The sequence below is a fragment of the Catonella morbi ATCC 51271 genome (assembly GCF_000160035.2).
GTDB lineage: Bacteria > Bacillota > Clostridia > Lachnospirales > Lachnospiraceae > Catonella > Catonella morbi.
The window spans coordinates 264,913-322,583 of the sequence record NZ_KI535366.1 but is presented as its reverse complement, the minus strand read 5'-3'; the positions used below and the strand labels follow the sequence as shown (position 1 = coordinate 322,583).

Here is a 57,671-nt window from a genome sequence, read left to right as displayed (position 1 = left end):
TCGGAAATTGATGAAGTAAACCTTCTCATTGTTGTTGTATTAGAAAAAAATGCAGTTAAAAATACAATAATAAGGCTGGATGAGCCGGTTGAAAAAAGCCTGCTTCTAAAACTTAATATAATGCTTAATTCATTTCTTGCAGGGCTAAATATGAAAGATATAAATATCGGAATCATTGCAAAAATGAAAGAGCAGGCAGGCGAATACGTAAATCTGGTCGGAAGAATTATAGATGCAATCGGCTCGGTATTTTCAGATGATGATTCACTTAAGATATATACCAGCGGTGCTACCAATATTCTTAAGTATCCTGAACTTAATGACAATGACAATATGCAAAAACTGTTGTATACCATTGAGGAAAAAAAAGAACTGTCTGCATTACTCACAGATAAGATGGATGACGGTAATGATGATGGTATTCAGGTATATATAGGAAATGATACAAATGTGGAAAGTCTTAAAGACTGCTCGGTGGTTACAGCAACTTATGAGATAGAAGAAGGAGTCTATGGTAAGATTGGTATTGTAGGACCTAAGCGCATGGATTATGCAAAGGTTGTAAGTACACTTAAGAATCTTATGAAACAGCTTGATGTGATATTTAAGCATCAGAGCAAAGATACAAGTACTAAAGCAATTAAACTTATAGATATGAAAAAAACATAAACGATGTAAGTGACACATAGGGAAAGGTGGGAGACTGTGAAAGTAAAAAAGAAACATTCTGAAAAGGAAGCAGAAAAGGTTAATACTGAGGTGGTAGAAGAGAACGAAACAGTTTCTGAAGGATCCTTAGATGAAAAAGAATTAAACAAGGTAAAAGAAGAACGGGAGGCATCAAAAGAGGAAGAATACAAAAAGAAAATTGATGACTTAAATGACAGGGTAATGCGCCAGATGGCCGAGTTTGACAATTATAGAAAGCGTACAGAGAAAGAAAAATCACAGATGTTCGACCTTGGTGCAAAAGGAATTGTAGAGAAAATTCTTCCTGTTATAGATAATTTTGAAAGAGGCCTTGCAAGTCTTTCCGATGAAGAAAAGGAAGGAGCTTTTGCACAGGGTATAGACAAGGTTTATAAACAACTTATGCAGTGCCTTATGGATGCGGGAGTTGCTCCTATAGAAGCGGTCGGTAAAGAATTTAATCCTGAAATACATAATGCGGTAATGCATGGCGAGGATGAGAGCTTAGGCGAGAACATTGTTGCCGAAGAAATGCAAAAAGGCTATATGTATAAGGAAAGTGTGGTAAGACCTAGTATGGTAAAGGTAGTTAACTAAATTTAAATATAACATTAAAAGTGAGGTAAATATTATGAGTAAAATAATTGGTATTGATTTAGGTACAACAAATTCATGTGTTTCTGTTATGGAAGGTGGACAGCCTGTAGTTATTACAAATGCAGAAGGGCTTCGTACAACTCCTTCAGTTGTGGCATTTACAAAAAACGGTGAGCGTCTTGTAGGTGAGACAGCTAAGCGTCAGGCAGTAACCAATGCAGACAGAACAATTTCTTCTATTAAAAGACATATGGGAACTGATTATAAGGTAAATATTGATGGTAAGTCATACAGCCCACAGGAAATTTCAGCTATGATTCTTCAGAAGCTTAAGGCTGATGCAGAGGCTTATCTCGGTGAGAAGGTAACTGATGCGGTTATTACCGTTCCTGCTTACTTCAATGATGCACAAAGACAGGCTACCAAAGACGCAGGCAAGATAGCAGGTCTTGATGTAAAGCGTATTATCAATGAGCCTACAGCAGCAGCTCTTGCCTATGGTCTTGATAATGAAAAAGAGCAGAAAATTATGGTTTATGACCTTGGCGGAGGTACTTTCGATGTATCTATCATTGATATCGGTGACGGAGTTATCGAAGTTCTTTCAACAAACGGTGACACCAAACTTGGTGGTGATGATGTAGATAATGTAATTACTAATTACTTTATTTCAGATTTTAAGAATAAAGAAGGTGTAGACCTTTCTACAGATAAAATGGCTCTTCAGAGACTTAGAGAAGCTGCTGAGAAGGCTAAGAAGGAACTTTCTTCTTCAACCACAACCAATATTAATCTTCCTTTCATTACAGCTACATCAGAAGGACCTAAGCATTTTGAACTTGACCTTACAAGAGCTAAGTTTGAAGAGCTTATACACGACATAGTTGAAAGAACAGCGGCTCCTGTTCAGAATGCACTCAAGGATGCAGGACTTACTGCAAATGATATAGGCAAAGTGCTTCTTGTTGGTGGTTCTACACGTATCCCTGCTGTACAGGCTAAGGTTGCACAGCTTACAGGTAAAGAACCAAGTAAGAGTCTTAACCCTGATGAGTGTGTAGCTATAGGTGCTTCCATCCAGGGTGGTAAGCTTGCCGGCGATGCAGGTGCGGGCGACATACTTCTCCTCGATGTAACCCCACTTTCACTTTCTATTGAGACAATGGGCGGTGTTGCTACCAGACTTATTGAGAGAAATACAACAATTCCTACAAGAAAGAGTCAGGTATTCTCAACAGCGGCAGATAACCAGTCTGCGGTTGATATCAATGTAGTTCAGGGTGAGAGACAGTTTGCAAAAGATAACAAGAGCCTCGGACAGTTCAGACTTGACGGAATTGCTCCTGCTCCAAGAGGAATCCCTCAGATTGAAGTTACTTTTGATATAGATGCTAACGGTATTGTAAATGTTTCTGCTAAGGACCTAGGAACAGGCAGAGAGCAGCATATTACAATTACAGCAGGTTCAAATATGAGTGATGCCGATATAGATAAGGCTGTTAAAGAAGCTGCTGAATATGAGGCTCAGGACAAGAAGCGTAAGGAAGGAATCGATGCAAGAAATGATGCTGATGCAATGGTATTCCAGACAGAGAAGGCTCTTAAGGATGTAGGCGATAAGATTGCTGATTCTGACAAGAGTTCTGTAGAGGCTGACCTTAAAGCACTTAAGGATATTCTTGAGGCAACTCCTGCTGATAGCATATCTGATGAAGATATTGATAAGATTAAAGTTGCTAAAGAAAAGCTTATGGCTAGTGCACAGAGCCTCTTTACGAAGGTTTATGAGCAGTCACAGGGTGCCGCAGGAAATGCCGGAGCCGGTCCTGATATGAGCGGACAGGCAGGTCAGACTACATCTGACAGCGGAAACAATGATGATGTTGTTGACGGAGATTACAGAGAAGTATAATGATTTAAAATTAAAAACGGGCTGTCGCACTAAAATTGAGGTGACAGCCCCATATTGGCATTAAGCATAAATAAAATCACACTTTACCACAGATAAAGACAGTGTCATTTGTTACAGTGAAATAATTATTTGTGGTTCTTAGGGTGAATTATATGAGTTTAAATATAAATAATGAAAGTGGGTTAAATATGGCAGATCAGAAAAGAGATTATTACGAGGTTCTTGGTGTAGCTAAGAATGCATCTGCTGATGATTTGAAAAAAGCTTATAGGGTACTGGCTAAGAAGTATCACCCTGATGCTAATCCGGGTAATAAGGAAGCTGAAGCAAAATTTAAGGAAGCTTCTGAGGCTTATGCAGTACTTAGTGATGATGAAAAGAGAAGACAATACGACCAGTTCGGACATGCGGCATTCAGTAATGGAGACGGTGGTACAGGTGGTTTTGACTTTGGAGATATAGACCTTGGTGACATCTTTGGAAGCTTCTTTGGAGGCGGTGGTGGAGCAGGTGGGTTTGACTTTTTTGGAGGCGGAGGCAGAAAGCGTAGTAACAGCCCTCAAAAAGGAGATAATATCCACTACAGTCTGAGAATTAATTTCGATGAAGCTGTGAAGGGCTGTAAGAAAGAAATTACCCTTGATATGAAGGAAGAATGTGGTACCTGTCATGGAAGTGGTGCAAAGGCAGGAACAACTCCTGTAACCTGTAGCAAATGTGGTGGTTCAGGTCAGGTTACCTTTACTCAGCAATCTCTTTTTGGTATGGTGCGTAATGTTCAGACCTGTCCTGATTGTCATGGAACGGGTAAAATTGTTAAAGATAAATGTCCTGATTGTCGTGGTACGGGTTATATTACAAGGCGTAAGACTATTGAAGTAGATATTCCTGCCGGCATAGATGACGGACAGGCTATCAGAATCAGGGATAAGGGCGAACCGGGTGTAAATGGAGGTCCACGCGGAGATTTACTTGTGGAAGTACATGTACCTTCACATCCTAATTTCCGGAGAAATGGCTTTGACATTTACTCATCAGTACCTATTTCATTCACTCAGGCTGCACTTGGCGGTGATATAAGGATAAGAACAATTGACGGAGATGTTATTTATGCTATAAAACCGGGCACACAGACAGATTCCAGAGTAAGACTCAGAGGCAAGGGTGTTCCTACTCTCAGAAATAAAGAAGTTAGGGGAGACCACTATATTACCTTTATAGTTCAGACTCCTGCTGCACTTACCAAAGAACAGAAGAGAATACTTGAAGAACTTGATGCTACTTTTGAGACAAGATTTAGGGCTAAAGCAAATCAGGCAGATGTAAAATCTGATGATAAGTCTTCTGATTCCTCTGCAGTAAAGGATGATGATAAGAGCAAGAAGAACAAGGGTAAGAAAAAGAGTTTTGCGGATAATATTAAAGAAAATTTGAAGGATTTATTTGAATGAATATCATAAGTTTTATTTTGAATTTAGATAGTACTTTTTAGTGCTATCTAAATTTGTATATACTGTAAATTTTACAGAGAATAAGTTTTATAAAGGTATTTTAAAGGGGGATAGTAATGAGAATTGAAAAAGACAATATAGTTATCAGAAGTGCTAATCTTAAAGATGCAGAAATTCTCAACCATTGGTGGAATGACGGGAGTGTTATGGAACATGCCGGCTTTCCTAATGGATTGGGACAGAGCATGGAAGAAACAATAGAATGTGTCAAGAGGAATGAAGGGCACATAAGTCAGCTTTGTATAATAGAAATAGACGGAAAGCCGGTAGGTGAGTTAAACTATAGTATAACAGGTAATGATACTGCATATTCCGGTTGGAAAATCTGTGAAAAAGAATATCAGAATAAAGGCTATGGTACAGTAATTATAAACACGTTGTTTGATTTTATTTTTACTGATGAAAAAATTAATTCTGTGTGTAAGGTAAATAAGATTGAATGGGATACAATGTTAGAAAATAAAAGAGCGCAGCATGTATATGAAAACAAAATTAAAGCCGTAAAAAAGGAAGTTCTTGAAAATAACTGGAAAGACCAGCTTGGGAATTGGCGTACAGCTGTAATGTATGAGATTTCGAGGGAGAAATTTTATAAAAAATAATTTTTTTGATGTCAAGAGAAAATAGAATTAATGATATCATACATTAATTTATCGTTATTTGGAGGTGGAAATGTTAAAGTATAAACCCATATATTGGTTTGTAATGAATCCTTTTATAAAAAAAGTTTTAAAAACAAAATATAGTAATGAAGATGTCGAAATGATTGTTAGAAATGCTAAAGTTGAATATAAAAAATTACTAAATAAAGCTGATGATATTGGCACTAAAAATCCTATGGCTTCTAATTTATATTTTTGTCTATTGTTTTTTTCTTTTATGCAGGGAAGTGAAGGTAAAATAACTGTTGAAGATTTGAAAGAAATAATGAGAATTACTCTATCAGATCCCGCCTTATTAAAATTAATGGGCAAGAAAGATTATAATAATCCGAAAGATCTAAAAAAATTTAAAGAGCTTATGCATAAGAATTCTGATTGGGCAGAGCTTCATCGAGGAGAGTATCCGGAAACATGGAAATTTAATTTTGATGATAGCCATCAAGATGGTGTTTATTACTATTTTACTAAATGTCCCATCGCTAAATTCTTTAAAGATAATAACTTAGAAGAAATAACTCCCATATTTTGTGAATTAGATCATCTTACAATTAAAGTTAGAAAAGCAAAATTATATAGGGATAAAACATTAGCTAAAGGTGATGATATGTGTGATTTTTGGATTGTTGGAGATAAAGTGAAAAATCCTAAATAATTATTGATAATATATTTGAAAAATATGAGAATATATATTTGGAAGCAGATGATTATGAACTTGAACTTGGAGTTACCTTATCTGTAATTTCGATTGAGCAGGATAATTTTAATGAATGGAATTCAACCCTACCGTTTTACAAAAATATAGTGAAGGAAGGAATTCCTTTATGGAAGAGCGAGCAAGAGAACTATCAAAGACAGCTTTGAAACAAGCAATATTATTAAAACATACCTGGAAAAAGAAAATATTTTATAAATTTTTTGATGTCAAGAAAAAAACTTGACATCTCTTTTTTCTTCTGCTAAAATACCCTAGGATAAAAAAATAGTGAGTTTATTATTATGGAAAAGAAAGCAGATATACTTGATGAGAGACTTAGAATCTCTGAATTGTTTGATTATTACGGTGTGCTTCTAAAAGAAGGACAGAGTAAGCTTTTGGAAGCTTATATACTTGAAGACCTTTCTCTTTCTGAAATAGCTGAAACAGAAGGCATATCCAGACAGGGTGTACACGACAATCTAAAAAGAAGTATCAAACAGCTTGAGGAATTTGATAATAAACTTGGGCTTATAAAAAAGTCAGAAGAAATATCGCAGATAGCAGATATGATAGGAAAAACAATCAGTACCTGTAAAGATGAAAGCTTGAAAGAGAATGTGCTTATAGATCTTGTTAAGCTTGAAAATATATTCTAAAAGGAGGAGCTATGGCATTTGACAGTTTAACAGAGAAACTGACAAAGGTTTTTAAAAACTTACGCGGCAAGGGCAAGCTAAATGAAAATGATGTCAAAGCTGCTCTTAAAGAAGTTAAGATTGCTTTGCTTGAAGCAGATGTAAATTTTAAAGTTGCTAAAAATTTTATTAAAACCGTTGAAGAAAGAGCTATAGGACAGGATGTTATGAACTCTTTAACACCCGGTCAGATGGTAATAAAGATAGTAAATGAAGAAATGACAGCCCTGCTTGGTTCAGAAAAGACTGAACTTACGTTGAAACCGACACAGGAAATTACGGTTATAATGATGTGCGGCCTCCAAGGTGCAGGTAAGACAACTACTACAGCTAAGATTGCGGCCAAATTCAAAGGCACAAGAAAACCGCTTCTAGTTGCCTGCGATGTATACAGACCGGCGGCTATCAAACAGCTTCAGGTAAACGGAGAAAAGGTCGGAGTTCCCGTATTTACTATGGGTGACGGTCATAAGCCGCCAAACATAGCTAAGGCAGCTATAGAACATGCTAAAAATAATGACTATAATATGATATTTCTTGATACTGCAGGACGTCTTCAGATAGATGAAGACATGATGCAGGAGCTTGTAGATATAAAAGAAGCAGTAGATGTTACACAGACACTTCTGGTTGTAGATGCAATGACAGGTCAGGAAGCAGTAAATGTTGCAACTACATTTGACAGCAAGATAGAGCTTGACGGAGTGGTGCTAACAAAGCTTGATGGTGATACCAGAGGCGGTGCGGCACTTTCCATAAGAAGTGTAACAGGCAAACCTATTCTTTATGCCGGTATGGGAGAGAAACTCTCAGACCTTGAACAGTTCTATCCGGACAGAATGGCAAACAGAATACTGGGAATGGGTGACATACTTACTCTTATAGACAAAGCCCAAAGTGCCTTAGATGCTGAAAAGGCTAAAGAGCTTGAGCAGAAATTCAAGAAGGCTGAGTTTGATTTCAATGATATGTTAGCTCAGTTTGAACAGATCGGAAAGCTTGGAAGTATAAAAGATATACTTGGTATGATGCCGGGAGGCTTAGGAGGAAAGCTTGACGACTCTATGGTTGATGAGAAGGCTATGGACAGAGTTAAGTCAATCATTTATTCAATGACAAAAGCTGAAAGAGCCAATCCAAATCTTCTGAATCCGTCCAGAAAACACAGAATTGCCAAAGGCTCAGGGGTAGATGTGGCTGAGGTAAATAAGCTTGTTAAACAGATGGAACAGATGAAAAAAGTTATGAAACAGATGTCAGGAATGATGAAAGGTAAGGGGAAGAAAAAGTTCGGCCTGCCTTTCGGATTATAAACAGGTGTTAATGCAAAGCATTTACATATATGATACAAGTGTCAAAAACATGAAAATCCGTTGCAAGCTTGCTTGCAAAAGGATTTGACATCTTTTGACACGCAAACAATATGAGTAAGTAGCCGTTTTTGCAAAAAACGAGCGGATTACGAATATTGTTGCAAGGATTGCGAGAAGCGTTAGCTGAAGCAATCCTGTATCAAAAATAAAAAATAACAAAAAAATAGGAGGAAAAGTAAAATGGTAAAGATTAGATTGATGAGAATGGGACATAAGAAGCACCCTTTCTATAGAGTAGTAGTTGCTGATGAGAGAGTAGCTCAGCATGGTAACTTCATTGCTCAGGTAGGAACTTATGATCCAAATAAGGAGCCAAGTGCAATCAACATCAATGCTGAAGAAACAAAGAAGTGGATTTCAAATGGTGCTAAGCCTACAGAGGTTGTCGCTAAGCTTTTAAAGAAAGCCGGTATAACTGAGTAATCATCGGAGGTAGTCATCATGAATGAATTAGTAAAGGTTATTGCTATGGCCCTTGTTGATCATCCTGATGAAGTCACGGTTACGGAAACTGAAGAAAACGGAGAAACCATTCTCCTTCTTCATGTTGCGGAGAGTGATATGGGCAAGGTTATCGGTAAGCAGGGTAGAATAGCAAAGTCTATAAGGACTGTTGTTAAGGCTGCTGCCACAAGGGATGATAAGAAAGTCACCGTTGAAATAAAATGATGACATCGGGGGAGGAGCAATCCTTCTCCTTTTTACATGTACATGATATGATGTGGATATAAACATTATTATTTTAATTGATGGAGAAAAGAATGATATCTAAAGAATACTTTGGTGAAGGTAAGAACATAGAATTTAAAAGAGAAATTCCTTCAAATCATGGAAAGTTTTTGAAGGATATTATTGCATTTGCAAATTCGTCTGGTGGGAAATGTATTATTGGAATTGAAGATGAAACAGGCAAAGTATATGGAATTGGCGATAATAGTCCATTTAAGATGTCGGATGCTATTTCTAATATGATTTCGGATGCATGCACACCTATGATTGAAAATGATATATATCCACAGACAATTGATGGCAAGACTGTTTTGGTGGTAGATGTCATACCGGGTAAACAAAGGCCATATTATTTATCAAAAAAAGGAAAAGAAAAAAGTGCTTACATAAGGTTTAATGGAACCAGTAGACCGGCAGATGCTATAATGCTAAAAGAACTGGAATTACAAGGTTCTAATCGTTCATATGATTCCATTCAGGAAATTGGTGCAGACTATGATGAAAATAAGACGTTGGAACTTTGTGAAAAAATGAAAGAAGTTTCACTTACTAATTGCAATACAATGGAAGAAAAATCAACTGTTAAAGATATGACAATCGGAAAGCTTGAAGATATGGGATTGTTATGCAGGAATGGTAAAAAACTTGTTCCAACACATGCGTTTATGCTTATGACAGATAATAAAGTAAAATATGCAAAAATACAATGTGCGCTATTTAAAGGGGTGACTCGTGATCTTTTTATTGATAAAAAAGAATTTGGTGGAACTATTTATAAACAACTGGAAGAGGCCTACCAATTTGTTTTACGACACATTAATATTGGGGCAGAAATAAAAGGCTTATATCGTAAAGACATATATGAAATGCCTGTAAGTTCTATACGAGAAATGATTGCAAATGCTATAATTCATCGTAGTTATTTAAATGAATCTAAAATACAGATTTCAATGTTTGATGATAGACTGGAAGTGGTTTCTCCGGGAGGTTTATATGGCGGTATTGATTTTGAAATGATGAAATCCGGAAGGACAAGTTGTAGAAATTCGGCAATTGCTGAAGCTTTTCAGTATATGAATATTGTAGAAGCCTGGGGGACGGGTGTGCCAAGAATATTGAAGTCATGCGCAGAATATGGTTTGCCTGAGCCTGTTTTTGAAGAATTTGGAGATTGCATAAAGGTTACAATGTTTAGAAAACAAGCGAACAAGCGAACAAGCGAACAAGCGAACAAGCGAACAAGCGAACAAGCAGATAAACAGACAAGCAGATATAAGAATATAATAAAACAATTTTTGGAAGAACATAAAGAAACTACTACAGCTGAACTTGCAGAAATTCTTAAACTTAGCAAAGTGAGGGTGAGAGCTATTATTGCAGACATAGATGAAATAGAGGCTGTGGGCAAAACTAACACTAGAAAATATAGATTAAAACAATAAAAACATGAGGTAAATATGGAAAATTATTTTAGAGTAGGAGTGCTTACAAGCACACATGGACTTACAGGAGGAATTAAGGTATTTCCTACTACTGATTGTTTAGATAGATTTGACAGCCTTAAAAGAGCCTTTATTGACCTTAGTTCAGGAAAAGGTACTATAAAGGGAAATGGGATGCTTGAAGTAGAAGTTGAGAATGTAAAATACTTTAAGAATACCCCTATAGTTACATTTAAAGGAATTGATAATGTAGATTTGGTTGCAAAATATAAAGGTATGGATTTGCTTGTCGCCAGAGAGGATGCCCTTCCACTTGCTGAAGGCGAACATTATGTGTCAGATGTAATAGGCTGTAAAGTAATTACAGATACAGGTAAAGAATATGGTGTAGTTTCAGAAGTAATAGAAACAGGTGCAAACAAGGTGCTTGTAGTTAAGCCTAATGAAGCACACAAGGAACTTAAAGAATTTTGCCTTCCACATATACCTGAATGTGTACTTGAGATTAATACGGAAGAAGGTTTTGTAAAAGTACATATTATGAAAGGCTTACTTGACTAAGGGGGGGAGTATGAATTTCCATGTAATGACACTTTTTCCTGAAATGATTGAAAATATAGTAGGAGAAAGTATACTGGGACGTGCGATAAACAAGGGTTTAATCAATGTAAATGCAGTAAATATAAGAGATTATACATTAGATAAACATAAAAAAGTAGACGATTATTGTTACAGTGGCGGAGCAGGTATGCTTATGCAGGTTGAGCCGATTCATCGCTGTCATAATGCCATTTCAGACAAGATAGGACATAAGCCGAGAACCATCTATGTTACTCCGCAGGGAAGAACCTTTACACAGAAAATAGCCGAAGAGCTTGCAAAAGAAGAAGAACTTGTATTTTTATGTGGTCATTATGAGGGAGTGGATGAAAGAGCTTTAGAATTAGTCTGTACGGATTTTATTTCCATAGGCGACTATGTACTTACAGGGGGAGAATTGCCTGCTGTTATTATGATAGATGCCATATCAAGACTGGTTCCGGGAGTGTTAAATAACACCGATTCTGCTGTCGGAGAATCATTTACAGACGGGCTTCTTGAACATCCTCAATATACACGTCCCGAAACCTATATGGATATGAAGGTTCCTGAAATATTACTCTCAGGTCATCAGGCAAAAATAGAGCAGTGGAAGCTTGAAGAAGCTCTGAAAAGAACCAAAGAACGCAGACCGGAGTTGTACGAGGAGTATATAAGAACGCATACTTTGCCAAAGAAAACTAAGTTGCCGGAGTGATTTAATTAAATAATCACAAAAGTCGTTTGAAAAAGTTAAGAGTTGATACAAAAAGTCGTTTGAAAAAGTTGTGGGTTGATATAAAAAGTTGCTTGAAAAATTAACAAATGCATAGGTTTAAGTTATTGTTACCGGTCAGTAGTTTATTATTATTTTTAATAATCATAAGTTTTCAAACGCAAAGCTGATTGAGATTAAAGAGGTTTACGAGACATAAGGAGATAATATGGACTATATAGAAACGCCGGAAGGGAAAATATATTACAGAATTGAAGGAAGAGATATTAATGAAACTCTTGTTTTGCTACATGGGCTAAGCGCTGACTCAGCTATGTTTACTCCACAAATAGAATATTTTAAGAATTATTATAAGGTAATTGTTCCGGATTTAAGGGGAAACGGGAAATCATGCGAACTTAATTGCAAAGTTGAGAAAATCTTAGATATACAGGCTGATGATATAAGAACAATTTTAGAAAAAGAGCGAATAGATAAGGCATTTATTGGAGGAACTTCATATGGTGGTGTCCTGACTATACATATGATGGTAAATTTTCCTGAACTATTTAAGGCTGCAATTCTATGTGATACCTTCAGTACTGTCGATATGACACCGTTTCTAAATAGTATTGCTCAATTGATGGCTCCGCTAGTCAAATATTCATGGTTTATGAAAATGTGTACATTACCGATATATGCTAGATGGCCACAGACACATACCTACTTTAATGACTTATTTAACCATATCAGGGCAAATGAGTCGGTACTTCAAAGAAGGGCAATTATTGATATTAATTATAGTGAGCTACTGAAAAAGAGTAAAATATCTGCTTTACTGTTGGCCGGAGACTTTTCCGGTAAATTAGTGCAAATGATGAAGATAACTGAAAAATGCCTGTCAAATTGTCAATCACAGGTCATTTCAAACTCATTTGATCCGTCCAATATGTGCCGGCCTGATATTTATAATGAATTAGTCAATAATTTTATAAAAGAAGTATTAAAAACCGATTAAATCTATGTCGCAAAGTCAAGTGATGAATTTTTAGAAACAATTTATTTTTAACAATCGATTTCCGAAATATGTTGTATATAGACTGTACATGTTATATATAATTGATAAAATCACAGCCGTTAAGCACAAATATATAGGCTTTTTCGATAATCACAATTGACTAAGCAGCACAAATATGGTAATATTTTAACAACATTTAATTATGGGTTTTTGATCATATATGAAAAGTGTAAAAATTACCGGACTTGAAAGTAAATCTGTTTCTTTAATTTATCCGGTTTGCCCTCGATTTCCGGCACATATTTATTAAAGGATGGTTGAAAATATGAAAAAGATAAAAAATATAGGTAATGCATTGATAGTAGTTGTGCTATTGCTTATGGGAATTCAACTTTTAATAGATATTATCGTTCCACCGGTGTTGATAGCAGGACTTATTATAACTTGCATCGGGTATATATATTTTTTAATTTTTTGGAGATGTCCATTTTGTCGAAAGCAGTTACCGTTTCAAGGAATGTTTGGTATGGAGTATTGTCCATATTGCGGTAACAAAATAGATGATTAAATTTAAAACGGAAATATTCCCCATAATTAATGAGTGCTCAACCGGACAGGATTGCAAGCATCAGTCAGCCGTATATCCGCCCGATTGATAGAGGTAAAGCAAAATCTGCTACAGAGTTTGGGCCAAAGCCTGATAAAACCACAAGAAATTCGATTACATTATCATTTATAGCAATGAATGCAGACCGGATACCGTCTACTTTTTTGTCTCAATTTTTGACACTGATATTTTCAAGGTATATACAATTGAAAAATACACTAAAATTTATGCGAAACAATATAATTTTAGATTGATTAGTTGTTGAGCATTCATTGATGAAACATTTTACAAAATAAAGTCGTTTGAAAAAGTTGCATGGTTGTCTGAAAAGTCGTTTGAAAAAGTTGCAAGTTTATCTAAAAAGTCATTTGAAAAAATTGATGATTTATAGAAAAAGTCGCTTGAAAAAGTTTATATATTTTACCAAAATGGGGTGCAAACTCTATTATTATCATAAAGATAACGGATTGGAAGTAGATTTTGTTATCAGATACAATGGTGAGTGCACTTTGGTAGAAGTAAAGGCAGCTAGCGGCAATGTAAAAAGCACAAAAACTATACTTAAGCATCCTGAAAAATACCATGTTAATAACGCAATCAAACTGGGAGATTATAATGTGGGTAGGACAGGGCAGATTCTTACACTTCCGTTGTATATGGCTTTTTTGTTGAGGAAGTTTTGATAAGATTTTACAAAAACGTATTATGCAAAAACATATTATTGCATAATACGTTTTTGCATTTTATAATAAAAGATATTGAAAAATTATTAAGGAGTCCCTCATGAAACTATTACTCACAGCCTTTTCTCCTTTTGGCGGAGAAAAAATAAATCCGTCTCTTGAAGCGGTTAAGCTTGTAAAGGATAAAATACTTGAAACAGATATTATTAAATTGGAAGTTCCCACAGTATTTGGGAAATCAATAAAAATTGTTGCAGATGCGATAGAAAAGGAAAAACCTGATTATGTACTCTGTATAGGACAGGCAGGTGGAAGATATGGGATTACACCTGAAAGAGTTGCTATAAATATAGATGATGCAAGGATACCGGATAACGAAGGTAACCAGCCTATAGACAGACCAATATTTGCTGACGGAGAACCGGCTTATTTCTCTAATCTCCCTGTAAAAGCTATGGTAGAGGAAATAAGAAAAGAAGGGCTTCCTGCAAGCCTTTCAAACTCAGCCGGAACTTATGTGTGCAATCATCTTATGTACGGAGTTTTATATACCCTCAGCAAGAAATATAAGGGAGTTAAGGGTGGGTTTATTCATGTGCCCTTCATTCCTGAGCAAACTGTAGATAAACCTGATAAACCGTCTATGTCTTTGCCTGATATTGTCAGAGGACTTGAAGCAGCTATAAGGGCGGTTTCAAGGAACAAGGAAGATGTGAAGAGAGCGGAAGGCAGTGTATGCTGAATTTAGTATTTGTGATATATACCTATGAGTGCCTTAGCTCAAAATTAAATATACTATAGGAGAAGATAATAATATGAAATACGATTTTACAAGCATTATTGACAGAAGAGGTAAGGATGCGATTGCAGTTGATATGTTGCCGGATTTACTGGGGAAAGACAACCCGGTAAAGGTAAGAGACGGTCTGGATATGATACCTATGTGGGTTGCGGACATGAACTTTCCGGTTTTCCCGGGGATAACCGACGCTATTGTTGAAAGAACAAAGCACCCTACCTACGGCTACTTCGGAACAAGAGACGAGTACTATGACAGTATAATCAGATGGCAGGAACGAAGAAATGGGGTAATAGGGCTTGCTAAAGAACATATAGGATATGAGAACGGAGTTCTTGGCGGTGTGGCAACGGCTCTGCACGTATTTTGCTCGCAGGGAGACAGTGTGCTTGTACATGCGCCAACTTATATCGGATTTACGGGTGTTCTCAGAAATAACGGCTACAATATTGTTCACAGTTATCTGAAGAAAGATGAAGAAGGCATATGGCGTATGGATTTTGAGGATATGGAAGAGAAAATCGTAGAAAATAAGATTCATGTCGCCATTTTCTGCTCACCTCACAATCCTGCAGGCCGTGTATGGGAAAAATGGGAGCTTGAAAAGGTTACGGAGCTGTACGCAAAGCATGATGTTACTGTTATTTCTGATGAAATCTGGTCAGATCTTATCTTGTATAAGAACAAGCATATTCCTACTCAATCTGTATCTGAGGATGCAAAAAATCGCACAGTGGCATTTTATGCACCATCCAAAACCTTTAATCTGGCCGGCTTAACAGGAAGCTATCATATTATTTACAATAAAAGATTAAAGCACAGAATGGATAAGGAGGCATCATTAGGCCATTATAATTCTATGAACGTACTCTCAATGCATTCTCTTATAGGAGCTTACGTCAACGAAGGCGGTGAGTGGGTTGACGAGTTGATTCAGGTAATAGAAGAAAATGTGAACTTCGCCTGCGATTATATTGAAACAAAGTTTGCGGGTGTTAATGTATCCAGACCTCAGGGTACTTATATGCTTTTTATTGACTGTGAAGAATGGTGTAAGTCTCATGGAAAAACTGCGGATGAGCTTTTGAAAATGGGCTATGAAGCCGGTGTATTCTGGCAGAGCGGTAAGGCTTTTAACGGAGAATGGTATATACGTATGAATCTTGCATCTCCGAACTCCAGAATAAAAGAAGCCTTTGACAGGTTAGATAAATATGTGTTTAACTTGGCTTAAACGCAAATACTAACCTATAAAAAGCATATTCAGAGTGATAAAATAAATTAAAATTTTACTTATAACAAAAAATATTGTTATCTAAAATTATACAAGCGGAAAACCTTAAATTTATATTTTGGAAAGCTAAGCATGCCAAAAATTATTTTCCTAAACTCTTGATAATATAATTAAAACATGATACAATAAATCGTTGTGTAATTCGGATGGTCCTCTGATGCCTCATAGTGAGCGTGTTAAGAACATCTATGGAAAAGGAGATTAGAAATGAACGAATTAATCAGAGAAATTGAAAAAGAGCAGCTCAAAGCCAACGTAGACGAGTTCAGAGTAGGTGATACCGTTAAGGTTCATGCTAAGGTTAAGGAAGGTCAGAGAGAAAGAATTCAGATCTTCGAAGGAATTGTACTTAAGAGACAGGGCGGCGGAGCAAGAGAGACTTTCACTGTTAGAAAGCTTTCAGGCGGTGTCGGTGTTGAAAGAACCTGGCCGGTACATTCTCCAAACGTTGACAGAATCGAAGTTGTTCGCCATGGTAAGGTAAGAAGAGCTAAACTTACATTCCTTCGCGGCAGAGTAGGTAAGTCAGCTAAGCTTAAAGAAGTATAATAGGTTCCGGATTAAGAGTTTTATTTAAAAGGGGCAACTACTTGCAGTTGTTCCTTTTTTATTGTATCATAGTATAGATATTTACTTGTATCATACAGGTATAAAGTATATGCCTGTATTGTGAACAATCTGAATTTATTTTGGAAGGAAAATTATGTCCGGAAAAGCTTATTTTCATAAAAAGGCAAGAATTAAAACGACGCCTTCTGCAAAAAAAGTAATTAAAGAAATTATTATATGGATATTATTAATAGTAATTACAATATCAGCTTCTTATTTTATAACTACAAATGTATTTGTAAAAACAAGTGTTTCGGGAACTTCAATGGAACCGACGCTTAAAGAGGGGCAGGTTGTTATAGTCAACAAATTAGAATATTATATTAAATCACCTAAAAGAAATGATGTAATTGTATATAAACAGTCTAATAAGGAGCATAGCTATTTTGAAATAAAACGTGTAATAGGTTTGCCCGGGGAAACTGTTAAAATTAAAAACGGTATTGTCTATATAAATGATGAAGCTATTAAAGAAAAGGTAAAAACAGAGGCAATAAGTAATAGCGGACTGGCCGAAGAAGGTGTGAAGCTGGATGACAATGAATATTTTGTATTGGGTGACAACAGAAATGACAGTGAAGACAGCAGGTTTGCCGGTATAGGAAATGTACTTAAAAATGAAATACTTGGCAAGGCAGTTGCCACTGAAAAGCCGTTTTCACTTGTAGACAGCTTAAATTTAGCCGATTAATACAGAAATCAGAATTTGGGAGGGAAAATATGCCCGATTTACATTGGTATCCCGGTCATATGACAAAGGCAGTACGTCAGATGAAAGAGGATATTAAACTAATAGATGTTGTTATAGAGCTTGTAGATGCCCGTATACCTATTAGCTCAAGAAATCCTGATATAGACAGTCTTGCTGCAGGTAAGTCCAGGGTAATAATACTTAATAAGGCGGATATGGCAGACGATAAGGGCACAGATGCCTGGGTTAAATATTTTACGGAAAAGGGACTTATTGCGGTTAAGCTTAACTCCAGGAGCGGAAATGGCATAAAGCAGGTAAAAGATGCTATAGCAAAGGCAGCTGAAGCAAAAATGGCAAGGGATAGGGCAAGAGGTATACTAAACCGCCCTGTAAGAGCTATTGTAGGAGGTATACCAAATGTCGGAAAGTCAACCTTTATCAACTCATTTGCGGGGAGGGCAGTTACAAAGACAGGAAATAAACCGGGTGTTACCAAGGGAAAACAGTGGATAAGACTTAATAAGCAAGTAGAGCTTTTAGACACTCCGGGTATACTTTGGCCTAAATTTGAAGATAAAATTACAGCAGAACACCTTGCGTTTATTGGATCTATTCGTGACGAGGTAATAGAAAAAAGAGAGCTTGCAATTAAATTCGTGGGAGAACTTGAAGAAAACTATAGTGGGCTTTTGGCAGGATATTATGGTTTTGATGATATTGATAAAAACGGAGATGATATAAGTTTCGCCATGCAAATAATTGAGGCTGTGGCAGAAAAAAGAGCATTAATTAAAAAAGGCGGAGAACTTGATACAGATAAGGCGTCTATATTACTTCTTGATGATTTTAAAAATGGAAGACTGGGTAAAATAACTCTCGAAAATGTAGGGGTATGGTCTGATGGATGATAATAAATTTGAGAAGGATAAAGATATAATTGATGACAGTTTGGAATTTTGTGCTGATATCAAAAGATATTATGAAGCCGAAGAATTAGACAGACTGGACTTTGGCGGTTATCTTACCAGAAAAGATAAACCTAAAAAAGATAAAAAAGAACAGGCAGAGCCGATTGTTATCATAAAACAGGATGAAGAAACCGGTTTTAAATTATACAGAAAGATAGTAGTCATAATATTGTTTGCACTGTTATTTACAAGAATAGTCAATGCTTTTATAGTACAGGAGACTATTGTAAACGGTTCGTCCATGTCGCCGACCCTTGAAAGTGCTGATAAGTTACTTATTGATAAAATTTTTTATAAAGTTGGTGATTTAAAACGTTATGATATAATTGTATTCGATTATCATCATTCAAGTGTATATATAAAAAGAATAATAGGTCTGCCCGGAGAGAAGGTTACAATAAGCGAAGGCAAAGTATATATAGATGGAAAGTTATTAAAAGATGATCCGTTATCAGCAGACATTATGAGTTATTCAGGAATGGCCAAAGACGGTATTTCACTTGGTGAAAATGAATATTTTGTGCTCGGTGATAACAGAAATAACAGCTACGACTCGAGATACGAGCAGGTTGGAATTGTAAATAAAAGCAGCATAATCGGAAAGGTGTGGATAAGGATTTCTCCTATCCTAAAGTTTGGGGCAGTAAATTGAAAAAAAATATTTCTGAAATAAGAGATGAATATGCAAACTGTAGTATTCAAAGTTTAGGTGAATTTATAACTTATTATAATTTAGATGAACGAAACGGAGTTAAAAAAATCGTACTTGCTGCGAAGAAAAAGCTGGAAGAATATGATAGTGAAATAAGCCGTATAAGTACAATGTCAAAATTTGAGAGACAGTTTTGCGAAAATGGTTATATCTGCGGTATTGATGAAGTGGGAAGAGGACCGCTTGCCGGCCCGGTGGTTGCTGCAGCGGTAATTTTCCCAAAGGATTTGATTATACCCTATGTAAATGATTCGAAAAAGCTTACTGAGGCAAAAAGAGAGGAACTTTTCAATCATATAATGTGTGAGGCTATAAGTGTCGGTTTTGGAAGTGTGGATAATAGCAGAATAGATGAGATAAATATTCTTCAATCTACATTTGAAGCTATGAGAAAGGCAGTTTCAGAGTTAAATGTAAAACCTGATATCATACTTGTAGATGGTGATAAAAAAATTCCTGAGCTTGATATAAGCCAGCAGGCTATTGTGGGCGGAGATGCTAAAAGTCTTTCTATCGCTGCTGCCAGTATAGTTGCGAAGGTGGTAAGGGACAGGTACATGAAAGAAATGGATATAAAATATCCTATGTACGACTTTGCTTCCAATAAGGGGTATGGTTCTAAAAAGCACTTAACCGGAATAAAAGAGTTCGGAATCTCGCCGATTCATAGAAAGACTTTTGTACACGATACGAAAGGGCTATAAATATGGAAAAGAAAAAAGAAGTAAAAACAGCCGTTGCTCTCGGCTATGATACCGAAAGCGGAGAAGCTCCTTATGTAATTGCTGCGGGCAAGGGAGCTTTGGCAGAAAAGATAATATCTGAATCTAAAAAGAATGATATTCCTCAGTATGAGGATGAAAAACTTGTAAAATCCTTATCACAGTTGGAAATAGGAGAAAATATACCACCGGAGCTTTATGAGGTAGTTGCTCAGGTTCTGCTCTTTGTGGATAAGATGGACAGACTTAAATCAGCGGTTGCTGAAAAGAGAAGATAGGAAGTGGTAGTATAAATAAGAGGTTGTTGGGCAAGGAGAAGGAAGAAAAAGCTGCGGCTTATCTGATTTCCAAAGGTTATAAAATTTTAGAAAAAAATTATCTGAGAAAAACCGGTGAAATAGATATAATAGCGAAAAGTGCTGACGGATATCTGACTGCTGTAGAAGTGAAATACAGAAGCTCAGACAGGTTTGGGAGCCCGTTTAGTGCAGTTACATATATAAAACAGAGGAAAATCTGCAAGACATTGCTTTTTTATATGAGTGAGCATAATATATCACCGGATATAAAGAGCAGGTTTGATGTAATCGGAATTTACGGAGATGGCAGATTGGAGCATTTGGTAAATGCATTTGAAGTTTGTTAACTCCTTGTCAAACAGAAGCTGATGTCTTATACTAAGATTTAAAATAAATTGTTTTGGGGGTGTTTATGAAAGGAATTATTCTTGCCGGAGGTTCAGGCACAAGGCTTTATCCTCTTACCGAGGTTACAAGCAAACAGCTTTTGCCGGTTTATGATAAGCCAATGATATTTTATCCGCTATCAACACTTATGTTAGCGGGAATTAAGGATATTTTGATTATTTCAACTCCGAGAGACCTGCCTAATTTTGAAAAACTGTTAGGTGACGGCTCTGAATACGGAATCAGACTTTCATATAAAATTCAGGAACAGCCTAACGGTCTTGCCGAAGCCTTTATTATAGGTGAAGAATTTATCGGAAAAGACAGTGTAGCAATGATTTTGGGAGATAACATCTTTTATGGCAACGGACTATCTTCAAATTTGAAAAAGGCAGTGGACTTTACTGAAAACGGAGCCGCTGTTTTCGGATATTATGTAGATGATCCTGAGAGATTTGGAATTGTTGAGTTTAATGAAAAAGGTGAAGCAATTTCAATAGAAGAAAAGCCTGAAAAACCTAAATCGAATTATTGTGTCACAGGTCTTTATTTTTATGATAATTCAGTGGTAAAATATGCTAAGTCTCTTATACCTTCCAAGAGAGGTGAGCTCGAAATTACGGATTTAAACAGAATTTATCTTGAAGAAGGCAGGCTGAATGTAATTACCTTAGGAAGAGGTTACGCCTGGCTTGATACCGGTACGGTGGATGCGCTTTCGGATGCAACCGAGTTTGTCAAGGTTATTGAAAAGAGGCAGGGAGTTATGATTTCCGCTATCGAGGAAATTGCCTATAAAAATGGTTGGATAACCAAAGAAAAACTGATCGAAAGTGCAAATAAATATGGTAAATCTTCATACGGGGCACATTTGATGAAGGTAGCACTGGGTAAAATTTTATATTAAGGAGAAAGCAAATGGCAGATACTGATAAGATTGAGAGCATGGATGATTACTTAGATGAACTTGAACAGTCTTTTAAAAGACTCAGAGAAGGTGATTTAGTAAAAGGTCCGGTTATCGGAGTGGGAGAAACAGAGGTAACGGTTGATTTAGGCTCTTATGCAGAGGGAATTGTACCTATAGATGAACTCAGTAATGATCCTAAGTTTTCCATAAAAGCCGACATAGCGGTGGGAGATGTTGTAAATGCTATGGTATTGTCAGCTGATAACGGCTATGGACAGGTGCTTCTATCCATAAAGAGGGCAGACAATATTTTGGCATGGGATTTTTTGGCAGATGCTAAAGAAAGCGGACAGGTTTTTAATGTAAAAATTACAGAGGCTGTAAAAGCAGGTGCTGTTACATACCTTAAGGGAATAAGAGCCTTTATACCGGCTTCGGGACTTGCTTTAGAATATGTTGAAAATACGGAAGATTTTGTAGGAAAGCATATATCAGTCAGGATAATCGAAGTTGATGAAGATGACAAGAAACTTGTTCTTTCGGCTAAAAGTGTACTTAGGGAAGAAGAAGCAAAAAAGACAGAGGAAAAAATGTCTAAGGTAGCTATCGGTACGGTAGTTACGGGAAAAGTTGAAAGACTTGAGAATTATGGTGCTTTTGTGCGGCTTCCTGATGGGCTTTCAGGACTTGTACATATATCTCAGATGTCTGAAAGAAGAATCAAGCATCCTAAGGAAGTTGTCAGTGAAAATGATGAAGTAAAAGTTATGATTACTGATATTAAAGATGGAAAGCTAAGTCTAAGCATGACCAAGGCGGTTGAAAGTGAAGTGGTTGATGACACTGATTCTATACCGGTAGAATACAGTACGGGAGATTCTCCTACCACAAGTTTTGCTGACTTATTAAAAGGAATCAAATTATAGTATCCGGTAGGGGCACAGATCTTGCAGGGTAATATAAATTAGAATTAAAAATAATTTTTATAGAAGGAGTACAATATGAGCAAGGAAAAAGTTGAGAGATATAAGAAGGAAAAAGCAGGAAGAAAAATGAGTCTGAAAAAGGAAAAACGCCTTAAAACAGCAATAACTTTTATATGCATAGTTGCAGCTATAATCGGAGCAGGTTTTGGCGGCTATTATTACGGTAACAAAAATGGATATAATAAAGGCTATACAGAGGCTTTTTCCCTGGCTGCTCAGATATATAGCAGTGCAGCGGCATCAGGAGGAGCAATTTCATCGGGAGCTGCAGTAAATACTGATAATGCTTCAGACAGTGCGGTTAAAACTAAAAATCAATCCGGAAAGTAGTAAAGAATTAAAAGGAGAATGACATGAAGGACAAACTTTATAACGGTTTTAAAAAGCATTATGGCAATCCCGAAGGTGCAGAGCTGTTCTTTTCTCCAGGACGAGTAAATCTTATAGGAGAGCATACAGACTATAACGGAGGGCACGTTTTTCCCTGTGCTCTGACTATGGGAACCTATGCCTTAGTTAAAAAGCGTAATGATAACAAAATGAATTTTATTTCCTTAAACTTTGATAATGCCATGGTTACAACTGTGGAATTACCTGAGCTTTCATATTTAAAAAAGAATGGCTGGGCTAATTATCTTATAGGCGTAGTTTGGGCATTTCTTGGTAAAGGCTATAAGATTGAACAGGGATTTGATCTGGCTATGATAGGCAATATTCCGTCGGGAGCGGGACTTTCCTCTTCGGCTTCTATAGAAGTGCTTATGGGAACGGTGCTTAAATATATGTATAATATTGATGTAGATATGGTTGAAATAGCTAAAATCGGTCAGATTTCAGAAAATCAGTTCAATGGAATGAACTGCGGAATAATGGATCAGTTTGCGGTAGCTATGGGTAAGAAGGATAATGCCATCTTCCTTGATACAGCCGATTTATCTTATGAATATGCACCTGTCAAATTGAAAGATGCAAAAGTACTGATTACTAACAGTCATGTAAAACACAGTCTTGTAGACTCGGCTTATAATGACAGAAGGAATGAGAGTACTGCCGCTCTTAAGGCGCTTCAGACTAAACTTAATATAAACGCTCTCGGTGACTTAACGGAGGAAGAATTTGAAGCAAATAAAGAACTTATTCAGGATGAAATACAGAGGAAAAGAGCTAAGCATGCGGTTTATGAGAATCAGCGTACAATAAAAGCGGTTGCTGCTCTTAAAAATGATGATATTGAGACTTTCGGTAAGCTTATGAATGCCTCTCATGTATCCCTTAGGGATGACTATGAGGTTTCCTGTGCCGAAGTTGACAAACTTGTTGAAATCTCATGGGCTATACCCGGAGTAATAGGCTCCAGAATAACCGGTGGCGGTTTTGGGGGCTGTACAGTAAGTATTGTGAAGAATGATGCGGTAGAGAATTTTAAGAAAGAAGTTCTTTCAAAATATAAAGCCGCAACCGGAATAGATGCTGAAATTTACGAAGCAGAGATAGGCGATGGAGCAGGCAGGGCAGAGTGATGCTTTATTTGCATAATTTTACGGAAGTTTATGAAAAGCAGGATTTTTATAAAAACTTTGATTATAAAATCTTTGAAAATAAAAAGCTGTCGGGAGTAAGGGGCTATATGGATGAGGAGTCCGGAAAGTATCTCCTGGATGAAATTAAAAATACAGGAGAGCTTTCGGCCCTACACTTTCTCGACTCGGGTAATTATCATCATTTAAGCAGGTTATATATTGATTTAATTAAACATCCCTTTAATTTGGTTGTGTATGATAACCATACGGATATGCAGTTTTCAGCCTTTGGAAATATCTTATCCTGTGGTTCCTGGATAGCGGATATATATGAGAATTGTGAGAATGTGCGAAACATAATTATCATAGGTGCAAATGAAAAGTATATAAAAGACTGCGAATTCAAAAATAATGATAAAATCATTTTTGCCTGCAGTATTTTTGATGTAAATATGGCTGAAAATAATCTCCCGATTTATATTTCGGTTGATAAAGATGTGCTTTCTAAGGAAGAATTTGTGTCTGACTGGGATCAGGGAAAGATGTCATTGGCCACTCTTACAGAGGAATTACACTATCTGGCAGGTCATTATAATATAATAGGTGCAGATGTATGCGGTGAGCCGTTTATAGGCGATGATTATAATATTGGTTTAAGTAATAATATAAATAAAGAATTGGCAAATATATTTGTAGATATTTTATATGAAATATGATACAATTAAAGATGTATTCCAAATTAGGGGTATTATTTGTTTTTAGGAGCTTTGATTAGATGAACGAGGACAATAAGAATGATAAAGATAAACGTAGAAAAAGAATACAAAAAATTCGAAAAATAATAATTATACTACTTGTTGTTCTGTTCCTATTACCAACTGTTTTATGTATAATCTTGTTTGCAAAGCTTAGCAAGTTAAATGATGAATTGGACAAACTCAGACAACTTAAAATTGAAAAAATTCTGGTGGCTGGTAAAAGAGCATCAGAAAATACTATGTTCCAATCAATGCTTACTTTTGCTAAGTTTCAGGTCGATAATAGAGAGATACGGACTGTAACTGAAAAGAAAGAGACTATAGTACCGGTAGTAACCGAAAAAAAGAAGGCTTATCTGACCTTTGATGACGGACCCAGCATAAATACTGATAAGGTGCTTAATATACTTGATAAATACAAGATAAAAGCAACTTTTTTTGTAGTAGGAAGAACTGACAGGGAATCTGTAAGAAGATATAGGGAGATAGTTAAAAGAGGCCATAATATTGGGCTTCACTCATTAACACATAACTATAAACAGGTATATGCAAGTCTTGATTCGTTTAAGAAAGATGTATATGCAATCAGAGATATAGTGAAAAAATATACGGGCGTAGATTCAAAAATATATAGATTTCCCGGCGGAAGCAGTAACGCTGTTTCCAAAACCAATATGTATAAAGTAATAAAATGGCTTAAATCTGCCGGTTATGAATACTATGACTGGAACCTGGGAGGAACCGATGCAGCTTGGCCTTCACCTTCTGCAGACGCTATTTACAAAGCGATTGCAAAATATGCGGGAAGTAATACAGATAAGATAGTGCTTTTGCATGATTCAAGAGATAAGGCAAATACGGTAAAAGCCCTGCCCAAAATCATAAAAAAACTAAAAAAGAAGGTTATGTATTTGCAAAAATAGATATTAATACAAAACCTGTTCACCACAAAGTGAATAAGAAATATAAAAAGATAAAGTAATCGGAGGTAAATTATGAGCTTTTTAAAAGATTTGAAGGACGACATCGGAAGTGCTATGGATGACTTTGAAAATGACGACAATCAGATGGTGGACACTTTAAGTGAAAAAGGTTCTGACAGTTTTGATGAGTTCAATCTTTCAGAAGAAGATGCACTTGGCGTGGATGAAGAAATGATTGAAAAAATGGAAGATGAGGACAGCTTTAATTTTGCAACCGAGGAAACTACTGCAGAAGAGCCTGTATTGGAACAGAGTGAAATACTTACTGAAGAAGCTACGGAGACAGTACCTGTTACGGAGAATAATCTCTATACAGGTAACATCGGAGCAGATACGGTTACGGTTGAGAGTAATTCAGCTCTTCCTACCGAGGCAGCTGCAGAAACTACAGTTATTTCTAAAGGTACAGTTATAAACGGAAGCATAATATCAGATGGTTCTCTTGATGTATTTGGTACAGTGAACGGAGATATAAGCTGTATCGGTAAGCTTTCCATATCGGGTGTTGTTAAAGGTAAGTCTTCAGCTGCTGAAGTTTACTTGCATACTGACAGGCTTGACGGCGGAATTACAAGCAAGGGTTGTGTAAAGATTGCACCGGGTACTGTAGTAATCGGTGATATAGCTGCTTCTTCCTGTGTGGTTGCAGGTGCGGTCAAGGGTAATCTGGATGTAAACGGTCCTGTAGTAATTGATTCTACAGCTGTAATTAAGGGTAATGTAAGCTCTAAAGGAATTCAGATTAATAGCGGAGCTGTTATTGACGGTTTCTGTGCACTTCCTTATGCATCTGTTGATATTGATTCTTTCTTTGAAGAAGAGGTTTAAATCTAATGGAAAAATATAAAAGAGTATTGCTTAAGCTTTCAGGAGAAGCACTTGCAGGAGACAAGAAAACGGGTTTTGATGAAGAAACCTGTATAAGAGTTGCAAAGCAGGTAAAAGAGCTTGCAGATAACGGAATCCAGGTAGGTGTGGTTATAGGCGGCGGTAATTTTTGGAGAGGCCGTACCGGCAATACCATAGACAGAACAAAGGCTGATCAGATAGGCATGCTTGCTACAGTAATGAACTGTATCTATGTATCTGATATTTTCAGATATGTAGGAATGAAAACTTCCATACTCACACCTTTTGAATGCGGCAATATGACGAAGTTGTATTCAAAGGACAGAGCTCTTAAATATTTTGAAAAAGGTATTGTGGTATTTTTTGCGGGAGGAACAGGACATCCGTATTTTTCTACAGATACCGGGGCTGTGCTTCGAGCAGTTGAAACAGAGGCAGATACTATTTTACTCGCGAAAGCCATAGACGGTGTTTATGACAGCGATCCTAAGGATAATCCGTCTGCTAAAAAATATGATGAAATTTCTATTGAAGAAGTACTTGATAAAAAATTGGCTGTTATTGATTTGACTGCAACTATTATGTGCTATGAGAATAAAATGCCTATGCAGGTATTTGGATTAAATAAGGAAAATAGTATAATAGACGCTGCAAACGGTATAAATAACGGTACCAGAGTTACTGTTTAATGTAAGAAGTAAATATTTAATATATAATATTGTTGAATTTTAGAGGAGGTTTACTTATGTCAGAGGCTACAAAACTATATGAAGACAAAATGAATAAAACTATCAATAATCTTAATGAGGAATATATTACAATAAGAGCCGGAAGAGCCAATCCGCACATCCTTGACAAAATAAAGGTAGATTATTACGGACAGCCTTCTCCGCTTCAGTCTGTAGCTAATATATCAGTTCCGGAGGCAAGAATAATACAGATTCAGCCTTGGGAAGCCGGTCTTATAAAGGCTATTGAAAAAGAAATAAATATGGCTAATCTGGGTGTAGTTCCTAATAACGACGGAAAGTCAATCAGGCTTGTATTTCCTGAACTTACAGAGGAAAGACGTAAGGAACTTTCCAAGGATATAAAGAAGAAGGCTGAACAGGCTAAGATTGCTATCAGAAATATAAGAAGAGATGCGGTTGAACACTTCAAAAAACAGCAAAAAGCAAACGAGATTACAGAGGATGATCTTAAAGATCTTGAAGATGAAATTCAGAAGATAACCGATAAGTTTTCGGATGAGATTGAAAAAATGACCGAAGACAAGACAAAGGAAATAATGACTGTATAATGATTAAAATGGGGGTTCGGTTAAGCCGCACCCTCTTTTTGGGATAATATATGAATACAAATGAAAAAATTCCTACACATGTAGCTATAATCCTTGACGGAAACGGAAGGTGGGCTAAGAAGCGCGGACTTCCGCGTAATTTTGGACATCTGAAAGGCTGTGATAATGTTGAGCCTGTCTGCAAGGCTGCTTTTAATATTGGTATAAAATATGTAACAATGTATGCTTTTTCTACCGAGAACTGGAAACGCCCGCAAGCTGAGGTGGATGAGCTGATGAAACTGCTTGCAAAGTATATGAAGGATGCTATGAAGCTCTCTGTTAAGAATAATATGAGGGTTAGAATTATAGGTGATAAAACAGGGCTGTCAGATGAGTTAAACAAGCTAATAACCGAGCTTGAAGAACTGTCGGGGGATTTTACGGGGCTTCAACTGCAGATAGCTGTAAACTATGGCGGAAGGGATGATATAAGAAGAGCATTCAAAAATATTATCCTGGAAGCTGATAAATCAGGAAAGACTTATAATGAACTGGCAGACAGCCTGACAGAAGAAGTTATCAGTAAGAACTTAGATACTGCCGATATTCCGGATCCGGATTTAATGATAAGGACAAGCGGAGAACAACGTCTTTCCAATTATTTGATTTGGCAACTTGCCTATGCTGAGTATTTTTTTACAGATACATTATGGCCTGATTTCGGTAAAAAAGATTTAGAAGAAGCCATTGAATTCTACAGTGGTAGAGACAGAAGATTTGGCGGGCTTAAGAAAGGATGAAAAATGTTTCTAACTAGACTTATTAGTGGAATTCTGCTTTTGGCATTTACATTTGTAACAATGTTTTTTGGGGGACAGCTCTTGCTTATTACTCTGTTTATGATATCTTTAATCGGATTATATGAGCTTTATAAGGTGATGAAATTTGAAAATACTCCGCTGGCCTGTGTAGGCTATTTAGGGGCTTTTGCCTGGTATTTGAATATAGATACCAAGCCTAATGCAATCCTTGATATTAAAGTTCCTGAACTGATGATATTTTCTATAGTAGTAGTGGCGGCATTGTTGGTTTTTGTAGTCAAATATCCGAAGTACTCTGCAAATCAGCTTTTCAGTACTATTTTTGGTATATTTTATATACCGGTTATGATATCATTTATTTTTAAAACACGGGAAACCATTGCATTCGGTCGGTGGCTTGCCTGGATGGTGTATGTGAGTTCCTGGGGGTCTGATACCTGTGCTTATGCAGTTGGAAGGCTCTTTGGCAGGCATAAACTCGCCCCTAATTTAAGTCCTAAAAAATCGGTAGAAGGCTCTGTTGGAGGGATAATTGGTTCAGCTCTCATAGGAGTTATCTTTGGGCTGATAATGAGTAACTTTACGGGAAAATCAGAAAACCTGATTATAATTTTTGCTGTAATAGGCGGTCTTGGTTCTGTTATTTCACAGATAGGCGACCTTGCCGCTTCCGGAATAAAAAGAAATTATGATATAAAGGATTATGGACACCTTATCCCGGGGCATGGAGGCATACTTGACAGGTATGACAGCATTATAATCACTGCACCTATAGTTTATTTTCTCTCACTTTATCTGGTAGGAAGGATATAATGAAAAATATAGCCATTTTAGGTTCTACAGGCTCTATCGGAACGCAGACACTCGATATAGTTAGACTTAATGAAGACATGAAAGTTTCGGTACTTACTGCTTATAAAAATATTAATTTAATCTTTAAACAAATTTTAGAATTTTGTCCAAAATTAGTATGTATTTTTGGTATAATAGAAGCTGCTGAACTTAAGGAGAGACTTGAAACTGCTTATTCAGAAGGAAAGCTAAAGTCTGTACCTGAGATTGTGACAGGTATGGAAGGACTTATACAGGCTGCTTCCTATCCCGATTCTGACATTGTTGTAACAGCTGTTGTAGGAATGCTCGGAATTCGCCCTACCATAGCTGCCATAAATGCAAAGAAGGATATTGCTCTTGCCAATAAAGAAACCTTAGTCTGTGCAGGTCATATCATAATGAAGCTTGCAAAGGAAAAAGGAGTAAACATCTATCCGGTAGACAGTGAGCATAGTGCTATTTTTCAGTGTCTGCAGGGCAAGGCAGATAATAAAATAAAAAAATTGCTGCTTACTGCTTCGGGAGGCCCGTTTTTACATACACCTAAAGAAGAACTTAAAAATGTTACCCTTGAATCTGCTCTAAAACATCCTAACTGGGCTATGGGAGCTAAGGTTACCATAGATTCTTCAACTATGGTAAATAAGGGACTGGAGGTTTGTGAGGCAAGATGGCTCTTTGATACTGAGCCTGATAAAATTGAGGTGGTTATCCAGCCGCAGAGTATAGTGCATTCGGCAGTGGAATTTGAGGATGGAAGTGTAATAGCTCAAATGGGAGTACCTGATATGAAGCTTCCTATATCTTATGCTCTTACCTATCCGGAAAGAAGATTTGTTTCGGATAATTATCTGGATTTATTCAGTATTTCAAAGCTTGATTTTATCAAGCCGGACTTAGATAAGTTCAGAGGACTTAAGCTTGCTTTTACTGCCATAACTGAGGGAGGTAGCCTACCTACGGTATTTAACGCGGCTAATGAGGTAGCTGTTGCATTATTTATACAGAAAAAAATCAGATATTTAGATATCGTTAATATTATAGAAGAAAACTTAAACAAACACAAAAAGATAGATTATCCTGATGTAGATACGATTGAGGGCATACAGCGGGAGATTCTTGAAAGTGTTAAAACTATTATGTAAGGTTGGTGAAGAATTTTGAATATTTTTTGGGCACTTGTAATATTTTCTCTTGTTGTAATTATTCATGAATTTGGTCATTATATTTTTGCCAGGAAAGGCGGAATAACAGTAAATGAATTCTCTTTGGGGATGGGTCCCAGACTTTTTTCATTTGATGCGGCAGGCACAAAATGGTCTGTAAAGCTGCTTCCTATAGGCGGCTCCTGTATGATGGAAGGAGAGGATGAAGCCAGTGATGATGAAGGGGCTTTTGCCAACAAGTCTGTCTGGGTAAGAATCTGGACTGTGTTTGGAGGACCTTTATTTAACTTTATTTTAGCATTTGTACTGTCGCTTTTTGTAATCGGTTCAGTCGGTGTAGACAAAAGTAATATAGTAAGTGTTACAAACGGTTACCCTGCTGAACAGGCGGGACTTCGTGCCGGTGATGTAATTACTAAAATTAATGGCACCAATATAAATATAGGCAGAGAGGTTTCAAGTTATTTTGTATTCCATCCTTTATCAGATGAGAATGTTAAGATAGAGGTAAAAAGAGGAGATGAAAAACTCAGCTTTGATGTAAAGCCACAGGAAAAGGAAAGATTTTATCTTGGTTTTGGTTATAATCCGGGAGACGGAGAGGCTGTTATAGACAGTGTGACTGAGGATGGTGCACTAAAAGCGGCAGGAGCCAAGGCGGGAGATGTGATTACTGCTGTAAATGGGACTGCCATAAGTTCAGGTAATGCTCTTAATAATTACTTTACAGAAAATCCGCTGGACGGTAAAGAAACTAAGATTACTCTTAAAAGGGCTGAGACAGGTAATATAGAAGAAATATCAGTAACACCTAAGAGTGCGGGTAGCTCCTATACCTTAGGTATGGTAAGCAATACGGCAAGAGAAAAAGTCGGCATTGGCGGAACTCTTTATTATGCATTAAATGAGACAAAATATGTGGTTGTTACAACTGTAGAATCACTTAAGATGATGGTAACGGGAAGAGTTAAAGCTAAAGATATAGCAGGACCGGTGGGTATTGTTAATATGATAGGCAATTCCTATGAGCAGAGCAAGAATGAAGGAATAATGGTAATACTTTTAAGTATGGCAAGTATAAGTATACTTATTTCAGCCAACCTGGGAGTTATGAACCTGCTTCCTATACCTGCCCTGGACGGAGGAAGACTTGTATTTCTCATCATAGAGGCAGTCAGAGGCAAGCCTATCGATCCGGACAAAGAAGGAAAGGTACATTTTGCGGGTTTTGTACTGCTTATGATACTTATGGTAGTTATATTATTCAATGATATTCTTAGAATTATAGGGTAAATTATGGAAAACAATATCAAGACTACAAGAGTAGTAAAGATTGGAGACAGGGTTATCGGTGGCGGTAATCCTGTTTTAATACAGTCTATGACAAATACCAAGACTCAGGATGTAAAGTCTACTGTAGCTCAGATAAAGGAACTTGAAAAAGCAGGCTGTGACATTATAAGATGCGCGGTTCCTGATATGAAAGCAGCCCTTGCATTTAAAGATATAAAAAAGGCTATAAACATTCCGTTGGTGGCAGATATTCATTTTGATTACCGCCTTGCCATAGCTGCTATGGAAAACGGAGCCGATAAAATAAGGATAAATCCCGGTAATATCGGTTCGGAGGAAAAACTTAGGGCTGTAATTGATGTAGCAAAGAAGTACCGGGTGCCGATAAGGGTTGGTGTAAACAGTGGTTCTCTTGAAAAAGAAATACTTGAAAAATACGGTACTGTTACAAGTGAAGCCCTGGTTGAAAGTGCTTTAAACAATGCAAAATTAATCGAAGATATGGATTATCATAATCTGGTAATCAGTATTAAATCTTCCAATGTAATGGAATGTATCAAGGCTCACGAACTGATTGCCACACGCACAGACATACCTTTACATGTAGGAATTACAGAATCGGGTTCACTGATATCCGGAAATATCAAGTCAAGCGTGGGACTCGGAATTATACTTTATCAGGGAATAGGCGATACCGTAAGAGTTTCTCTCACAGGCAATCCTGTTGAAGAAATAAAGTCTGCAAAGATGATATTAAAGGCTTTGGGCCTTAGAAAAGGCGGAGCAGAAATAGTTTCCTGTCCTACCTGTGGCAGAACTGATATCGACCTTATCGGACTTGAGGAAAAAGTAAATAAGCTTCTTGAAGATTATATGGATTTAGATATTAAAGTTGCGGTTATGGGATGTGTTGTAAACGGCCCGGGAGAGGCAAGGGAAGCAGATTTAGGCATCTGCGGCGGTAAAAATGCCGGCCTTATAATTAAAAAAGGGGAGATAATAAAAAGACTTCCCGAGTCTGAACTTTTAATGGGACTTAAGGAAGAACTTGATATTTTGAAAGCTGAGAAAGGAAAGTAATATGGATTTTCATGAGGCTTTTAGTGACCTTGTAATTAATGAGGAACTTGAAAGGGCTTTTAATGATACTTCAGTTGAAAAAGTTGTTGTTTCAAAAATGAGGGGTGAAATAACGGTAATATTATCTGGTATTACTCCTGTAAGCAGAAGTCATATTATTTCTATGCAGAATGTGCTAAAGAAGCAGATATTTACTTCTAAAGAACAGACTGTACTGATTGAAGAGAGGTATGATTTATCAGATTTTTCAATTAAACATATTTTTGAAAAAAATAAAACCAATATTCTTGAAGAATTAAATGAACAGGGAAAGATTTACTATAATATACTGAACAACAGTGAAATTGATTTTGATGAAACAACTGTTTATATAGAGAGTGAAGATAATTTCATTATCAGAGAGAAACTTGAAAACATATCAGACTGGATGAAGCTTGTTTTTCTAAAGAGATTTAATAAAGAAATAAATATCAAGTTAAAATTTAAGGAATCACAGAAATCCGCTAAAGAAGATAAGGATGTTTATACTATTGAAGAAATACTTGAGAGCAGGCCAAAGCCGGAACAGGCATCATTATCTAAGACTGAAAAGAAGCAGGAATTTAAGAGTAACGGGAAAAAATCCTACAAATCCGATGGATTTTATAAGAAAAAGGTCCAATCAAATGATCCGAGCATGATCTACGGAAGGAATTTTGAAGGTTCTTCCGTAAAGCTAAAGGATATAACAGAGCCGCAAAAGGATTTGATCGTAAAAGGGAAAATTGTAAGTTTAGAAGATAAAGAAACTAAGACCGGTAAAATTATCTTAGCTTTTACAATTACGGATTTTACGGACAGTATAACCTGTAAAATATGGACTGATCCGGAAAATAAAGAAGAATTAAAGAAAAAACTTGCACCGGGCAGTTTTATTAAAATAAATGCAGATGCACAGGACGATACCTATGCGGGAGAACTTACCTTAGGTTTTGCAAACGGAATAAAGGAAATTCCTGATTTTACCGTTAAACGTATGGACAACAGCGAGAAAAAGAGGGTAGAGCTTCATCTTCATACTAATATGAGTGAGATGGATGCAGTTATTGATCCGGGAAATCTTCTTAAAACACTTTCAGAATGGGGACATAGTGCAGTCGCTCTGACCGATCATGGAGTGGTACAGGGTTTTACCAATGCTCTTCATGCAAAGGCTAAGCTTAAAATGAAGGATTTTAAGCTTATATACGGGGTAGAAGGTTATCTTGTAAATGATATGACTCCTGCTGTAAGGATGGATAAGGGGCAGAAGCTTACTGACCCGGCTGTTGTTTTTGATATAGAGACTACAGGTTTTGGACCTAAAAACTGCAGAATTATAGAAATTGGCGCTGTAAAGGTTATGGGGGGCAAGGTTATAGATAAATTTTCAGCTTTTGTCAATCCCAAACAAAGTATTCCGGAGGAAATAACCAAGCTTACAAGCATCACACAGGATATGGTTATAAATGAGCCTGAAATAGATGTAATTCTTCCGGCATTTTTGGAGTTTTGTAAGGGATGTTTTCTGGTAGCACATAATGCATCCTTTGATACAAGCTTTATTTTTGAAAATATGAAAAGGCTTGGTCTAAATGAAGACTTTACCATAGCCGATACAGTGACAATATCCAGAGTTCTTCTTCCGGGACTTAAGAATTATAAGCTTGACACTGTGGCAGAAAGACTTGGGATTACACTTGAACATCACCATAGGGCGGTAGATGATGCAGGCTGTACTGCTGAAATTTATATTAAACTCTGTGAACTGGCTGTTACAAAATACGGAAATGAACTCTTAGGTAATTTTAATACTAATGAGGGATTTTGCTGTGATACCATTAAAAAAATGGGAACTGACCATATCATCATTTTAGCCAAAAATGACATCGGACGTATAAATTTATATAAATTAGTTTCATTGTCGCACTTAGAGTATTTCCAAAGAAGACCGAGAATTCCCAAGAGTCTGCTTATGGCGAACAGGGAAGGCTTGATTATTGGCTCAGCCTGTGAAGCAGGAGAGTTGTACCAGGCTGTTTTACGCCGTCATGGAGAGGATGAGTTGGCGGCTATTGCTGACTTCTATGATTACTTTGAAATTCAGCCGCTTGATAATAACGGCTTTATGATTGAAAGTGACAGGGTTCCTGATATTACAAGTGAAGAGGACTTAAGAGAAATCAACAGAAAGATAGTTGAACTTGGCGAAAAATTTAACAAGCCGGTAGTGGCAACCTGTGATGCTCATTTTCTAAATCCTGAGGATGAGATTTACAGAAAATATCTTCTCTGGTCAAAGGGAATGAAGGATGCAGACAGACCTTTGCCGCTATATCTTAGGACTACAGAGGAGATGCTTGAGGAATTTGCTTATTTAGGCAAGGAAAAGGCAGAAGAGGTAGTTATAACCAATACCAATCTTATTGCCGATATGATAGAAAATATTTCACCTGTTCGCCCTGATAAATGTGCTCCGATTATTGAAAATTCAGATGCTGAGCTAAGAAGAATCTGCTATGACAAGGCACATGAGATATATGGAGATGATTTGCCTAAAAAGGTAGTGGACAGGCTTGAACATGAATTAAATTCCATTATTTCAAACGGATTTGCAGTTATGTACATAATTGCGCAAAAATTAGTTTGGAAATCAAATGAAGATGGCTATTTGGTAGGCTCCAGAGGCTCGGTAGGTTCTTCCTTTGTGGCATTTTTGTCGGGAATCACAGAGGTTAATTCTCTTTCGGCACATTATTATTGTGAGCACTGTCATTATGTTGATTTTGATTCAGATGAAGTAAAGAGTTTTTCAGGTAAAAGCGGTTGTGACATGCCTGATAAAAACTGTCCTGTGTGCGGGAAACCTCTTATAAAAGACGGACATGACATCCCTTTTGAAACCTTCCTCGGCTTTAACGGAGATAAGGAGCCGGATATAGACCTTAACTTTTCGGGTGAATATCAGGCAAAGGCACATGCCTACACTGAAGTAATCTTTGGTGAAGGACAGACTTTCAGAGCCGGTACTATCGGCGGAGTTGCTGATAAAACAGCCTACGGATATGTATTAAAGTATAATGAAGAGCATGACAATATTGTTATGAGAAGATCTGAAATAGAAAGAGTTTCAGCAGGTTGTATAGGTGTAAGGCGAACTACGGGACAGCATCCCGGGGGCATAGTTGTACTTCCGTTGGGAGAGAATATTAATTCATTTACTCCGGTACAGCACCCGGCAAATAAGATGGATACACCTATTATAACCACTCATTTTGATTATCATTCAATCGACCACAATCTTTTGAAGTTAGACATACTGGGACACGACGATCCGACTATGATAAGGATGCTTGAAGATTTGACGGGAGTAGTGGCAAGAGAAATTAGATTTGATGATGAGAAAGTTCTTTCATTATTTAACAGTCTTGATTCTTTAGATTTAAAGGCTGAAGATTTGGACGGATATGACCTTGGAAGCTTAGGGTTGCCTGAGCTTGGAACAGACTTCGTTATGCAGATGCTCAGAGATACTAAACCTAAGTGTTTTTCAGACTTGGTTAGAATTTCGGGACTTTCACATGGAACTGATGTATGGACAGGTAATACACAGACACTTATAGCTGAAAACAAGTGTGAATTGTCAACTGCAATCTGCACCAGAGATGATATTATGATTTATCTTATAGATATGGGGCTTGAGCCCGGACATGCCTTTAAGATAATGGAGAGCGTGCGTAAAGGAAAGGGACTGACACCGGAATGGGAGCAGGAAATGCTTGAGCATAATGTGCCTGACTGGTATATATGGTCTTGTAAGAAAATTAAATATATGTTCCCTAAGGCTCACGCCGTGGCATACATTATGATGGCTTTGAGAATCGCGTATTTTAAAGTGCATTATCCGCTTGCATATTATTCAGCGTATTTCAGCATAAGGGCAAAGGCTTTCGATTATGGCTTGTTCTGCTTTGGTAAAGAAAAACTGTTAAATGTTATTAAAGAAATTAAAAAAATGGAAAAATACCAAAGAAAAAAGACAGATGAGGATACTTTGGGAGATGCGTATATTGTGCTTGAAATGTATGCAAGAGGCTTTGAATTTATGCCAATTGACATATATAAGGCAAAACCAAAGCATTTCCGGATTATTGACGGTAAGATAATGCCTGCTCTGGTTACTATTGAGGGGCTGGGAGACAAGGCTGCCTACGCCTTATATGAGGCTGCTAAAAAAGGAAAATTCCTTTCTAAAGATGATTTAAAACAACGCGCCAAAGGTACTACTCAAACTGCCTTAGACAAAATGACTGAGCTCGGTATTATAGCTGACCTTCCAAACTCAAGCCAGATTTCATTATTTGATATGATTTAATATGATACAAGTGTCAAAAGTATAAAAATTCGATGCAAGCTTGCTTGCAAGAGAATTTATTATCTTTTGACACGCAAAAAATATGAGTAAGTAGCCATTTTTTGCAAAAAAATGAGCGGATTACGAATATTTTGCAAGGACCCGGAGAGGTGAAGCCGAAGCAATCCTGTATCATTGGGTGTCAAATAATTTTGACACCCACATCATTTAATATTAATATTTGTAAGTTTAGAAGTTTTAGTATATAATAGGTATAAACTTACCATTTGTCGTAAACTTAATTGATATTTTTAACATTAAAATCAATAATTAATCATATTAAAGGACAAATGTCCTTTAATATGTGAAGTAAAAGTTATAAAATCTTAGTTATATCACAATAATCTTAGACAAACTACACAAAGATGCGACGATTGCTTGGAGGAAAAAATGATTGATTACTCAGAAGGCTCTGGAAAGCAGTATCATACAGGGGTAGGAAAAGGTGATGTCGGAAGATATGTTATTCTTCCGGGAGATCCAAAAAGGTGCGCAAAGATTGCAGCGCATTTTGATAATCCTGTTCTTGTAGCAGACAGCAGAGAATACGTTACATATACAGGTACATTAGATGGTGTAAAGGTCAGTGTAACTTCAACAGGTATCGGGGGACCGTCTGCTTCAATAGCAATAGATGAACTTTCAAAATGTGGGGCAGATACTTTTATAAGAGTAGGTACCTGTGGCGGTATGCAGGATGAGGTTATAGGCGGAGATGTGGTTATTGCAAGTGGAGCTATCCGTATGGAGGGTACAAGCAGGGAGTTTGCACCTATAGAATATCCTGCCGTTTCAAACGTAGAAGTTATGAATGCTCTTATAAACTCGGCAAAATCCTTGAAAGAGAGATATCATGTAGGTGTAGTCCAATGCAAGGATTCTTTCTTCGGACAGCATGAACCGGATATTATGCCTGTAAGCTATGAGCTTCAAAATAAGTGGCAGGCGTGGCTTAGAATGGGCTGTCTTGCTTCTGAAATGGAGTCTGCGGCACTGTTTATAGCAGGAAGCTTTTTAAGAGTAAGAGTAGGCTCCTGTTTCTTAGTTGTTGCCAACCAGGAAAGGGCAAAGAAAAATCTTCCAAATGAGCAGGTGCACGATACAGAAGCGGCTATAGTCACTGCTGTAGAAGCAATAAGACTGCTTATCAAGGAAGACAATTCAAAGTCCTAATAATAGCGTTTAGTTTATATCTAATTTGGTTACTGCTGCCTTAAGGCAGTATAACATAAAAAAATTCTTAAAAAAGGAGAAAAGAAATGAAAAAAAGAATTTTAGCAATGGCCATGTCAGCAGTTATGGTGCTTTCATTAGCAGCCTGTGGCGGTAATGCTGACGGCAAAAAGACAAGTAGTGCCGGTTCATCAAAGGGTAGCACTGCAACAAGTACAACAAGTGCATCTAAGGGTAGCACAACAAGTACAACAAGTGCATCTAAGACAGACAGTGCTTCAAAGACTTCCGGCACATCTGCAGCTAAGTCTGAATTCAAGGTAGGACTTATTACTGACGTAGGCGGAATTCACGATCACTCATTTAATGAGACTTCATGGAAAGGTCTTGAGCAGGCAAATAAAGACTTTGGTGTAACAATTAACTACCTTGAGTCAAAGACAGATGCAGATTACACAAGTAATATTGAAACTTTTGTAGATGAGGAATATGATCTTATTTTATGTGTAGGATTTAAACTTGCTGAGGCTACAAAGAAGGCTGCTGAGGCACATCCTGACATTAAATTTGCTATTATTGATGATGCAAGTAATGCAGCTCTTCCAAATGTAACCTGTCTTACATTTAAGCAGGAACAGGCTTCTTACCTTGTTGGTTATGTAGCCGGTCTTATGACAAAGAAGAATAACGTAGGTTTTGTACTTGGTATGGCAAGTGATATGATGAACAAGTTTGGTTACGGATATCTTGCAGGTGTATATGCGGCTAATCCTAAAGCTAAGGTTCAGCAGATAAATGCAAATAACTTTGCGGATCCTGCTATCGGAAAAACAAGTGCTACAACCATGATTACCAACGGTGCGGATGTTATCTTCCACGCAGCGGGCGGTACAGGTGTCGGTGTTATCCAGGCTTGTCAGGAAGCTAAGATTTCAGCTATCGGTGTAGATACAGATCAGAGTTCTTTAGCGCCTGATACAGTTATTACTTCTGCTATGAAGCGTGTAGACAATGCTGTTTATGATACGGTTAAGCAGCTTGTTGACGGAACTCTTCAGAGCGGTGAGGTTGTATATGACCTTTCAAAAGGTGGTGTAGATATAGCTCCTACAACAAATCTCCTTTCAGAAGAAGTTCTTAAGAAGGTAGAAGAAGTTAAAGCTAAGATTTTAAGCGGTGAAATTGTGGTTCCCGGTACAAAAAAAGAATTCGAAAAAGAATTTGGCGATAAGTATGAATTAGACTAAGCTGAAATTATTTATGTAGCAGAACTGAAATTTCAAATTTGCTTATACAGTATATCAAATGATATTTGTACTATAGCTAAGTTGTAATAATACCAATTATCTGCAACTATCATACATTCTACTATGGTAGTTGCAGAATATTTTGTAAAATTGTGTTTTGAAAACAATGCCTTATAACTAAGACATTATTTTGAAAATGTGATGTTATCATAATTATAAAATGGGAGGTAAAACTGTGGGCATCGAAAGTCATATGGACGAAAAAGTCATGGCAGTAAAAATGGAAAACATAGTAAAAAAGTTTGGTAATTTTACTGCTAATGACGGAGTAAATTTATCAGTACATAAGGGAGAGGTGCACTCTATACTTGGCGAAAACGGAGCCGGTAAGAGTACCCTTATGAATGTGCTGTATGGTATGTATAGACCTACCAGCGGACAGATTTACATTAAAGGACAACCGGTGGAAATTACCAGTCCGAAACATGCCATTGAACTTGGTATAGGTATGGTGCACCAGCATTTCATGCTTATTCAGCCATTTACCGTAACTGAAAATATAGTTCTTGGTATAGAGCCTGTCAAGGGAGTTAAAATAGATTATAAACTCGCAAGACAGAAGGTGCTTGAAATCTCCGAAAAATATGGAATGCAGGTGGATCCGGATGCTAAAATTGAGGATATCTCGGTAGGAATGCAGCAAAGAGTAGAAATACTTAAGGTGCTTTACCGAGGAGCTGATATTCTTATTCTTGATGAACCTACGGCTTCCCTTACTCCTCAGGAGATAGATGAACTTATGGTTATTATTAAGAACCTTACAGCAGATGGCAAAAGTATCATTATTATCACCCATAAGTTAAAGGAGATTAAGGCCTGTTCAGATAACTGTACCATCATCCGTCAGGGGAAATATATAAAGACGGTTAAGGTAGCTGATGTGGATGAAGCCGATCTTGCCGCACTTATGGTAGGACGTGATGTAAACTTTAAGGTAGAGAAAAGAGAACAGGAGCCGGGAGCGGAAGTGCTTTCCGTAAAGAACCTCAAAGCACGTGACTATAGAGATGTAGAGATACTTAAAGGCTTTGATATTTCTGTAAGAGCAGGGGAAATAGTCGGTCTTGCCGGAGTAGACGGTAATGGACAGACGGAGCTTGTAGAAATTCTCAGTGGTCTTAAGAAGGCTGATTCAGGTGAAATAACTATGAATGGCAAGAGTATCTTCAATAAGACACCTAGAGAAATATTTGATGAAGGACTTTCAAGTATACCTGCCGACAGACAAAAACATGGTCTTGTACTTGAATTTTCTATAGAAGATGACCTTATTCTGCAACATTACAATGAAGCTCCGTATGCGAAAGGCTTTATGTTAAATCGCAAGGAGATACATAGGCATGCCACTGAAATGATGGAAAAGTTTGATATCAGACCTCGTGGTGCAGAGACTCGTCCTGCGGGCAGTCTTTCAGGAGGTAACCAGCAGAAGGTAATTATAGCCAGAGAGGTTACTAACGATAAAGACTTACTTATAGCTGTAAACCCTACAAGAGGTCTTGACGTTGGCGCTATTGAGTTTGTACATAAGTATATTGTAGAACAAAGGAATAAGGGAAAAGCTGTTTTACTTGTTTCTTTTGAGCTTGACGAAATTATGAATCTATCAGACAGAATAGTAGTTATAAGTTGCGGAAAAGTTGCCGGAAGCTTGCTTGGAAGTGAAGCGAGAGAGGGTGAGCTTGGATTTATGATGGCAGGAGGTAAACAAGGTGAATAAGAAAAAAAGTATTTTGCAAGGTAATGTCTTATACACTATTATTGCAATTATAATAGGCTTTGTCATTGGTGCGATTTTCCTTGTTATTGCAGGCATAAGTCCGGCGGTAGCTTATGGAAAGCTTATATCAAGTGTATTCAGTAAACCTAAATATTTGGTATATACTTTAGTGTATGCCGCACCGATTATACTTACAGGTCTTTCGGTGGCATTTTCCTTTAGAACCGGTGTATTTAACATTGGTGCGGAAGGTCAGTTTGTAGTTGGAAGTATTGCAGCTACTTTGGTTGGTGTTCTTGTTGAATTACCTGCTGTTATACATGTTCCTCTTTGCATATTAGCGGCTATGGCTGCAGGAGCATTCTGGTCATTTATTTGCGGTCTTATGAAGGTTAAAAAAGGTATACACGAAGTTCTTTCCTTTATTATGTTTAACTGGATTGCTTTCTACTTTTCCAACTTTGTGGTTAACCTTAAATCAATTAAGGTTGAGGGAGGAGAGGCATCAAGGAATCTTGCGGATAGTGCAAGAATTCTTTTCCCTGCTGAATGGATAGCTAAGATTAAATGTCCTGATGCAAACTGGGGCATAGTTATAGCTGTAGTTATGGCTATAGCTATATGGATAATTATTGAAAAAACTACTCTTGGTTACAGGCTTAAAGCGGTAGGTTTTAACAAGCATTCAGCTGAATATGCCGGAATAGATGCAAATAAGTCCATACTTACTGCGCTTTGTATATCGGGTGCACTTGCAGGTCTTGGCGGTGCTGTTCAGATAATGGGACAGAGCGGAAGACTTGTACAGTTTGCAGGTCAGGAAGGATACGGTTTTGAGGGTATTTCAGTAGCTCTTATCGGAAGCTCAAACCCTATAGGCTGTATATTTGCAGGTTTATTTTACGGAGCTATGAAGTTTGGAGGATCTAAGTTAAATATAGTTCAGGTTCCTTCACAGATAATAAGTATAATTATGGGTTGTGTAATTATTTTTATAGCAATATCCCATATATTCAAATATTTATTACTTAAACTTACAGATAAGAAGGAGGCGTAATAATGGATTTAATAATTCAAAATCTCGGACTTTTGATTAATGCAGCTCTGATTGCTACACCTCCACTTCTTTTGGCTGCACTTGGTTCTTGCTTTTCAGAGAGAAGCGGTGTTGTAAACATCGGTATTGAAGGTATGATGACTATAGGTGCTGTAACAGGTGCTATAGCTGCCCTGGTAACAGGCAACGGCATTTTGGCATTTATAATAGGCGGTCTTGCGGGCGGAGTATTCGGACTCATCCACGCAGTTGTATGTATCCACTTCCATGCCGATCAGACTATCGCAGGTACGGCTATTAACTTTATCGGACCGGGACTTGCAGCTTTTACCTGTATGATACTTTACAATTCTACAGACAGTCCTGCTATACCTTTAGAGGATAAGCTTCCTAAAATGTTCAATGATGTTTTTGAAGTGCCAATGTACTTAATGTATATTCTATGGCGTATATAGTATTTATATTTGCTATTATAGCTAACTTTGTATTTTATAAGACAAAATTGGGAGCACATCTTCGTGCCTGCGGAGAACATCCGGTAGCCTGTGAATCACTTGGTATCAATGTATACCTTGTAAGATACATCTGTGTAATCTTATCAGGATTTTTAGCCGGACTTGGCGGAGCATTTTGTACACTTGCAACAGTAAGCCAGTTTAAGCCTTCGGTTATTGTCGGACAGGGCTTTATCGCTATTGCAGCAGTTATTTTCGGTAAGTTTTCACCTATGGGTGCACTTAAAGGCTGTCTTATTTTCGGAGTATGTAACGGAATTAAGGCTCTTGCCAGTCAGGGAAATATGATTTCACCAAACATTATATCTATGATACCTTACATAGTTACCATCCTTGCACTTATCTTCTTTGTAGGAAGAGCAGATGCACCTGCTGCCAACGGAAAGCCTTATATCAGATCAAAATAAGGAGAAATGTATGGAATATAAGGAATTGGTAGAAGCCGCACTCGATGCGAGAAAGATGGCTTATACTCCGTATTCACATTTTAAGGTTGGAGCGGCACTCATTACTAAAAGCGGCAAGATATATAAGGGGTGTAATATTGAAAATGCCGCTTATTCACCCGGAAATTGCGCTGAAAGGACAGCTATATTCAAGGCTGTCAGCGAGGGTGAAAAAGAGTTCTCTGCAATAGCTATAGTAGGTGGGCCGGAGAACAAGGATGAATTGCCTATTTGCCCGCCCTGTGGCGTATGCAGACAGGTTATTAATGAGTTTGCGGATGCGAATGAATTTGAAGTAATATTAGGAACAAATAAATCTGAGGAGTTTAAGGTATTTAAACTGAAAGAGCTTTTACCGCTCGGATTTGGGCCTAAGAATCTTGCTGAATAAACACTTTGAGGGGAGTTCAGTATGAGCGAACTGGATAATGTATGGAAATATCTGAATAAAGAAAGCCATATGTACTTAGAGAAATTTTTGAAAAATGCTCCAATGTGGCTTTTGGAAGAATTTCATGAAGTTAATATATCTAAAGACACTGAATTTGTTTCTGAAAACGATCCGGCCAATACAGTGTACATTTTACTTACAGGTGTAGTAAAAGCTACTGATATAAGAGTTTTTCCGGTAGTTTATGACTTCATAAGATTCTATCCGATTGAAATTTTTGGAGCTATGGAGTTTTTGCTAAGAGAAGATACTTATAGGACAACGTTGATAACAGTTACAAATTGTAAATTTCTTAAGCTTTCCATAGAACAGTTTTCTAAATGGGTATTAAATGATATTAATGCCATGAAAATGTTCACTGAGGCTATGACAAGATATCTGTTAGACCAGTGCAGAAAAGAAAGATTATATTTATTTTTGCAAGGTGAGGAAAGAGTTCTGTTGTTTTTGAGCGATATTTATGAGAAAAACGGTTTGGCAGATGAAATAGTCATAAATATTAGCAGAAATGATTTAGCAAAGGGAACGGCACTTTCTGTAAGAACAGTGAATCGTACCATAAAGGAACTTATAAAGGAAGGGTTCTTGGTAAAAAAAGGAAGAAAGCTGATTTTGCCTTTTGAAAAGTATCAGGAAATTAAAAAAAGGCTTTCAGATAAGGTTGATATGATGTAGCTCTACCGGAGTAGAACATCATTCTACACTTATAGAAAACCAAAAATCAGCTTATGAAACCTGTATCTAAATAAACCCAATTTATTTTGGGATAAAATATTAATAATTAAGGAGGATAATGATATGGCAGTACCAACACCACATATTAGAGCTAAAGAGGGAGATTTTGCAAAGACAGTACTTATGCCGGGAGATCCGCTAAGAGCTAAATACATAGCTGAAACTTACCTTGAGAATCCTGTGCTTGTTACTGATGTAAGAAATATGCTTGGTTTTACAGGAACCTACAAAGGAAAAAAAGTATCTGTAATGGGTGGCGGAATGGGTATGCCTTCGATAGGTATCTATTCTCATGAACTTTTTAACTTCTATGGAGTTGAAAATATAGTAAGAATAGGTTCTGCAGGCTCTATAAGTGAACAGTGTCCTTTAAGGAGCATTGTAATTGCACAGGCTGCCTGCACCAATTCATCCTGGGCAAACCAGTATGAAATACCGGGTACTTATGCACCTATAGCTAATTACGGTTTACTTTCAAGTGCTGTAGAAATAGCTAAAAGACAGGGTACACCTACTGTAGTCGGAAATGTACTTTCCTCAGATCCTTTTTATTGTGATTTAAAAGATCCTCACAGTGCCTGGATTAAAATGGGAGTGCTTTGTGTAGAAATGGAAGCTGCGGCTCTTTATATGGAAGCTACAAGAAGCAGGAAGAATGCACTTGCAATTCTTACAATTTCAGATAATATCATTACCGGTGAGGAATTAAGTTCTGATGAGAGACAGACAGGCTTTGGTAAGATGATGGAGCTTGCTCTTGAATTGGCTTAAGATATTTAGAAAGGATAGTATATAAAATGACACAGGAAGAAATGCTTACTCATGTTGACCATACTTTACTTGTACAGACAGCTACTTGGGATGATATTAAACAGATTTTAGATGATGCCATGAAATATAAAGTAGCCTCTGCCTGCATACCTGCAAGCTATGTAAAAGAAGCTGCAGAGTATGTAAAAGGAAAGCTTGCTATATGTACAGTTATAGGTTTTCCAAATGGCTATGCCACAACTGCTTCAAAGGTTTTTATGGCAAAGGATGCTGTAAATAACGGCGCTAAAGAAGTGGATATGGTTATCAACATTGGCTGGCTTAAGGACAAAAAGTATGATGAACTTGAGTCAGAGATAAAGGCTGTAAAGGAAGCTGTTGGCAACCTTGTACTTAAAGTAATTATCGAAACCTGTTTACTTACAGATGAAGAAAAAATAAAGATGTGTGAGATAGTTACCAAGGCAGGAGCTGATTATATCAAGACTTCTACGGGCTTTAGTACAGCAGGTGCTACCTTTGATGATGTAAAATTATTTAGTAAGCATGTTGGTAAAAATGTAAAGATTAAGGCTGCAGGCGGTATTGCAAGTCTTGATGATGCATATAAATTTCTCGAACTCGGTGCTGACAGACTTGGTACAAGCAGAATAGTTAAATTAGTTAAAGGACAGGAGGCAACCGGATATTAATGAGCAGATTTAAAAGAGTATTTTTGATTGTTTGTGATTCGATGGGTATGGGAGCTATGGCCGATTCCGAAAAATTCGGAGATGTAAATGTAGACACCCTAGGACATATTTCTGATACTGTAGAGCATTTTAATATTCCAAATCTCAGGAAACTCGGTCTTGCTAACCTTAAACCGCTTAGCAAGGCAGAGCCTGTTGAAAAACCGTTAGGTTATTATTGTCCGTTAAATGAGATGAGCAACGGAAAAGATACCATGACAGGACACTGGGAAATGATGGGGATTCATACCACCAAACCTTTTGTAACATTTACGGATACAGGTTTTCCAAAGGAACTTTTAGACGAGTTATCTAAACGCTGCGGTAAGGAAATTATAGGAAATAAGAGTGCTTCCGGAACTGAAATCCTGGAGGAACTTGCTGAAACCGAAATAAATGAAGGCAAGATGATAGTATATACATCTGCTGACTCTGTACTTCAGATTTGCGGAAATGAGGAGACATTTGACCTTCAAAACCTTTACAGATGCTGTGAGATTGCCAGAGAGCTTTGTATGAGGGATGAGTGGAAGGTTGGAAGAGTTATAGCAAGACCTTATGTCGGTAAGAAGAAGGGTGAATTTAAGAGAACGGCTAACCGTCACGATTATGCGGTTAAACCGCCAAGTGATACAGCTCTCAATGCACTTAAGAATGCAGGTTTTGATGTGATTTCCATCGGAAAGATCAATGATATCTTTGTAACTGAGGGAATTACTAAAGCTTATCATTCAAACAGTTCTGTGCATGGTATGGAGCAGACTATAGAAGAGGCAGGTAAAGACTTTACGGGACTTTGCTTTGTAAATCTTGTGGACTTCGATGCACTTTGGGGACACAGGAGAGATCCTATAGGCTACGGAGATGAGATAGAGAAGTTTGATGTGAAATTAGGTGAATTTCTGGATGTAATGCGTGATGATGATTTACTTATAATCACAGCAGATCATGGAAATGATCCTACCTACACAGGAACCGACCACACCAGAGAGAAAGTACCTTTCATAGCTTATTCAAAGAGCTTTAAGGGTTCAGGCAGTATACCTGAACGCAATACTTTTGCGGATATGGGTGCAACTATTGCAGAGAATTTCGGTGTGAAGATGCCGGAAGGAACTATAGGAAGCTCAATGCTTGGTGAGTTGGTTTAAAATACGATATTGACAACCATTTTCAAATGATTTAATATAATAATTACAAAAATATTTGTAATTTGCTCATTTTTAACAAAAATGGCTGCTTACTCATGTTTTTGGCGTGTCAAAAGATAATAAATTCGCTTTCAGGCAAGCCCTAATCGAATTTTTATACTTTCGACACTTGTATCATTATATTAAGGGGTTGTTGAAATGACGAATGAACAGGTTATTGAAAGATTAAGAAATGATGGCTGTCGTATTACCAAACAGCGTAAGCTTATTATTGATGTTATCATGAACAATAACTTTAATTCCTGTAAGGATATATATTATCAGGTGGCTGAGAAAGATAAAACTGTCGGAATGGCAACAGTATACAGGATGATTAGGCAGCTTGAAGATATGGGAATAGTAAATAGGATTGATACCATAGAAATCGTTAAGTAAATAACTTAGATTTAAATTATTAAAAAATGCCGATTATGAATATTTAAAAATATATATCATAGTCGGTATTTTTGTGTTAAAATGTTGTTTGGGTTCTGGGAGTGGAATCATCCACAACAGTACTGATTTAAATACTGTAAGAAAGGGGATAATGCTTGATTATAGGAAAAGGCTTATATGTGAAAAAATATCAGATATACTCACCGAAACTGCCATTATCCTTTGATGGCTTCAGATTTATTTTTATATCTGACTTGCATGGTAAAATATACGGAAAAGAAAATTCCGCACTAATTCACCTTATAGAGAAAGCGAAACCTGACTGCATCTTAATAGGCGGAGATATGGTGGTTGGAGGCGAAAACTGTAAATATAATGAAGGTTACAGTCCTATATCCGGTGAGTCGGTGTATACATCAATAGACTTACTTTCAAAGCTTTCTAAAAAATACACCATTATACATGCTTTGGGAAACCATGAAGAAAAGCTGCATTCTAAGCTTTGGGAAGAATATGAAACGGCTTTAGCCCAATTAAATGTAAAACTTCTTGATAATACTGTATACAGTTTTACAGGTGAAAATGAAGAAAGCATTGATATATACGGGCTTAGTTTGGGGAGAGAATATTATCCAAAGTTTAAAAGAATACCGTTGCCTCTTGATAATATAGTGAATAAACTGGGAACTAAAGGTAAAAACTACAGTATACTTATGGCACATTCACCTGTTTATTTCAATACTTACAAAAAATGGGGAGCGGATTTAACCCTTTCAGGACATTTGCATGGAGGAATAATGCGACTTCCTTTGATTGGTGGAGTATTGGGACCTGATTTCTTTATATTTCCTAAATATTCAGGCGGTTTATATAAAGAAGAGGGTAAAAATATGATAGTTTCCTGCGGTGCCGGAATGCATACCGTAAACCTTAGGATATTTAATCCGCCGGAGCTTACGCTTGTAGAATTAAAGTTTGGAGAAAAATTAAATGGGAATTGAAGTTAAGCTTGAAGCTTTTGAAGGTCCTCTTGACCTTTTGCTTCATCTTATTGAAAAAAATAAAATAGACATTTATGATATACCGATTGCAGAGATTACTGACCAGTATATGGAATATGTAAATCAAATGAAAACTGCTGATTTAGACATGATGAGCGACTTTCTTCTGGTTGCGGCACAGTTAATTAATATTAAATCACGAATGCTTCTGCCCAAAGAAGAAAAAGAGAACGGAGAGGAAATAGATCCGAGAGAAGACCTTGTAAACAGGCTGCTTGAATATAAGATGTATAAGTATTCCGCTGAAATTCTGAAAGGAAGGGAGGATTTTGCGTCTTCCTTCATTTTTAAGGAGCCTACCATACCGAGTGAAGTGGCTGAATATGAGGAAAAACCTGAAATCAGTGAAATTATAGGTGATTTGACTCTTGCGAAATTACATAACATCTTTAATTTTGTTATTAAGAAGCAGGCAGATAAAACTGATCCTATCAGGAGTTCATTCGGGAAAATAAAGAAAGAGCCTATCAGTATGTCCGAATCTGTCAACCGGCTTCAAAATTATGGTAAAGAGCATAAATATTTCAGTTTCAGAGAATTTCTTATAAATCAGCCTTCAAGACTTCATGTGGTTGTCAGCTTTTTAGCTGTACTTGAACTTATGAAGGTTGGTGCGCTTAAGGCTGTTCAGGAGGATAAGGACTCTGATATAGTAATTGAATTCGTTGAAGAGAAGATATTTACTTTGGAAGATTATAAAGATATGGGAGAAGAATAGAAAGTGGAACTAAAGAAATTAAAGGCCCGGATAGAAGCAATACTTTTTGCTATGGGCAAATCGGTCAGACTTACCGCAATCGCAGAGGCAGTAGAACTTGATGAGGATACAGTCAGAAAAGTTATTCATACTATGATGGATGAATATGAGGACGAAGCACATGGAATAAGTATTATAGAATTGGAAGATTCTTTCCAAATGTGTACTAAAGCAGATATGTATGAAACCTTGATTAAAGTGACGAATGTACCTAAAAAACATAATCTCACAGATGCTTTGCTTGAAACCCTTTCAATAGTTGCCTATAAACAGCCTGTTACAAGGGCTGATATTGAGGCTATAAGAGGAGTAAAGTCAGATCATGCGGTGAATAAACTCATAGAATACGGGCTTATTGAAGAAGCAGGCAGATTGCAGGCTCCGGGAAAACCACTGGTATTCGGTACTACTGAGGATTTCTTACGGTCTTTCGGAATTAAATCGCTTGAAGATTTGCCGGTAATCAGTCAGGAAACGGAAGATTCGTTTAAAATAGAGGCCGAAAAAGAGGCTCAGCTATCGTTTGAGGACTTAGAAGCAACTGATTAAAAAAAATAATAAAAAATCTTAAGAATCTTACAAAAAATATAAAATGCCACTTGTACTTTTCATATTATAAGTTTATAATTATAATTGGCAATAAGTTGGATGTTTTATACAATTCAGTTTATTATCTATAAAAACCAAACTTAAGTTTAATGGAGGGCTAAGAATGGGTAGTACAGCAGTGCTGTCAGCAAGAGATAGAATACTTTCTCTGCTCGACGAAAACAGTTTTGTTGAAATTGGCGCTTTAATTACAAAAAGAAGTACAGATTTCAACCTTAATGAAAAAGAAGTTCCTGGTGATGGTGTAATTGCAGGCTATGGTCTTATAGACGGTAGTCTTGTTTATGTTTACAGTCAGGATAAAGATGCTCTGGGCGGAACAATGGGCGAGATGCATGCAAGACAGATAGTTAATGTTTATGATCTTGCTACCAAGGTTGGTGTTCCTGTAGTTGCAATTACAGATTGTGCGGGTATGCGTCTTGAGGAATCTACAGATGCACTTGATGCATTTGGTAAGGTATATGCAAGACAGGTACTTGCAAGCGGAGTTATTCCTACAGTTACGGTTATTCTCGGTACCTGTGGCGGTGGTTCTGCAATTTCTGCAGCTATCAGCGATTTTGTCATTATGACGAAGGAAAATGCTAAATTGTTTGTAAATTCACCAAATGCGGTAGATAATAACTACACAGCTAAATGTAATACAGCAGGTGCTGCTTTCCAGGCAGAATCAGGCAATGTAGATATAGTTGCGGAGGATGATACAGAAGCTCTTGCCAGAGCAAGAGAGCTTGTTTCCATACTTCCTTCAAATAATGAGGATACAGGAGTTCTCAGTGAATGTGAGGATGACTTAAACAGAGTAACGGCAGGTTTAGGCTCACATCTTAAAGATACGGCAGTAGCTCTTCGTGAGATTTCTGATAATAACTGGTTCTTAGAATTAAAGGCAGATTGTGCCAAAGAAATGGTAATCGGTTTTATTCGCCTTAACGGAGCGATTGTGGGAGCAGTAGCAAACCGCAGTGAATTACTTGGTGAAGACGGTAAGGCAGCAAAGAAGTTTGATACGGTGCTTACAATGGCAGGTGCTTATAAGGCAGCTCATTTCGTAGAATTCTGTGATTCATTTTCAATCCCTGTACTTACACTCACTTCTGTAACAGGTTTTGCTTCATCAGTAGGTGAGGAGCGTTCTATTGCAAGAGCATTATCACAGCTTACGGCAGCTTTTTCCAATGCTACAGTGCCTAAAGTAAATCTTATTGTAGGCAAAGCTTACGGAAGTGCTTATATTACGATGAATTCAAAGCATATCGGAGCAGATCTTGTTTTTGCTTACAATGATGCTGAAATCGGTATGATGGATGCTAAACTAGCGGCTGAAATAATTTATGACGGTAAGGATGCTGCTACAATTAGTGAGAAGGCAGGTGAATATGCCGCACTTCAGAACAGCCCGGTAGCTGCGGCTAAGAGAGGCTTTGTGGACAGTATAATTGAACCTGCGTCAACAAGAAAGCAGCTTGTATATGCTTTTGAGATGTTATATACAAAGAGAGAACATCGTCCGAATAAAAAACACAGCACAATTTAATATAGAGAGGAAGTAAATATGCAGAAAAGACTAATGTTATTAGTGCTTAGCGTTTTCTCCTGCTTTATGCTCCTTAGTGGCTGTGCAAGCAGCTCTAAGACAGATAATGAGACTTTGTCTTATAATAAAGAAACTGTTATGCAGGCAGGCGGCTTCTTTGCCGGGTATTGGGCAGAGGGCAAACTTGAAGAAGCTATTGACCAGGCTCAGATTGGAGGCAAGTCTAAGAAACTTCTTTTGTCAATGATTGAAAACCTTAATTCGGTTAAAGAAGAAGTTGGCGGTTTTAAGTCAGTTGATGAAGCAAGTGCTAATATTGTAGAAGGTAAAGATTTTATTAAATTTGAAGAAATGATTGAGTTTGAAGGAGGAAAGGTTAAATTTACGGCTACATTTGATGAAAATAGTCTGGATAACCAGTATATTCCTTCAAGTCTTGCTGCTGAACAGCAACTGACTCTTGCTCAGAAAATGGAGAAGGCAGCCTTAAATACTGTATTTGGTATGGCTTTCATCTTCCTCGTGCTTATTTTCATCAGTCTCGTAATTAAGACTTTAAGTATAGTTCCGAAATTCCTTGCTAAGAAGGAAAAAGCTGAAACTCAGTCTGAAGTGACTCAGGCAGCTGTGAATACTGTTGAGGTTCAGAGTGAAGATTTAAGCGGAGCAGAGCTTACAGCAGTTATGATGGCAGCTATTATGGCTTATACTTCTGAAAATGCAGAGGCTCCTGCTGATGGACTGGTGGTTCGTTCAGTAAGAAGAAAAGGCAATGGTGCTTGGAAAAACGCATAATGCAAATATATTTCTAATATTTTTAATGAATTGAAAGGATAATTTTATTATGAAAACATATACAATTACTGTTAATGGAACAGCTTATGAAGTAACTGTTGAAGAGGGCGTTAGCACAGGTGCGGTTCCTGTAGTTAAAAGTGCAGCACCTGTGGCGGCTCCAAAGCCTGCAGTATCAGCTCCTGCAGCAAGTGGTGCTGTTGGTGCGGTTAAGGTTAATGCACCTATGCCGGGTAAGATTTTAGCAATAAAGGCAAATGCAGGTCAGACAGTTAAAAAAGGTGATGTAATTATCGTACTTGAGGCTATGAAGATGGAAAATGACATAGTTGCTCCTCAGGATGGAACTATAGCTTCCGTTTCCTGTGCAGTTGGTGATCAGGTTGAAGCCGGTGCTTTACTTGTGTCTCTTAACTAAACCAATAACTGTACAATAAACGGAGGTAATCAGCTATGAGCTATATTTCAAATATGCTCGAGAACCTGGCAGGACAGACAGCATTTGTCAACCTGTCCTGGGGCAATATTCTTATGATATTTATTGCTCTTGTGTTCTTGTATCTGGCTATAGCAAAGGGATATGAGCCATTACTTTTAGTTCCTATTTCCTTTGGTATGCTGCTTGTAAATATCTACCCGGATATTATGAAAGAGGGTGGACTTCTCCATTTCTTCTTCTTACTTGATGAATGGAGTATTCTTCCTTGTCTTATATTCTTAGGAGTAGGTGCGATGACCGACTTTGGTCCACTGATTGCCAACCCTATAAGTTTTATTATGGGTGCGGCTGCTCAGTTCGGTATTTTCGGGGCTTATTTCTTCGCTATCTTACTTGGCTTTAATGACAAGGCTGCTGCAGCTATCGCTATTATTGGCGGTGCAGACGGCCCTACATCCATCTTCCTTGCAGGTAAGCTTGGACAGACTGAATATATGGGACCGATTGCGGTTGCGGCATATTCATATATGTCACTTGTTCCTATAATCCAGCCACCTATTATGAAGCTTTTTACAACAGAGAAGGAAAGAAAAATCAAGATGGAGCAGCTTAGACCTGTAAGTAAGCTTGAGAAAATTTTCTTTCCTATAGTTGTTACTATAGTTGTTACACTTATTCTTCCTACTACAGCACCTCTTGTAGGTATGCTTATGCTTGGTAATCTCTTCAGAGAGAGCGGAGTGGTTAAACAGCTTCAGGAAACTGCAAGTAATGCACTTATGTACATAGTGGTTATCTTACTTGGTACATCAGTTGGTGCTACAACTTCAGCTGAGGCTTTCTTAAAGATAGATACACTTAAAATTGTTGGACTTGGTCTTATTGCATTTGCAGTTGCTACAGCAGCAGGTGTGCTTTTTGGTAAACTGCTTTGCCATTTAACGGGAGGAAAGATAAATCCTCTTATCGGTTCGGCGGGAGTATCGGCAGTGCCTATGGCCGCCAGAGTATCACAAAAGGTAGGTTCTGAGGCGGATCCTTCAAACTTCCTGCTTATGCACGCTATGGGACCTAATGTTGCCGGAGTTATCGGTACAGCGGTTGCAGCCGGCGTATTTATGGCTATTTTCGGAGTAAAATAATTAATAAATTTTCTAGATTAATAAAGGAGATTAACATATGTCAGAACAGGGTAATAAGGCAGTTAAGATAGTTGATACTGTCCTTCGTGATGCACATCAGTCCCTTATCGCAACAAGAATGACGACTGAAGAGATGCTTCCTATAATTGGCAAAATGGATGAGATTGGCTTTCACGCAGTTGAGTGCTGGGGTGGAGCTACATTTGATGCCTGCCTTCGTTTCTTAAAAGAAGATCCATGGGAGAGACTGCGTAAGCTTAAAGCAGGATTTAAGAAGACAAAGCTTCAGATGCTTTTCAGAGGTCAGAACATCCTCGGATACAACCATTATTCAGATGATGTAGTTGAGTACTTTGTACAGAAATCACTTGCAAACGGTATAGATATAATCAGAATTTTTGACTGTTTCAATGATCTTCGCAATCTTCAGACTGCAGTTAATGCATCTAAGAAGGAAGGCGGACACGCTCAGGTAGCACTTTCCTATACCTTAGGAGAGGCTTATACACTCGACTATTGGAAAGCTAAGGCTAAAGCCATTGAAGAAATGGGAGCCGATTCCCTTTGTATAAAGGATATGGCAGGACTCCTTGTACCTGTGGAGGCAACAAAACTTGTTACTGTACTTCGTGAAGGAACAAATCTTCCTATAGAAATGCATACACACTATACATCAGGTGTTGCAGCTATGACTTATATGAAGTCTGTTGAGGCCGGTGCCAATATAATTGACACAGCCATGAGTCCGCTTTCTATGGGAACGAGCCAGCCGGCTACAGAAGTTATGGTTGAAGTATTTAAAGGAACTGAGTATGATACAGGGCTTGATCAGAATAAACTTGCTGAAATCGCAGACTATTTCCGTCCTCTTCGTGAGAAATATCTTGCAAGCGGCCTTATGAATACAAAGGTACTGGGTGTAGATATCAAGACTCTGCTTTATCAGGTACCTGGCGGTATGCTTTCAAACCTTGTGTCACAGCTTAAAGAAGCTCATGCGGAAGATAAGTATGAGGAAGTGCTTAAGGAGATTCCAAGAGTAAGAGCTGATTTCGGTGAGCCACCTCTTGTTACACCTTCTTCACAGATAGTTGGTACTCAGGCAGTTCTGAATGTACTTCAGGGCGAACGCTATAAGATGATAACCAAAGAGTCAAAGAAGATTCTTTCCGGTGAGTTTGGTGAGACAGTTAAGCCTTTCAATCCGGAGGTTGTTAAGAAGGCTATCGGAGATCAGAAACCGATTACCTGCAGACCGGCTGACCTTATCGAGCCACAGCTTGCTAAGTTTGAAGAAGAAGTTAAAGAGTGGAAACAGCAGGATGAGGATGTGCTCTCTTATGCATTGTTCCCACAGGTTGCTACTGAGTTCTTCAAATACAGAAAAGCTCAGCAGACAAAGGTGGACAGTTCTGTAGCTGACACAGCAAACGGAGCGTATCCGGTATAAATAATATAATTTGTTTAGAATGATATAAAAACAGGCAGTTGCAAAAGATTGTAAAATCTTGGGTAGCTGCCTTTTTGCAACAATTTATTTCAGCCCAAATAAAAGAATTGTGACCTATGGCTTGAATAATTGGGGATTATTTTAGTGCTAGTGATAGAATGTTAAATAGTAGGAAATAGTCTTTCGCTCGTTGTGATATTGTGGTAAAATTGAATGTAGATTTTTATTTGGTGTTGAAGCCGGATTTATTATTGATTGGCTGTTAGGAAGGTGAATTGTTGTTTAGAATTAAGGAGGCAGATATGAGAAAGGTATTAAGTGTTTTATTGGTTTTGTCAATGTTTTTAGCTGTTTGGATTAATAATGTGTCCACTGTTAGTGCTGCTAAAACTGATAAAAAAATTATTTGTATAGATGCCGGACATCAGGCTAAGGCTAACCTTGAAAAAGAGCCTATAGGTCCGGGAGCAAAAACCACTAAATTTAAGGTAACAGGCGGTACCGGTGGGCTATGGACCAAGCAGACCGAATATAGTCTTGCTCTTAAGGTGGCTAAAAAGTTAAAGAAAATACTTAAGAAACGCGGCTACAAAGTAATTATGTGCAGAGAAAAAAATGATGTAAATATGAGCAACTCTGAAAGAGCAGCAATTGCGAATGAAGCCAAGGCTGATGTATTTATCAGAATCCATGCTAACGGTGCTGCAAATAAGTCTGTAAATGGAGCAATGACTATCTGCCAGACTAAGAAGAATCCTTTTAATGCAGGCTTATATTCTAAAAGTAAGTTATTGTCCGAAAAGGTACTTGATGGTGTTGTAGCAAAATCAGGATGCAAAAAACAATATGTTTGGGAAACCGATACCATGAGCGGAATAAACTGGGCTCAGGTTCCTGTAACTATAGTAGAAATGGGATATTTGACCAATGAGGCAGAAGACAGGGCATTAAATACCTCTTCTTATCAGAAGAAGATGGCTGAAGGTATGGCAGATGGAATAGATGCTTATTTTAAGGAGTTTGGAAAATAATTAAAGCTTTATACAAAGGCAGTTATCAATTTAATAGATTGATTTCTGCCTTTTTAAACAAAAAAGTATTTAGCTGACAATTGAATTTACTGCAATTATATTTTATGTCTTATTATTAAAACATATCTATCATTACAAACCTATTAATGTTATAATGAGAACAAATCTCAACTAAGAAAGGAGAATTTATGATAAATTTTAGAAAAGCGGTTATGGTTGGTTGCGGGTTTGTAGGTTCTGCATCAGTTTTTGCCCTTATGCAGAGCGGACTTTTTTCGGAAATAGCCATGATAGATGCAGATATGGATAAGGCTGAGGGAGAGGCTATGGATATCAGTCATGGTATACCTTTTGCAAAACAAATGCGTGTTTATGCCGGAAACTATGATGATGTAAGGGATGCAGGTATAGTTATAGTGACAGCTGGAGCTAATCAGAAGCCTGATGAAACAAGACTTGACCTTGTTCATAAAAATGTAGGTATATTTAAGAGCATCATACCTGAGATAGCAAGCAGGGATTTCAAGGGAATTCTGCTCATAGTTGCAAACCCTGTAGATATCCTTACTGCTGTGGCACAGAAACTTTCAGGACTGCCTGAAAACAGGGTAATCGGTTCGGGTACAGTACTTGATACGGGTCGTCTTAAGACCAGACTTAGTGCTCATTTGGGAGTTGATTCAAGAAGCATACATGCATTTATAATAGGAGAGCATGGAGACAGCGAAATAGCAGTATTCAGCTCTGCCAATGTTTCTGGTATTCCTCTCAATGATTTTTGTGAAATGCGAGGTCACTACAGCCATGATGAAGCAGAAAAAAACATTGCTGAAGAGGTTAAAAATGCCGCTTATGAGATTATTCAGAGAAAGAGGGCTACTTATTTTGGTGTAGCTATGGCGGTAAAGAGGATTTGTGAGTGCATAGTAAGAGATGAGAAGTCTATTCTTCCGGTTTCCGCTATGATGCATGGTGAACTGGGAATAGACGGTGTGGTACTCAGTATGCCTTGTATAGTAGGAAGTGAAGGGATAGAGACTCAGGTAC

General features: G+C 37.4%; 62 protein-coding genes (2 of these 62 only partly in view). All 62 read left to right on the top strand.

Going from position 1 to position 57,671, the window contains the following annotated elements; genetic code table 11:
- On the top strand, positions 1-669 hold the 3' portion of the coding sequence (gene hrcA / locus GCWU000282_RS01515; protein ID WP_051384103.1) for a heat-inducible transcriptional repressor HrcA. The gene continues 411 nt to the left of window position 1, outside the view; only the last 669 of its 1,080 coding nucleotides appear in the window; its start codon lies off the left edge, out of view; the stop codon is at positions 667-669.
- A gap of 36 nt (positions 670-705) precedes the next feature.
- On the top strand, positions 706-1,287 hold the full coding sequence (gene grpE, locus GCWU000282_RS01510; RefSeq protein ID WP_035038976.1) for a nucleotide exchange factor GrpE: 582 nt from the start codon (positions 706-708) through the stop codon (positions 1,285-1,287).
- Positions 1,288-1,321: 34 nt separating this feature from the next.
- Positions 1,322-3,199: a molecular chaperone DnaK gene (gene dnaK / locus GCWU000282_RS01505; protein ID WP_023353215.1), complete on the top strand. Its 1,878-nt coding sequence runs from the start codon at positions 1,322-1,324 to the stop codon at positions 3,197-3,199.
- A 188-nt stretch (positions 3,200-3,387) separates the two neighbouring features.
- Complete coding sequence (dnaJ, locus tag GCWU000282_RS01500) at positions 3,388-4,650, top strand: molecular chaperone DnaJ (protein WP_035039343.1); 1,263 nt, start codon at positions 3,388-3,390, stop codon at positions 4,648-4,650.
- A gap of 116 nt (positions 4,651-4,766) precedes the next feature.
- The gene (locus GCWU000282_RS01495; protein WP_023353213.1) at positions 4,767-5,312 is read left to right on the top strand and encodes a GNAT family N-acetyltransferase; all 546 of its coding nucleotides are present in this window, start codon (positions 4,767-4,769) and stop codon (positions 5,310-5,312) included.
- A gap of 70 nt (positions 5,313-5,382) precedes the next feature.
- Complete coding sequence (locus GCWU000282_RS01490) at positions 5,383-6,024, top strand: L-2-amino-thiazoline-4-carboxylic acid hydrolase (protein WP_023353212.1); 642 nt, start codon at positions 5,383-5,385, stop codon at positions 6,022-6,024.
- Between the two features lie 38 nt (positions 6,025-6,062).
- The gene (locus GCWU000282_RS16530) at positions 6,063-6,233 is read left to right on the top strand and encodes a hypothetical protein (RefSeq protein ID WP_023353211.1); all 171 of its coding nucleotides are present in this window, start codon (positions 6,063-6,065) and stop codon (positions 6,231-6,233) included.
- Positions 6,234-6,368: 135 nt separating this feature from the next.
- Positions 6,369-6,725, top strand: a complete 357-nt coding sequence (ylxM, locus tag GCWU000282_RS01485; protein ID WP_023353209.1) for a YlxM family DNA-binding protein — start codon at positions 6,369-6,371, stop codon at positions 6,723-6,725.
- 11 nt (positions 6,726-6,736) lie between these two features.
- Positions 6,737-8,077, top strand: a complete 1,341-nt coding sequence (gene ffh / locus GCWU000282_RS01480) for a signal recognition particle protein (RefSeq protein WP_023353208.1) — start codon at positions 6,737-6,739, stop codon at positions 8,075-8,077.
- A gap of 240 nt (positions 8,078-8,317) precedes the next feature.
- Complete coding sequence (gene rpsP, locus GCWU000282_RS01475) at positions 8,318-8,560, top strand: 30S ribosomal protein S16 (protein ID WP_023353207.1); 243 nt, start codon at positions 8,318-8,320, stop codon at positions 8,558-8,560.
- An 18-nt stretch (positions 8,561-8,578) separates the two neighbouring features.
- Complete coding sequence (locus GCWU000282_RS01470) at positions 8,579-8,806, top strand: KH domain-containing protein (protein ID WP_023353206.1); 228 nt, start codon at positions 8,579-8,581, stop codon at positions 8,804-8,806.
- 92 nt (positions 8,807-8,898) lie between these two features.
- Positions 8,899-10,308 (top strand): ATP-binding protein, encoded by a 1,410-nt coding sequence (locus GCWU000282_RS01465; protein WP_035038971.1) that lies wholly within the window; start codon positions 8,899-8,901, stop codon positions 10,306-10,308.
- Positions 10,309-10,323: 15 nt separating this feature from the next.
- On the top strand, positions 10,324-10,869 hold the full coding sequence (gene rimM / locus GCWU000282_RS01460; RefSeq protein ID WP_023353204.1) for a ribosome maturation factor RimM: 546 nt from the start codon (positions 10,324-10,326) through the stop codon (positions 10,867-10,869).
- A gap of 10 nt (positions 10,870-10,879) precedes the next feature.
- Positions 10,880-11,605, top strand: coding sequence for a tRNA (guanosine(37)-N1)-methyltransferase TrmD (gene trmD, locus GCWU000282_RS01455; protein WP_035038969.1), 726 nt, complete (start codon positions 10,880-10,882; stop codon positions 11,603-11,605).
- 226 nt (positions 11,606-11,831) lie between these two features.
- The gene (locus GCWU000282_RS01450) at positions 11,832-12,620 is read left to right on the top strand and encodes an alpha/beta fold hydrolase (protein ID WP_023353202.1); all 789 of its coding nucleotides are present in this window, start codon (positions 11,832-11,834) and stop codon (positions 12,618-12,620) included.
- A gap of 1,008 nt (positions 12,621-13,628) precedes the next feature.
- On the top strand, positions 13,629-13,910 hold the full coding sequence (locus tag GCWU000282_RS01440) for a DUF4143 domain-containing protein (protein ID WP_035038965.1): 282 nt from the start codon (positions 13,629-13,631) through the stop codon (positions 13,908-13,910).
- Positions 13,911-14,010: 100 nt separating this feature from the next.
- Positions 14,011-14,652 carry a pyroglutamyl-peptidase I gene (gene pcp / locus GCWU000282_RS01435; RefSeq protein ID WP_023353198.1) on the top strand — a complete coding sequence of 214 codons (642 nt, stop codon included), beginning with the start codon at positions 14,011-14,013 and terminating at the stop codon, positions 14,650-14,652.
- A gap of 73 nt (positions 14,653-14,725) precedes the next feature.
- Positions 14,726-15,943, top strand: coding sequence for a MalY/PatB family protein (locus tag GCWU000282_RS01430; protein ID WP_023353197.1), 1,218 nt, complete (start codon positions 14,726-14,728; stop codon positions 15,941-15,943).
- Between the two features lie 267 nt (positions 15,944-16,210).
- Positions 16,211-16,552, top strand: a complete 342-nt coding sequence (gene rplS, locus GCWU000282_RS01425) for a 50S ribosomal protein L19 (RefSeq protein WP_023353196.1) — start codon at positions 16,211-16,213, stop codon at positions 16,550-16,552.
- A 154-nt stretch (positions 16,553-16,706) separates the two neighbouring features.
- Positions 16,707-17,303 (top strand): signal peptidase I, encoded by a 597-nt coding sequence (gene lepB / locus GCWU000282_RS01420; RefSeq protein ID WP_023353195.1) that lies wholly within the window; start codon positions 16,707-16,709, stop codon positions 17,301-17,303.
- A 29-nt stretch (positions 17,304-17,332) separates the two neighbouring features.
- Positions 17,333-18,214 (top strand): ribosome biogenesis GTPase YlqF, encoded by an 882-nt coding sequence (gene ylqF, locus GCWU000282_RS01415; RefSeq protein ID WP_023353194.1) that lies wholly within the window; start codon positions 17,333-17,335, stop codon positions 18,212-18,214.
- Entirely contained in the window at positions 18,207-18,926 is a 720-nt protein-coding gene (gene lepB / locus GCWU000282_RS01410) for a signal peptidase I (RefSeq protein ID WP_023353193.1), read from the top strand. The genes ylqF and lepB (GCWU000282_RS01410) overlap by 8 nt, the downstream gene beginning before the upstream one ends.
- On the top strand, positions 18,923-19,690 hold the full coding sequence (locus tag GCWU000282_RS01405) for a ribonuclease HII (RefSeq protein ID WP_023353192.1): 768 nt from the start codon (positions 18,923-18,925) through the stop codon (positions 19,688-19,690). Before lepB (GCWU000282_RS01410) ends, GCWU000282_RS01405 begins: the two co-directional genes overlap by 4 nt.
- Positions 19,691-19,692: 2 nt before the next feature.
- A complete protein-coding gene (locus tag GCWU000282_RS01400) occupies positions 19,693-19,986 on the top strand; it encodes an EscU/YscU/HrcU family type III secretion system export apparatus switch protein (RefSeq protein ID WP_023353191.1) in 294 nt (97 codons plus the stop codon).
- Positions 19,983-20,354, top strand: a complete 372-nt coding sequence (locus GCWU000282_RS01395) for a YraN family protein (RefSeq protein ID WP_330365795.1) — start codon at positions 19,983-19,985, stop codon at positions 20,352-20,354. The genes GCWU000282_RS01400 and GCWU000282_RS01395 overlap by 4 nt, the downstream gene beginning before the upstream one ends.
- A gap of 65 nt (positions 20,355-20,419) precedes the next feature.
- Complete coding sequence (rfbA, locus tag GCWU000282_RS01390) at positions 20,420-21,301, top strand: glucose-1-phosphate thymidylyltransferase RfbA (RefSeq protein WP_023353189.1); 882 nt, start codon at positions 20,420-20,422, stop codon at positions 21,299-21,301.
- An 11-nt stretch (positions 21,302-21,312) separates the two neighbouring features.
- Positions 21,313-22,230 (top strand): S1 RNA-binding domain-containing protein, encoded by a 918-nt coding sequence (locus tag GCWU000282_RS01385; RefSeq protein WP_023353188.1) that lies wholly within the window; start codon positions 21,313-21,315, stop codon positions 22,228-22,230.
- Between the two features lie 75 nt (positions 22,231-22,305).
- On the top strand, positions 22,306-22,620 hold the full coding sequence (locus GCWU000282_RS01380) for a hypothetical protein (protein WP_023353187.1): 315 nt from the start codon (positions 22,306-22,308) through the stop codon (positions 22,618-22,620).
- 23 nt (positions 22,621-22,643) lie between these two features.
- Positions 22,644-23,810, top strand: coding sequence for a galactokinase (locus GCWU000282_RS01375; RefSeq protein WP_023353186.1), 1,167 nt, complete (start codon positions 22,644-22,646; stop codon positions 23,808-23,810).
- The gene (locus GCWU000282_RS01370) at positions 23,810-24,526 is read left to right on the top strand and encodes an arginase family protein (protein ID WP_023353185.1); all 717 of its coding nucleotides are present in this window, start codon (positions 23,810-23,812) and stop codon (positions 24,524-24,526) included. The genes GCWU000282_RS01375 and GCWU000282_RS01370 overlap by 1 nt, the downstream gene beginning before the upstream one ends.
- Positions 24,527-24,585: 59 nt before the next feature.
- The gene (locus GCWU000282_RS01365; protein ID WP_023353184.1) at positions 24,586-25,491 is read left to right on the top strand and encodes a polysaccharide deacetylase family protein; all 906 of its coding nucleotides are present in this window, start codon (positions 24,586-24,588) and stop codon (positions 25,489-25,491) included.
- 72 nt (positions 25,492-25,563) lie between these two features.
- Positions 25,564-26,379 (top strand): bactofilin family protein, encoded by an 816-nt coding sequence (locus GCWU000282_RS15690; protein WP_023353183.1) that lies wholly within the window; start codon positions 25,564-25,566, stop codon positions 26,377-26,379.
- 5 nt (positions 26,380-26,384) lie between these two features.
- Positions 26,385-27,089: a UMP kinase gene (gene pyrH, locus GCWU000282_RS01355; RefSeq protein ID WP_023353182.1), complete on the top strand. Its 705-nt coding sequence runs from the start codon at positions 26,385-26,387 to the stop codon at positions 27,087-27,089.
- A gap of 56 nt (positions 27,090-27,145) precedes the next feature.
- A complete protein-coding gene (gene frr / locus GCWU000282_RS01350; RefSeq protein ID WP_023353181.1) occupies positions 27,146-27,700 on the top strand; it encodes a ribosome recycling factor in 555 nt (184 codons plus the stop codon).
- Between the two features lie 50 nt (positions 27,701-27,750).
- Positions 27,751-28,482 (top strand): polyprenyl diphosphate synthase, encoded by a 732-nt coding sequence (uppS, locus tag GCWU000282_RS01345; protein ID WP_023353180.1) that lies wholly within the window; start codon positions 27,751-27,753, stop codon positions 28,480-28,482.
- A 3-nt stretch (positions 28,483-28,485) separates the two neighbouring features.
- On the top strand, positions 28,486-29,316 hold the full coding sequence (locus tag GCWU000282_RS01340; protein WP_023353179.1) for a phosphatidate cytidylyltransferase: 831 nt from the start codon (positions 28,486-28,488) through the stop codon (positions 29,314-29,316).
- Positions 29,316-30,482, top strand: coding sequence for a 1-deoxy-D-xylulose-5-phosphate reductoisomerase (gene dxr, locus GCWU000282_RS01335; protein ID WP_023353178.1), 1,167 nt, complete (start codon positions 29,316-29,318; stop codon positions 30,480-30,482). Before GCWU000282_RS01340 ends, dxr begins: the two co-directional genes overlap by 1 nt.
- A gap of 15 nt (positions 30,483-30,497) precedes the next feature.
- Complete coding sequence (gene rseP / locus GCWU000282_RS01330; RefSeq protein ID WP_023353177.1) at positions 30,498-31,796, top strand: RIP metalloprotease RseP; 1,299 nt, start codon at positions 30,498-30,500, stop codon at positions 31,794-31,796.
- Positions 31,797-31,799: 3 nt separating this feature from the next.
- Positions 31,800-32,876 carry a flavodoxin-dependent (E)-4-hydroxy-3-methylbut-2-enyl-diphosphate synthase gene (ispG, locus tag GCWU000282_RS01325; RefSeq protein WP_023353176.1) on the top strand — a complete coding sequence of 359 codons (1,077 nt, stop codon included), beginning with the start codon at positions 31,800-31,802 and terminating at the stop codon, positions 32,874-32,876.
- Between the two features lies 1 nt (position 32,877).
- On the top strand, positions 32,878-37,269 hold the full coding sequence (locus tag GCWU000282_RS01320; protein WP_023353175.1) for a PolC-type DNA polymerase III: 4,392 nt from the start codon (positions 32,878-32,880) through the stop codon (positions 37,267-37,269).
- Positions 37,270-37,698: 429 nt separating this feature from the next.
- Positions 37,699-38,481: a uridine phosphorylase gene (udp, locus tag GCWU000282_RS01315; protein WP_023353173.1), complete on the top strand. Its 783-nt coding sequence runs from the start codon at positions 37,699-37,701 to the stop codon at positions 38,479-38,481.
- Between the two features lie 86 nt (positions 38,482-38,567).
- Entirely contained in the window at positions 38,568-39,728 is a 1,161-nt protein-coding gene (locus GCWU000282_RS01310; RefSeq protein ID WP_023353172.1) for a BMP family lipoprotein, read from the top strand.
- Between the two features lie 253 nt (positions 39,729-39,981).
- A complete protein-coding gene (locus GCWU000282_RS01305; protein WP_035039326.1) occupies positions 39,982-41,508 on the top strand; it encodes an ABC transporter ATP-binding protein in 1,527 nt (508 codons plus the stop codon).
- Positions 41,501-42,565, top strand: a complete 1,065-nt coding sequence (locus GCWU000282_RS01300; RefSeq protein ID WP_023353170.1) for an ABC transporter permease — start codon at positions 41,501-41,503, stop codon at positions 42,563-42,565. The genes GCWU000282_RS01305 and GCWU000282_RS01300 overlap by 8 nt, the downstream gene beginning before the upstream one ends.
- Before the next feature lie 2 nt (positions 42,566-42,567).
- Entirely contained in the window at positions 42,568-43,020 is a 453-nt protein-coding gene (locus tag GCWU000282_RS17325) for an ABC transporter permease subunit (RefSeq protein ID WP_023353169.1), read from the top strand.
- Entirely contained in the window at positions 43,008-43,487 is a 480-nt protein-coding gene (locus GCWU000282_RS17320) for an ABC transporter permease (RefSeq protein ID WP_023353168.1), read from the top strand. Before GCWU000282_RS17325 ends, GCWU000282_RS17320 begins: the two co-directional genes overlap by 13 nt.
- A 10-nt stretch (positions 43,488-43,497) precedes the next feature.
- The gene (locus GCWU000282_RS01290; protein WP_023353167.1) at positions 43,498-43,917 is read left to right on the top strand and encodes a cytidine deaminase; all 420 of its coding nucleotides are present in this window, start codon (positions 43,498-43,500) and stop codon (positions 43,915-43,917) included.
- Between the two features lie 21 nt (positions 43,918-43,938).
- Complete coding sequence (locus GCWU000282_RS01285; protein ID WP_023353166.1) at positions 43,939-44,652, top strand: Crp/Fnr family transcriptional regulator; 714 nt, start codon at positions 43,939-43,941, stop codon at positions 44,650-44,652.
- Positions 44,653-44,775: 123 nt separating this feature from the next.
- Positions 44,776-45,483 (top strand): purine-nucleoside phosphorylase, encoded by a 708-nt coding sequence (deoD, locus tag GCWU000282_RS01280; RefSeq protein WP_023353165.1) that lies wholly within the window; start codon positions 44,776-44,778, stop codon positions 45,481-45,483.
- Positions 45,484-45,509: 26 nt separating this feature from the next.
- Entirely contained in the window at positions 45,510-46,175 is a 666-nt protein-coding gene (gene deoC, locus GCWU000282_RS01275) for a deoxyribose-phosphate aldolase (protein WP_023353164.1), read from the top strand.
- The gene (locus tag GCWU000282_RS01270) at positions 46,175-47,365 is read left to right on the top strand and encodes a phosphopentomutase (RefSeq protein WP_023353163.1); all 1,191 of its coding nucleotides are present in this window, start codon (positions 46,175-46,177) and stop codon (positions 47,363-47,365) included. Before deoC ends, GCWU000282_RS01270 begins: the two co-directional genes overlap by 1 nt.
- Before the next feature lie 198 nt (positions 47,366-47,563).
- Positions 47,564-47,800 (top strand): Fur family transcriptional regulator, encoded by a 237-nt coding sequence (locus GCWU000282_RS01265; protein WP_023353162.1) that lies wholly within the window; start codon positions 47,564-47,566, stop codon positions 47,798-47,800.
- Between the two features lie 155 nt (positions 47,801-47,955).
- Positions 47,956-48,801, top strand: coding sequence for a metallophosphoesterase (locus GCWU000282_RS01260; protein ID WP_023353161.1), 846 nt, complete (start codon positions 47,956-47,958; stop codon positions 48,799-48,801).
- The gene (locus GCWU000282_RS16780) at positions 48,791-49,579 is read left to right on the top strand and encodes a segregation and condensation protein A (protein WP_023353160.1); all 789 of its coding nucleotides are present in this window, start codon (positions 48,791-48,793) and stop codon (positions 49,577-49,579) included. Before GCWU000282_RS01260 ends, GCWU000282_RS16780 begins: the two co-directional genes overlap by 11 nt.
- A 3-nt stretch (positions 49,580-49,582) precedes the next feature.
- Positions 49,583-50,167, top strand: coding sequence for an SMC-Scp complex subunit ScpB (scpB, locus tag GCWU000282_RS16775; RefSeq protein WP_023353159.1), 585 nt, complete (start codon positions 49,583-49,585; stop codon positions 50,165-50,167).
- A 163-nt stretch (positions 50,168-50,330) separates the two neighbouring features.
- A complete protein-coding gene (locus GCWU000282_RS01245; protein ID WP_023353158.1) occupies positions 50,331-51,767 on the top strand; it encodes an acyl-CoA carboxylase subunit beta in 1,437 nt (478 codons plus the stop codon).
- A gap of 18 nt (positions 51,768-51,785) precedes the next feature.
- Complete coding sequence (locus GCWU000282_RS15685) at positions 51,786-52,562, top strand: OadG family protein (protein ID WP_051384101.1); 777 nt, start codon at positions 51,786-51,788, stop codon at positions 52,560-52,562.
- Positions 52,563-52,611: 49 nt separating this feature from the next.
- On the top strand, positions 52,612-52,980 hold the full coding sequence (locus GCWU000282_RS01235) for a biotin/lipoyl-containing protein (RefSeq protein ID WP_023353156.1): 369 nt from the start codon (positions 52,612-52,614) through the stop codon (positions 52,978-52,980).
- Between the two features lie 35 nt (positions 52,981-53,015).
- Positions 53,016-54,143, top strand: a complete 1,128-nt coding sequence (locus GCWU000282_RS01230) for a sodium ion-translocating decarboxylase subunit beta (RefSeq protein WP_035038956.1) — start codon at positions 53,016-53,018, stop codon at positions 54,141-54,143.
- Positions 54,144-54,180: 37 nt separating this feature from the next.
- A complete protein-coding gene (locus tag GCWU000282_RS01225) occupies positions 54,181-55,593 on the top strand; it encodes an oxaloacetate decarboxylase subunit alpha (RefSeq protein ID WP_023353154.1) in 1,413 nt (470 codons plus the stop codon).
- 302 nt (positions 55,594-55,895) lie between these two features.
- Complete coding sequence (locus GCWU000282_RS01220) at positions 55,896-56,624, top strand: N-acetylmuramoyl-L-alanine amidase family protein (RefSeq protein WP_051384100.1); 729 nt, start codon at positions 55,896-55,898, stop codon at positions 56,622-56,624.
- A 188-nt stretch (positions 56,625-56,812) separates the two neighbouring features.
- A protein-coding gene (locus GCWU000282_RS01215) for an L-lactate dehydrogenase (RefSeq protein WP_023353152.1) crosses the window boundary here: on the top strand, positions 56,813-57,671 show its 5' portion. Its footprint extends 86 nt past the window's final position; only the first 859 of its 945 coding nucleotides appear in the window; its start codon is at positions 56,813-56,815; the stop codon falls past the right edge of the window.

Bases quoted from the DNA above. Each gene is read 5' to 3' on its own strand.
- pyrH (WP_023353182.1), top strand. From the start codon at position 26,385: ATGGAAAAATATAAAAGAGTATTGCTTAAGCTTTCAGGAGAAGCACTT.
- GCWU000282_RS01380 (WP_023353187.1), top strand. From the start codon at position 22,306: ATGAGCAAGGAAAAAGTTGAGAGATATAAGAAGGAAAAAGCAGGAAGA.
- GCWU000282_RS17325 (WP_023353169.1), top strand. From the start codon at position 42,568: ATGGATTTAATAATTCAAAATCTCGGACTTTTGATTAATGCAGCTCTG.
- rpsP (WP_023353207.1), top strand. From the start codon at position 8,318: ATGGTAAAGATTAGATTGATGAGAATGGGACATAAGAAGCACCCTTTC.
- GCWU000282_RS15685 (WP_051384101.1), top strand. From the start codon at position 51,786: ATGCAGAAAAGACTAATGTTATTAGTGCTTAGCGTTTTCTCCTGCTTT.
- ffh (WP_023353208.1), top strand. From the start codon at position 6,737: ATGGCATTTGACAGTTTAACAGAGAAACTGACAAAGGTTTTTAAAAAC.
- GCWU000282_RS01495 (WP_023353213.1), top strand. From the start codon at position 4,767: ATGAGAATTGAAAAAGACAATATAGTTATCAGAAGTGCTAATCTTAAA.
- lepB (WP_023353193.1), top strand. From the start codon at position 18,207: ATGGATGATAATAAATTTGAGAAGGATAAAGATATAATTGATGACAGT.
- ylqF (WP_023353194.1), top strand. From the start codon at position 17,333: ATGCCCGATTTACATTGGTATCCCGGTCATATGACAAAGGCAGTACGT.
- GCWU000282_RS01370 (WP_023353185.1), top strand. From the start codon at position 23,810: ATGCTTTATTTGCATAATTTTACGGAAGTTTATGAAAAGCAGGATTTT.
- uppS (WP_023353180.1), top strand. From the start codon at position 27,751: ATGAATACAAATGAAAAAATTCCTACACATGTAGCTATAATCCTTGAC.
- dxr (WP_023353178.1), top strand. From the start codon at position 29,316: ATGAAAAATATAGCCATTTTAGGTTCTACAGGCTCTATCGGAACGCAG.
- GCWU000282_RS01450 (WP_023353202.1), top strand. From the start codon at position 11,832: ATGGACTATATAGAAACGCCGGAAGGGAAAATATATTACAGAATTGAA.
- lepB (WP_023353195.1), top strand. From the start codon at position 16,707: ATGTCCGGAAAAGCTTATTTTCATAAAAAGGCAAGAATTAAAACGACG.
- GCWU000282_RS16780 (WP_023353160.1), top strand. From the start codon at position 48,791: ATGGGAATTGAAGTTAAGCTTGAAGCTTTTGAAGGTCCTCTTGACCTT.
- GCWU000282_RS01400 (WP_023353191.1), top strand. From the start codon at position 19,693: ATGGAAAAGAAAAAAGAAGTAAAAACAGCCGTTGCTCTCGGCTATGAT.
- GCWU000282_RS01310 (WP_023353172.1), top strand. From the start codon at position 38,568: ATGAAAAAAAGAATTTTAGCAATGGCCATGTCAGCAGTTATGGTGCTT.
- rfbA (WP_023353189.1), top strand. From the start codon at position 20,420: ATGAAAGGAATTATTCTTGCCGGAGGTTCAGGCACAAGGCTTTATCCT.
- dnaK (WP_023353215.1), top strand. From the start codon at position 1,322: ATGAGTAAAATAATTGGTATTGATTTAGGTACAACAAATTCATGTGTT.
- rimM (WP_023353204.1), top strand. From the start codon at position 10,324: ATGGAAAATTATTTTAGAGTAGGAGTGCTTACAAGCACACATGGACTT.
- GCWU000282_RS01385 (WP_023353188.1), top strand. From the start codon at position 21,313: ATGGCAGATACTGATAAGATTGAGAGCATGGATGATTACTTAGATGAA.
- GCWU000282_RS01220 (WP_051384100.1), top strand. From the start codon at position 55,896: ATGAGAAAGGTATTAAGTGTTTTATTGGTTTTGTCAATGTTTTTAGCT.
- GCWU000282_RS17320 (WP_023353168.1), top strand. From the start codon at position 43,008: ATGGCGTATATAGTATTTATATTTGCTATTATAGCTAACTTTGTATTT.
- GCWU000282_RS01490 (WP_023353212.1), top strand. From the start codon at position 5,383: ATGTTAAAGTATAAACCCATATATTGGTTTGTAATGAATCCTTTTATA.
- GCWU000282_RS01245 (WP_023353158.1), top strand. From the start codon at position 50,331: ATGGGTAGTACAGCAGTGCTGTCAGCAAGAGATAGAATACTTTCTCTG.
- pcp (WP_023353198.1), top strand. From the start codon at position 14,011: ATGAAACTATTACTCACAGCCTTTTCTCCTTTTGGCGGAGAAAAAATA.
- GCWU000282_RS01305 (WP_035039326.1), top strand. From the start codon at position 39,982: ATGGACGAAAAAGTCATGGCAGTAAAAATGGAAAACATAGTAAAAAAG.
- GCWU000282_RS01230 (WP_035038956.1), top strand. From the start codon at position 53,016: ATGAGCTATATTTCAAATATGCTCGAGAACCTGGCAGGACAGACAGCA.
- deoD (WP_023353165.1), top strand. From the start codon at position 44,776: ATGGCAGTACCAACACCACATATTAGAGCTAAAGAGGGAGATTTTGCA.
- GCWU000282_RS01225 (WP_023353154.1), top strand. From the start codon at position 54,181: ATGTCAGAACAGGGTAATAAGGCAGTTAAGATAGTTGATACTGTCCTT.
- GCWU000282_RS01430 (WP_023353197.1), top strand. From the start codon at position 14,726: ATGAAATACGATTTTACAAGCATTATTGACAGAAGAGGTAAGGATGCG.
- frr (WP_023353181.1), top strand. From the start codon at position 27,146: ATGTCAGAGGCTACAAAACTATATGAAGACAAAATGAATAAAACTATC.
- ispG (WP_023353176.1), top strand. From the start codon at position 31,800: ATGGAAAACAATATCAAGACTACAAGAGTAGTAAAGATTGGAGACAGG.
- trmD (WP_035038969.1), top strand. From the start codon at position 10,880: ATGAATTTCCATGTAATGACACTTTTTCCTGAAATGATTGAAAATATA.
- GCWU000282_RS01285 (WP_023353166.1), top strand. From the start codon at position 43,939: ATGAGCGAACTGGATAATGTATGGAAATATCTGAATAAAGAAAGCCAT.
- GCWU000282_RS01465 (WP_035038971.1), top strand. From the start codon at position 8,899: ATGATATCTAAAGAATACTTTGGTGAAGGTAAGAACATAGAATTTAAA.
- udp (WP_023353173.1), top strand. From the start codon at position 37,699: ATGATTGATTACTCAGAAGGCTCTGGAAAGCAGTATCATACAGGGGTA.
- dnaJ (WP_035039343.1), top strand. From the start codon at position 3,388: ATGGCAGATCAGAAAAGAGATTATTACGAGGTTCTTGGTGTAGCTAAG.
- ylxM (WP_023353209.1), top strand. From the start codon at position 6,369: ATGGAAAAGAAAGCAGATATACTTGATGAGAGACTTAGAATCTCTGAA.
- GCWU000282_RS01470 (WP_023353206.1), top strand. From the start codon at position 8,579: ATGAATGAATTAGTAAAGGTTATTGCTATGGCCCTTGTTGATCATCCT.
- GCWU000282_RS15690 (WP_023353183.1), top strand. From the start codon at position 25,564: ATGAGCTTTTTAAAAGATTTGAAGGACGACATCGGAAGTGCTATGGAT.
- GCWU000282_RS01235 (WP_023353156.1), top strand. From the start codon at position 52,612: ATGAAAACATATACAATTACTGTTAATGGAACAGCTTATGAAGTAACT.
- GCWU000282_RS01375 (WP_023353186.1), top strand. From the start codon at position 22,644: ATGAAGGACAAACTTTATAACGGTTTTAAAAAGCATTATGGCAATCCC.
- GCWU000282_RS01290 (WP_023353167.1), top strand. From the start codon at position 43,498: ATGGAATATAAGGAATTGGTAGAAGCCGCACTCGATGCGAGAAAGATG.
- GCWU000282_RS01320 (WP_023353175.1), top strand. From the start codon at position 32,878: ATGGATTTTCATGAGGCTTTTAGTGACCTTGTAATTAATGAGGAACTT.
- GCWU000282_RS01340 (WP_023353179.1), top strand. From the start codon at position 28,486: ATGTTTCTAACTAGACTTATTAGTGGAATTCTGCTTTTGGCATTTACA.
- deoC (WP_023353164.1), top strand. From the start codon at position 45,510: ATGACACAGGAAGAAATGCTTACTCATGTTGACCATACTTTACTTGTA.
- rplS (WP_023353196.1), top strand. From the start codon at position 16,211: ATGAACGAATTAATCAGAGAAATTGAAAAAGAGCAGCTCAAAGCCAAC.
- GCWU000282_RS01270 (WP_023353163.1), top strand. From the start codon at position 46,175: ATGAGCAGATTTAAAAGAGTATTTTTGATTGTTTGTGATTCGATGGGT.
- GCWU000282_RS01265 (WP_023353162.1), top strand. From the start codon at position 47,564: ATGACGAATGAACAGGTTATTGAAAGATTAAGAAATGATGGCTGTCGT.
- GCWU000282_RS01365 (WP_023353184.1), top strand. From the start codon at position 24,586: ATGAACGAGGACAATAAGAATGATAAAGATAAACGTAGAAAAAGAATA.